The sequence below is a fragment of the Finegoldia sp. BIOML-A2 genome (assembly GCF_009678315.1).
In the GTDB taxonomy this organism is placed as follows: domain Bacteria; phylum Bacillota; class Clostridia; order Tissierellales; family Peptoniphilaceae; genus Finegoldia; species Finegoldia magna.
This window is the reverse complement of record NZ_WKZE01000001.1, coordinates 230,686-288,356: the sequence shown is the minus strand read 5'-3', so window position 1 is coordinate 288,356 and position 57,671 is coordinate 230,686. Positions and strand designations below refer to the sequence as shown.

The following is a 57,671-nucleotide window of genomic DNA, read 5'->3' as shown; positions in this document are numbered from 1 at the left end:
CTACAAATCACTGGACATTTACTCAAAAATCAAAGGCAATCGTAGTTATGGTTTCTGTATTGGTATTGGATGTTTTCCAAAAAGTTTTATCATACAGTCTGGGACTTAAACTAGCAGGAACGAAATTATATCAACCAATCGACAAGGATTTGAGAAACAATATCTCAGTTTTACTTTCGGTTATAGAATCTCTCATATTTAGCTTATTTGGTGTTTTAACTGCAGGAGGACTTGTTGGTTTTAGTTCGTCAGTTTTCACGTTTACATTTTTGGGTGCACACGCTTTTATATATCTAATTTCATTGGTAATATTGATATTATTTGCAACGATTATTTTAGTAGATAGATTTGATTACAAAAATTTGTGGAAAGTTTACGGACTTAATGCAGCTGGAATTGTGATAACAAGACTTGTTGTGTTTATGGTCGTTATGACACTTCTTCAAAAAATATTTTTTGGACTTGCTCCGGGATTAATGTAGGTGATTAAATGATTTACACAGTTACTATGAATCCAGCACTTGAATTTGTAAGTGAAGTTTCGGATTTTGAATTTGACAAAAACAATATATCGGATTTTGATTTGATGCTTCCAGCTGGAAAAGGAATCAATGTTTCGAGAGTTTTAAAACAACTTGGACTTCCGACTGTTGCAACTGGATTTGCAGGAGGTTTTACCGGAGAATTTGTAGAAGATTGGCTAAGAAGAGAAGATATCAAATCTGAGTTCATAAGAATTGATGATAATACTAGAATTAATATCAAAATCACAGGCTCTTCGAAAACCGTAATCGAATCAAAAGGACCTAGCATTTCTCATCAAGAACTACAGGAATTATTATACTTTCTATCAAGAGTTAAAGAGGGAGATACTGTGTTTTTGTCCACGGCTTTTCCGAAAAATATAACAGAAACTGTAATCGAAAGAATGATTGCAATCTGTAAAGCAAACAAAGCACAATTCGTACTAGATATAGATGAGTATTATTTGGAGAGATTTGCTAACGGGGGATCATTACTTGAGAAAATAAGTGTAAAATGCTTGGAACATCTATTTAAAACAAAAATAGATTCAGAATCAGATTTACTAAAATGTAAAAACGAAATATTTGATTTGAATTCTAAATTTGTAATAGTGCCTTTTGTAGATAATAAAGTATATTTGTTCCAAAAGAATTCAATCTATGCTTTTGACATAGAACAGATGCTAAACCAAAAAAGAGATTTTGTTATTGACTCAATAATCGCGGGATTTATCGCGACATTTATCAGAACTTCAGATTATGAAAAATCTTTTGAAATGGCAAATGCCTGTGCGCTAGCTTCGTTGAAGACCAAGGATTTGCCGAAAAAATTCCAAATAGATGATTGCTTTAAAGATATTAATATAATAAAAATAGACTAAAATAAAAAAACAAGGTGTTGAATTTAATTCATACCTTGTTTTTTTATGTTGTAATAAATTAAGAAATGGAGATTTAATTGAAAATGAAAAAGTTTTCAATAATTAAATATATTTTACCATTTCAATATAACGAATGCAAGCTTTTTGTTACATTTTTTAAAAATTAATAAATTTGTAAATAGGCTCATGATTATCATTACTTTACCATAATAAAGAGATTGTGTCAAGTCATTTTTATGCAAAAACACAATTTATTTTATTATTAGAACAAATTTAAAAAATGAATAAAAATAATTTAGTTTTATTTTCATAATTAATTTTAAATGGCAGAATTATAATGGGAAAACAAAATCATAAATTTTATTATTGTAGCTAAAAAGTGTAATTTAATTCGAAAAAGCATAGAAAAACTGTATTTTATACTGAAATTTTAAATTAAAAAATAAATAATAATTGACAAATTCCTTTTATGTCACTATAATGAGATAAAGTATTATTTATTATTCATACATAAATCATACGAAAAATAAACTGAAAGGAGAATAAGATGTCTGCTAATAAGAAAATATTGGAAGTTAATAATATGCATACAGCTTTTAGAATAAAAGACGATTATTATGACGCCGTAGACGATGTTTCATTTGAATTGTATGAAAATGAAGTATTAGCTATGGTTGGCGAATCTGGTTGTGGTAAATCTACACTTGCTACTACAATTATGGGTTTACATAATATGAACTACACTCAAATTAGCGGTGAAGTTATATATAACGGCGAAAATATTTTGAATTATACAGAAGCTCAATTCAATGAGTTGAGAGGTGGAGAAATTGGTATGATATTCCAAGATCCATTGGCATCACTTAACCCATTAATGAGAATTGGCGAACAAATTGAAGAAGCTTTGTTGTATCACACTGATTTGGACAAGAAACAACGTCAAGCAAAAGCTGTTGATCTTCTAAAAAAAGTAGGGATTGAAAATGCTGAAGTTATAGCAAGACAATTTCCTCATCAATTATCCGGAGGTATGAGACAAAGAGTAATCATTGCGATTGCTTTGAGTTGTAAGCCTCATGTTTTGATAGCTGATGAGCCAACTACTGCACTTGATGTTACAATTCAAGCACAAATTCTAGATTTAATAAAAGAATTACAAAATCAAATGAATTCAGGAATTATATTGATAACCCATGATTTAGGAGTTGTAGCACAGACCGCTGATAGAGTTTGCGTAATGTATGCAGGTCAGATCGTTGAGATTGCACCTGTGGATGAGTTGTTCAATAACCCACTTCACCCATATACTAGAAGCTTATTAAATTCCATTCCGCAAGCAGATAATGAATCTGATCAGTTACACGTAATAGAAGGTATGGTTCCTTCATTAAAAGATTTGCCAAGAAAAGGATGCAGATTTGCACCTCGTATTCCTTGGATAGACGATCATGAACACGAAGAAAATCCAGTATTACATGATGTTGGCAATGGACACTTAGTTCGTTGTACATGCTGGAAGAACTTCCATTTTAAAGACGAATAGGAGGAAAATATGGGATTTTTAGAAGTTAAAAATTTGAAAGTTCATTATCCAATTCGTGGTGGATTTTTTAATACAATTCAAGACTATATCAAAGCTGTTGATGGAGTTGATATGGATATTGAACAAGGAAAAACTTATGGATTGATTGGAGAGTCTGGTTCTGGGAAGTCAACTATCGGAAAAGCTATAGTAGGACTCGAAAAGATTACAGATGGACACATTTTGTACGAAGGAAAAGATGTTACAAGTAGATCTTACAGAAAAAAGATTAACTACAATCAAGATGTTCAAATGATTTTCCAAGACTCAATGAGTTCGCTTGATCCTAAAAAAAGAATTTTGGATATAATCGCTGAACCAATCAGAAATTTTGAAAACTTAACACCAAAAGAAGAAAAAGAAAAGGTGTTTAAATTATTAGACATAGTTGGACTTAACGAAAGTGCAATTTACAAATATCCATTTGAATTCTCAGGTGGTCAAAGACAAAGAATTGGTGTTGCAAGAGCTGTTGCATGTAACCCAAGATTGATAGTTGCAGACGAACCAGTTAGTGCACTTGACTTATCAGTCCAAGCGCAAGTATTAAACTACATGAAGTTGATTCAACAAGAGTTTAATCTAAGCTACATTTTCATCTCTCACGATTTGGGGGTTGTAAGACACATGTGTGATTACATTTATATTATGCATAACGGCAAATTTGTGGAAACTGGTAATCGTGAAGAGTTATACTCTGATCCTCAACATATTTACACAAAAAGACTTATCGCAGCGATTCCTCAAATCGAACCAAATAGAAGAAAAGAGCTTAGAGATGCTAGACAAGCTATTGAAAAGAAGTTTGATGAACAAAAAAATGTCTACTACGATGAAAATGGATCGGTGTACGATTTGATGAAATACAAAGATTCTCATTATGTAGCAGCTAGAAAGGGGGAAATATAATATGACTAAAACAATAATCAGAAGATTTTTAATAATGATTCCTCAATTGATAGTGTTAAGTTTATTTATATTCTTTGTAGCTCAAAAGATGCCAGGGGACCCTTTTACAGGGAAAATCACACCAAGTACTGGTAACTCAAAGGTTGAAGAAGAACTTAAAATAAAATCTGGATTTTACGATCCATGGTATGTGAAATATAAGAGATGGGTTGGAAATGCACTTCAAGGAGATTTTGGAGATTCTTATACTCAAAAGCTACCAGTGAAAGATGTTATTGGTCAAAGAGCTAAGAACACATTCTTCTTATCATTGTTCTCATTGTTAATAATGTATGCGATAGCAATTCCTTTGGGAATAAACGCAGGTAGGTATAGCGGGTCGGCATTCGATCAGGGGGTTAACTTGTACAACTTCCTCGCTCTGGCTACACCAGGATTCGTATTTTATTTAATAATGCTTTTAATATTCGGATACAAGTTAGGATGGTTTCCTACAAGTGGTATTATAAGTCTTGAAGCTTCAGCAAAAGGCGGAATGGCAGCGGTGTTAAGTAGATTTTATCATATGCTACTTCCTGCAATATCTTATGCACTACTTACAACTATTGGAACTATTCAATATTTGAGAAATGAAGTTGTAGATGCAAAAAGTCAAGACTACGTAAGAACTGCAAGAGCAAAAGGGGTTCCTATAAAAAAAGTTTACAGTAAACACATTTTTAGAAACTCACTTTTACCAATAGCTGCATTCTTCGGATTCCAAATCACAGGATTGCTAGCTGGTTCTATCATGATTGAAACAATTTTCGGATACCAAGGAATGGGCTCATTATTCGTTGACTGTATTAACCAAAGGGACTACTCAGTTATGACAGCGCTTGTTATGATTTATGGTTTCTTGACACTTTGCGGTTCATTATTAAGTGATATTATCATGAGTATAGTGGATCCAAGAATAAGGATAGATTAGGAGGTTTTTATGAAAGAAGTAAAAGTAACAGAAGAAAAGCTTGAAGAATATAAAGACCTTGCAAAAGATAATCCTACTGGATTTAAAGTAATTGTTAATGAATTCAAAAAAGATAAACTAGCTATAGTGTCATTGGTGGTATTAGCAGTATTGTGGATAGGAATATTCGTTGGAGCAATGCTACTAGACAAAGAACAAGTAATGAAAGTTGACATACTTAATTCATACGTAAGACCAGGAGAAGCGGGACATATACTTGGAACAGACCAAGGTGGTAGAGATTTGTTCGGACAATTGATAATTGGCGCTAGAAATTCTATCGTAATAGGAATCGCCGTAACAATCCTTACATCTGTTATAGGTATAGTTGTAGGTTTGTTTATAGGATATTACGGAGGATGGTTGGACAATATTATAATGAGAATTATAGATTTCATCCAAATTCTTCCAACAATGATGATTATCATAGTTTTCGTAACAATTGTTCCAAAATATTCTATGTTTACATTCGTATTGATATTTACGGTGTTCTATTGGACAGGAATGGCAAGACTTGTCAGATCAAAGGCCCTTGCTGAAAGTAAAAAAGACTACGTAAATGCATCCAAAACAATGGGTACTAGCGATTTGAAGACTATGTTTACAGGAATTTTGCCTAACATTTCTTCAATATTAATTGTAGATATGACATTAAGTTTCGCAGGAAATATTGGTATTGAAACTGGACTTAGCTTTCTAGGTTTCGGGCTTCCACCATCAGATCCATCACTAGGAACGTTGGTATCATTAGCCAGAAAACCAGAAGTTATATCAGATAAGTTATATGTATGGCTACCTGCATCATTATTGATATTAGTAATGATGTTGTGTATAAATTATATCGGTCAAGCATTAAGAAGGGCTTCCGATGCAAAACAAAGGAAAGGATAAGGGGGAAAAATAATGAAAAAGAAATTTAAATCATTATTGGCAATCTTTTTAGTATTAGCATTTGTACTTACAGGATGTGGAAAATCTAATAAAGATAGCGGAAAATCATCAGATTCTGGTTCTAAACAAGAATCTAGCACTGGTAAAAAGGCAAACGAAGAAAATAAAGGTAACATAGTCGGAGAACAAATGGGCGGCGGTGTGATTATTGAAAATGAAGGCGAACCAATTAAAGGTGGTACATTTAGAGTAGGTATCCCTACAGATTCACCTTTTAAAGGTATATTTAATGTTGCATTACAAGACGATAACTTCGACTGGACAATTATCGGACCTACAATGTACGGTTCAGCAAACGCTGGAGAAAGCATGGAATTGAGAGATTCTGGAGCTGAAAAATTCGAATGGGATGAAAAGGCAAAGACAGCGACAATCAAACTTTCAGATGCATTCAAATGGAATGACGGAAAGCCTGTAACAGCAAAAGACATTATAATAAACTACCTAATCATCGGTCACAAGGATTATCCTGGTGTACGTTATGATGATGATATGATGAACATCGTAGGTATGGAAGATTATCACGCTGGAAAAACAAAAGACATCGCAGGTGTTAAAGAAGTAGATGAAAAAACAGTTCAAATCTCATTTAAAGAATGGAAACCTTCAATCAAATGGGGTGCTGGTATTTGGGCTGAACCAACTAACTATGAACAAGTAAAAGATATAGCTATAAAAGACATAATCTCTTCTGACTCAATCAGAAAGAACCCTAAATCAGCTGGACCTTTCTACATTTCAAATGTAGTTCCAGGACAATCAGTTGAATTTAGCGCTAATGAACACTTCTGGGGTGGAAAACCTAAGATCGATAAAGTTGTAATGGAAGTAGTTCCAACATCACAAATTTTAGCATCATTAAAATCTGGTAAATACGACTATATAGCAGGTGGAGCACCATCAGATACATTCAAAGAAATATCAGAATTAAAAGGATACAAAGTTGCAAGACAACAAGACATGGCTTACACTTACTTAGGATTCAAACTAGGTAAATGGGACAAAGAAAAAGGCGAAGTTGTTGTAGATCCTAACGCTAAGATGGCTGATCCTAACTTACGTAAAGCAATGGGTTATGCAATTGATAACAACGCAGTTGGTGAAAAATTCTATCAAGGATACAGATCACAAGCGACATCAGTTGTTCTTCCTATATTTAAAGATTACTTTAACACTGAATTAAAAGGATACAATTTTGACCAAGAAAAAGCCAAAAAATTGTTAGATGAAGCTGGATACAAAGACGTAGACAATGATGGAATAAGAGAAGACAAAAACGGTAAACCATTTGTAATTAAATTCGCATCAATGTCAGGTGGAGAAATCGCAGAACCATTGTCAGCATACTATATCCAATGCTGGAAAGAAATTGGATTGAATGTTGAGTTGACAGGCGGAAGATTGATAGAATTCAACGCATTCTACGACAAGCTTAAAAATGATGACCCTGAAGTTGACGTATTCCAAGGAGCTTGGGCTGTAGGTACTAACCCTGACCCATCAGGATTATTCAGTAAGAATGCATCATTTAACTACTACAGATATACTAATCCAGAAATGCAACAAGCATTGGATAAGATAGCTGATGGTAAATCATCTGATGAAGAAAGAGCACAAGCTTACAAAGATTTTGCAAAAGTTATGGAAGAAAATGTACCATTGATTCCAACACTTTACAGAGAATCATTGACTCCAATCAACAAGAGAGTTAAAAAGTTTGATACAAGATATGTTCAAGATCTTAACAAAGATGACTTCAGATGGAATCAACTTGAACTTACATCTGAACAACCAATTAAAGAATAATAGTTTTTAAATTAAGTGGGGTGTAATTTTACACTCCACTTTTTTATGTAAAATATGTAAAAATACGTAAAATATAACGTTTTCGTTTATTGACTTATTCTAGCTTATTCATTAGAATATTAGAGAGGTGTAATGAATGAAGCAGAAGAATATTATTGCTGTAGTTTTGATAACTGTAGTAATATTTGTTGGAACTTTTGTAGGATTAAATATTTTTAATTCATCAAAGACAGAAAAATTAGATAAATTGGCTCACCAATGTATAGTAGATGGTAATTACCAAAAAGCTGTAGATTATTATAGTGAATTATACGATAGAACAAACGATGGATCTTATATAGATAAAAAACGTGAAGCTGTGGAACTTTTATCTTCTAAAAATAATTACGATTATGGCGTAAATTATTTAAAGGAAATGAAGTATGTCGATGCAGCAAAAAGTTTCTTGAAAGTAAGCAACAAAGATAGCGTCAATTATCAAAAAGCGCAACAAAGATTGCAAGAAAGCACACAAGCTGTGATAATTGCAAGTGATTCATTTGCAGAAGATGACAACTTTGATGCAAGTTTGAATATGTTAAACTCATACGCACGTGTAATGCCACACGAAACTATTGTTATCGACAAGATAAAAGAAGTTGAAAAAGCAAAAAATCAATACAATGAGAAAAAACAAGACGAAGAAAAACAACGTGCATTGTCTGAGAAAAAAGAAAAAGAAGCCAGAGAAAAAGCTGAAAAACTTGCCAATGAATCAGCAGAAGAATTAAAGAAAGAAAAAGAAAGCACAAAAAAACCGGATAAAAAAGATGAAAGTTATGAAACTGATGATAACAAAAGACTTATTGATTTGTGCATTCGTTTAGTTGGCAAAACTTACTTGGTAACTGCAGATAATGCCAAAATATACGAAGAACCAAGCAATAAATCACAAGTGATTTCCTCAATTCCTATGGGAAGTGAAGTGTACATTTATGAAGCAAAACCAGATTCAGGTCAAAGAGTATGGTGCCATGCGATAATAAAAAGTGCAGATTCATTAAAATCATACGATGCATGGATATCATCAAACAACTTAGAAATTAACGATTAAGCTCTCAATAATGAGGGCTTTTTTAGTAGAAAGGGGTGTGTTATGGATTTAAATTTTTTGCATTTTGATTTGGATGCTTTCTTTGCCTCTTGTGAAATTCTGGATAATCCGAAGCTAAAACACGTCCCAATGGTTGTCGGTGGTAAAAGTCAGAGAGGAATAATTACTACTGCGAACTACGAAGCTAGAAAGTACGGTTTGCATTCTGCAATGCCAATATTTCAAGCGAAAAAAATCGTTCCAAACCTCGTTATAGTTACTCCTGATTTTGAAAAATACAGAAGAAATAGCGAGAAAGTTTTCAAGGTTTTGTCTGCTTTTTCTTCAAAAATTCAAAAGATGAGTATAGATGAAGGTTGCATGGATATTTCTCATATCGATATGGATAGGTTGGAACTGGCAAATCTAGTCCAAGAAAATGTCAGGATAAAAACGGGATTGTCTATCTCTATAGGAATTAGCTACAATATGAGCCTTGCAAAGCTTGCATCTGATTGGAACAAGCCTCATGGAATCAAAATTATCACACAAGATGATATTCCAGATATTTTGATGGACTTAAATGTGGGAAAAATTCAAGGAATTGGCAGAAAATCTGAGGAAAAACTAAATAATATTGGGATAAAAAAAGTATGCGATTTGTACGATTTATCCAGAAATAATTTGAGAGAATTGTTCGGTAAGTTTGGGGAAGTGATTTACGATAGAATTCGTGGTAGTGACGATAGACAGTTGGATTTGTCAAGAATTAGAAAATCTATTGGAGTTGAGTACACTTTTGAACGTGATTTGAAAAATTACAATGAGTTATTGAAAAAAGCAAGTGAGTTCAGTGAAGAATTAGCAGATGATCTCCATAAGAAAAATATTAAAGCAAAGACCATTAGGATTAAAATCAAACTCAGCGATTTTTCAGTGATTACCAAATCGATGACTCTTGATGAATACATTAGTGATGTCAAGGATATTTACAGGATCGTGAAGTATCTTGTGCTTAATACTAAGATAGAAAAGTCGGTGAGGCTTTTCGGAATTACTGCGGCAAACCTGAGCGACACGACTTTTGAGCAGTTAAAATTTTTGTAGTAAAAAATTTTGCATAATACCTTGCAATATATACTACTGTGTATTATAATGTAATCAGGAGGTAAGATATGAACACACAATTAAAAAAAGGGATTTTAGAATTATGTGTCTTATCGGTTATATCTAAACAAGACAGCTACGGATACGAAATTATAGATCAGATAAAAGATAAGATACCAATGAGCGAAGGAACAATTTATCCTATGCTTAGAAGATTGAAAAACGACAAATACTTGGAAGATTACACTGAGCAATCAGAATCAGGTCCATCTAGAAAATACTACAAGATAACAGACGAAGGAAAAACTTATTTGCACTCACAACTTGAAGATTATAAAAAATTAGTTGAAAGTGTTAAGGCCTTGTTAGAGGAGGGTTTTTAAATGAATAAAGAACAATTTATGGAACTTTTAGATTATTATTTCAGAAATGTCGACGAAACAACTTACAGAGAAATCAAGAATGATTACGAAGAACATTTTAGAATCGGCGTTGAAAACGGAAAAACTGAAGAAGAGATTTCAACTGAATTAGGTAATCCAAGAGAAATATTCAACGAATGTAAAGAAGCTGGAATCATCAGAGAAAACAACTTATTTGGTATGTTTAACTTGGATAGCATTGGTGATTTCTTTAATTCTAAAATTTTTGACCAATCTAAAGACAAAGACTATGATTTGTCACAACAAACATTGGAATTTGACAATGATTTTCACAGAATTGAAGTTAAATCGAATGCGGACATAGATGTGTCAACTCACGAATTGGATAAAATAATCGTAACTTACACTACAACTGATGAAACACAAAAGTTAGATGTAGATTATATGAATCACGTGTTGAAGCTTGGTAAAGTTAAAATGGAAAAATTCTTCCAAAAAAGTTTCATCAAATCAATTTCTATCAAAATTCCACAAGACAGTGATTTGGGATTAAACATCGCCACTGCAAGTGGAGATGTAAATGTAGATGTTATTAGTAATGATGTTACTTGCAACACTTCAAGTGGTGATGTAAATATCACTACACAATCGAACAATGTAAATGTCAACACTGCAAGTGGAGATGTTCAAGTTTCCAAATGCAAAAAAGAAATTTATGTTAATACTGTAAGCGGTGATGTGAAGGTGAATTCTGAAAATCCAGAAATCACAGTGAACACTGTAAGTGGCGATATCGAAATCGATGTGAACGAAAACAAAGATTTGAATGTGAGAGGTGTATCTAGCGATATTAATATCAATATCAAAGAAAAGAAAGGTTCTATAGAACTTAGAACTGTTAGCGGTGAAATTCAAATTGATAGTTACTACAAAGATAGTTCGAAAAAAATCAGTAAATCTCACGACCAATCATTCTCAAATGATGAAATCGAAATAAGTGCTGCAACAGTTAGTGGAGATATTACTGTAGATTAGAATCTAAATTGACTGCAATGATTTTTCGTTGCAGTTTTTTTATTGTAAATTTACAGTTAAATATTATTATAACGTAAAAAAACATTGAAAATATGATAAAATAGAAGGTAATATGGAGGAATAATAATTTTGAAAATAATAGTAACTTGCGCATTCGGTTTGGAGAGCTTGGTCAAAAGACAACTTTTGGATATGGGCTATGAAAATTTGAATGTAAACGACGGAAGAATAATGCTTGTAGGCGATGAAAAAGATATCGCAAAATTAAATATAAATTTGAGATGTGCAGACAGAGTTCTAATCGAATTGGGTAATTTTAAGGCTGTATCATTCGAACAACTTTTTAAGGGCGTTGAAAAAATAAATTGGTTAGATATTTTGGAAGCAGATTCTAATTTTATTGTAGAAGGCAGAAGTTACAAATCAAAATTATTTTCTATTAAAGACTGTCAATCGATTACAGAAAAGGCGATTATTAAATCTCTTCAGAAAAAATACAAGGTGGATTGGTTCTCAAAATCCAAGGGGAGATTTAGGATTGAAGTTAGTCTGGTAAAAGATATTTGTTCGATAACTTTGGATACCTCGGGAGAGGGACTTCACAAAAGAGGATACAGAGAAGGCTCAGTTCTTGCCCCTATAAGAGAAAACTTAGCAGCAGGAATTATCGATTTGTCATTTGCAAACAGCGACAGACCTTTTGTGGATTTGTTCTGTGGCAGTGGAACTTTTGCAATAGAAGCTGCAAGAAAATTCAGAAATATTGCACCTGGAATTGATAGGAAATTCGATTTTATTAACTTTAATGATAAATTCAACAATGCATACAAACAAGAGCGTACTAAAGCCTTGGAGAGCATTGATTACGATAAGAAGATAGATATTTTCGCAAGTGATGTGGATGGTTCAGCGATTGAAAAAGCAATAGCTAATGCCGAAAATGCTGGAGTCAGAGAGGATATTAGATTCGTGACGAGGGATTTCAGAAATGTTGTGTTGAATGATAATTACTTCGTTCTAATATCTAACCCACCTTATGGAAAAAGGCTTGGCGAAAGACAAGAAGCCGAGAAGATTTATAAGGATTTGGGAATTAAAATGGCAAAATTCAAGACTGCATCGCAATATATAATCACAGATTGCGAAGAGTTTGAGAAATTTTACGGCAAAAAAGCATCTAAAAATAGAAAGATGTACAACGGAAATATGAAGTGTTATTTGTATCAATATTTTGGTCCGAGACCTAAATAGGAGGAGATATCCTTGGAGAAGAAATCAAGTGAAGATGTTAGTGATTTCAAAGGATCTGATTACGAAGTTCTAAATTCTATGAAGGATTTAGTTAGAGTAATAGATAAAGATGGGGTAATAATATTTGCCAATACTAGCATGATAAAATCTATGCCTATAAATCCAATAGGAGTGAATTGCTATGTGGATTATAGTGAAGATTTCCCAAAATGTTTGGCAGATAGGAAATACCGTTTGAACAGCACTATCAAAGAAAAAAGAAAAATAAATGGCGTGGATTATTCCATAACTTCTTCTCCAGTTATGGATAAAGATGGAGAAGTGGTAAGCACTGTCGAGGTTTTCAGAGATATTTCAAAAGAGGTCAAAACTCAGATTGATTTGATTAATGCGAACAAGGACATAAAGGATGAAATCATATTCGCCAAGCACATTCAAAGCAAAACTTTGCCTAGTAAGGGTGAGCATGTTGGATTGGATTTGGATTACAGCTATATTTCATCTAGGGATTTGTCTGGAGATATCATCGATTGCATAGACATTGACGAAAGATTTGTAGGAATTTACATCGCAGATGTTGTGGGCCATGGGATTGCGGCATCTATTCTGACGATGTTTATCAGACAGACAATGAGGTATTTGGTAAGTAGAATTACAGATTCTAGACCGAAAAGAGTGCTGAAGGATTTGAATACCACATTTACTGAACTTAATTTATCGGTAGACAAATATTTTACGATTTTTTATGGATTATACGATAGAAAACTCAAAATATTTTCATATGCAAATGCGGGCCACAATGGTATTCCATTTTTGATCTCAAATGATAAATTAGAAGAATTAAAAGTTACAGGTCATCCTATCTCTCCAATGTTTGAAGGAGTTGGGTTTGACCAAAGAGATATATTGGTCTCCAGTGGTGATGAATTAATTATGTACACTGATGGGATAACTGAAACTAGAGGATTTAACAACGAATTTTACGGCGAAGAAAGACTAAAAAGAGATTTAATGAAAGTTCCAGAAAAAAGAATTGAATACGTGCTAAACGAGGTGAATTCTTTTAGATTTTTGGAACAGGATGACGATATTGTTCTAGTGAGTTTGAAGGTTCTATAGGAGGAAATATGTTCAAGCTAGATTTTTCAAATACGACAAGTCATAATTCTGTGGATACTTTGAGAACAGAATCCGTAAATGCTTTAGAAAAGCTTTTAAACAAATCCTGTGAAGGCAAGGAATTCACAGGATGGATTGATTTGCCTAAAAATTACGACAGAGAAGAATTCGAGAGAATTAAAAAATGCGCTAAGAAGATAAGAGAAACGTCTGATTGTTTAGTTGTCATTGGAATCGGTGGAAGTTATATGGGAGCTAAGGCGATTGATTATGCGATGAGCGATTATTTTGAGAAATCGGGCATCGAAATCATCTACGCTGGTTTCCAATTGTCTTCTACGTATTTGGCTGAACTTTTGGAATATTTGAAGGACAAGGATTTTTGTGTAAATGTAATAAGCAAATCGGGAACTACTACAGAGCCTGCAATCGCTTTTAGATTTATAAAGGAATTAATGGATGAAAAATACACAAAAGAAGAACAAAAGAGCAGAATTTTCGCCACGACTGATAAACAAAAAGGTGCATTGAAAGAATTGTCTGATATCAATGGTTATGAAACTTTTGTAGTGCCAGATGACATCGGTGGAAGATTTTCCGTTCTAACTTCTGTTGGTTTGTTGCCACTTTGCGTAAAAGGATTGGACATTGACAAATTAATGATTGGCGCAGCAAATGCAATGGAAGATTTTACAAAACTTGACTATGAGTCAAATTTTGCACTGCAATACGCTTCATTTAGAAATGATATGTATCGTAATGGAAAAGATATTGAGATACTTATTAATTACGAAATGAGATTGAAATATTTTTCTGAATGGTTCAAGCAATTATTCGCAGAATCGGAAGGAAAAAACAACAAGGGAATATTCCCAATGATGTGTAATTTCACGACAGATCTTCATTCAGTAGGTCAAATGATTCAAGATGGACAAAAAAATGTATTTGAAACTGTGATTTCAGTAGAAAATCCACGCAAAGATTTGTATATAAAATCTGATGCTGATAATTTGGATAATTTGAATTATTTGAGCGGAAAATCAGTGGATTATGTGAATAAGATGGCTATGCAAGGAACGCTTAATGCTCATTTGTCGTCAAATGTTGAAAGTGTTGTCGTGAAAATTGATGAGATTAATGAAGAAAATCTAGGATATATGATTTATTTCTTCGAAATGAGTGTTGCGATTTCGGCGCTTGTTTTGGGAGTGAATCCTTTTAATCAACCGGGAGTTGAAGAATACAAGAAGCAAATGTTTAAATTATTAGAAAAGCCGGGTTATTAATATGAAAGAGAATTTAAAGAAAATAGTTTTGTACGAGAAAAGCTACGAAATTTCGAAAATTATATTGGTTTTATTGACATCTGTTTTATTTTTGAAATTTGCTAAGGTCGACCACGTTTTTGTTAAATCGTTTTTTATAACGGTATTTTCATTCGTGCCAATAATAGGAGCGGGAGTGTATTTTATTCCAGCAATCATTCTTAATTTATTAGAATCGAATACACTCTATCTAGCGATGTATGCGTGGTTATTTTTGGCATTAATTAGCATTGATAAAATAATGTACAGCGTGTTTTATGATTTGCCATTTGATTACAGCCCAATATTTTACATTATTATGGGAATGATTTTGTATTTGATATTTGGCAAATACATATTGATGGTGTTTAGTTTGTTTGTTTACGGAATAAACGTGTACAATAATTACAACAAGTACAAGAAAACAAAAGCTTTTTACAATAAAGCTTTGTTCAATTTCATTGATTTGAAACAAATTATTCAAGAAAATTAGAATGCGGAGGAAATTGTGGAAAAACTATTGATTGCAAGAGGAAACGAAGATATCGAACTTCTTTCAAATAAAGTAAATCAACATGGGCTTATCGTAGGAGCGACTGGAAGCGGAAAGACAGTTACATTAAAAGTGTTGTGCGAATATTTCTCAGATTTGGGAGTGCCAACTATTTTGTCAGACGTTAAGGGAGATTTGTCAAACTTAGCATCTGTTGGTGAAATGAACGATAATCTTAAATCTAGACTAGATGAAATGAATATCACTGATTTTAATTTCAAAAACTATCCTGTAAATTTGTGGGATGTTTACGGAGAAGCTGGACTTCCATTGAGAGTTTCAGTTTCTGAAATGGGGCCGATTTTGTTATCGCAAATTTTGGATTTGAACGATACACAAGCTGGAATTTTGAATATTGCATTCAGGGTTTCAGATGAGGAAGGACTATTGTTGTTGGACATAAAAGATTTGCGTTCTATGCTTAATCATTTGTCAGATAACAGGGATGTTTATTCCAAAAAATACGGAAATATCACAACTCAAAGTATCAGTGCAATAATGAGAAAATTATTGTACATCGAAGATATGGGTGCAGATAAATTCTTGGGGGAACCAAGTTTGGATATAAGAGATTTGATGAAGACAGATTCTGATGGACGTGGATTTGTGAATATAATTTCTGCGGCAAGACTTATTAACGACAAAAACTTGTATTCGATGTTTTTGTTGTGGCTATTATCAGAACTTTTCGAATCATTACCAGAAGTTGGCAATCCAGAAATCCCTAAGCTTGTGTTCTTCTTTGACGAAGCACATTTGTTATTCGACAATGCAAACAAGATGATAATGGATAAAATAGAACAAGTTGTAAGACTTATTCGTTCAAAAGGCGTGGGAATATTCTTCATCACACAAAACCCACTAGACATTCCAGATTCGATTTCTTCGCAATTAGGAAATAGAATTGTGCATCAATTGAGAGCATTCTCTCCAAAAGAATTGAAGGCAGTGCAAAAAGTTTCTGAAACTTTCAGAGCAGATAATGATATGAATGTAAAAGATGAAATTGTAAACTTACGAACTGGTGAAGCGTTGATTTCATTTTTGGATGAAAAAGGAGCACCAAGTATAACTAAAAAAGGACTCGTACTTCCACCACACTCATCGTTTACGCCACTTTCTCAATCAGACGTGGATTATATTGTGAAAAACTCTGATTTGCATCAAAAATATTCACAATCAATCGACAGAGAATCTGCTTATGAAATACTGCAAAAAAAATTGCAAAATCAAATCAAAGAAGAGCCGGAAAAACAAACTAAGAAATCCAAAAAACAAGAAAAATCTCCAATAGAAGATTTCGCGTCTAAAAGCATCAACTCCATGCTTGGTAGTTTTACAAGACAAATCGGCAGAGACATCGCGCGTGGAATTTTCGGATCAATAAAAAAGAGCATAAAATTTTAATAAACCTCCCAGATGGGAGGTTTTTAAATGTGATAAATTTTATTTTATAGTTTTTCGGCGGCTAATACTAACGGTCTAGAATTTTCTTTATCGAATTCTGATTTGTTAAAACCTCCGTATATTTTTATATTCTCAAAACCATTTTGTTCTAAAAGTGTTACTAATTCATCGGATGTTATTGGAAATAAATTAACGTCGTTTTCAATGGATTTATCACCTGCTGTCATAACTGTGTTAAATCGTATAAAATCACCATTTCTGAAATATTTTCTTACAAATTTCACTTTTTCGTTTTTGATAGTAGGAAGATTTCCTAAGTAATCATCATCTACTTGTAAAAATGGATGGAAATTAATGATTTGAATTACAAGATTTCCTTTTGTGTCTAACTTGTCGTAGCATTTTTTCAAAAATTCATTTATTTTTTCTGAAGAATCCAAGTGTACCAAAGAATTTCCAATGCAATAAATCAAACCGAAATTATCTCTCAACTTGTCGATATCCAGCATATTCATACATTTAGCATCGATTTTATTTTTATTAATCGCTTTGTTCACAAACTTTTCTTCCAAATCAATCCCCATCACATCAAATCCATCATCTTGAAGCCTTTTAGCAACTTTTCCAGTGGCACATGCTACATCCAAGATTTTGCCGTGAGCAAGTTCTTCTAAGAAACTAATTTGCTTATCATTTGGCTGGAAAATATCTTCATAATTATCTGAAATTGAATAGTAAAATTTACTCATATCATCACCTCTAATGTATTTATACCCAAAAGAATGTTACAATTTTATAAAGTTGTCATAATTTTGTAATAATTTCAAATCCTGTGATATAATTAGATAAATGAGGTGGAAACTTGATACGTAATAATCACGATAGATTTCTAGAAGAAAAAAGAAGACGCGCAGTAAAACGAAGGATTGTGTTTTCTGTATTTCTTCTAGTAATTCTATTTTCAATCATAAAAGTAAAAAACGATAGACAAGAGCATGCAGCTGAACAAAAACAAGCTGAGATAGCTCAGGAGAAAAAAACTTCCGTACAACAAGACTCCAAACCCGAAGAACCAGTGGAAAAAGAGAAAACTGATGAGGAAGTTTTTGAAGAAATCAAAAAAACTGAAAATATTTACCAAAACACATTTAAGAGAAATGAATTGTTGCACAATTTGGAAGTTTACGCTAAGTACAATCCTAATGCAAAATTAGTGATGAAAAACGCTGATGACATTCATCCATCTCTTTTAAAGCTTGCTGGTAATAACTACACTGCGGTTAATTTCGTGGCGAAAACAATCGATTCTACAATAAAAAACGACTATTCATATCCAGAAAATGCAAATAATTCAAATGTGCCATTGTATTTGCAGTGGGACAAGAGATGGGGTTATGAAAAATACGGCTACGGAATTATAGGTTTTACTGGATGTGGTCCCACAAGTTGCGCTATGGCGATGTCGTATTTGAAAAACGACCCGTCAATCACTCCTGCAAAAATAGCAGAAGAAAGTGATCGCAACGGATATTCGTCATCAGAAGGAACAAGCTGGGGATTTTATCCTTATATCGCAAGGAAATACGGATTAAAAGCTGTGCAAATGGATGCGAATTATAATGTTATAAAAGAGAATATAAAAAAAGGAAATCCGATCCTAATTTCTGTAAGACCTGGTGATTTCACACAAACGGGACATGTTATGGTGATTTCGGGAATAGATTCAAATGGCAATATTATAATTAATGATCCGAATAGCTTTACTAATTCGCAAAAATCATGGAAATATGACAGATTACAACCACAAATCAAAGCGATGTGGGTGTTTAGTAATGGAGTATAAATGAAAAAATACACAAAATACAAAAAAGATCTTGAATATTCTTATACAATGGGACCTTTTCCAACTTATGAACTTATTGAAAATAAGGCTGATATTGTTGAGGAGGTCTTAATTTCTGAGGATTTCAATGACACAGAAAAACTGATAAATATATTGAATGATAAGAAAATTCCTTATACGATTTCAAGTAAACAAATAAACAAAATTTCATTAAAAGATAAGGAATACGTGATTGGAGTTTTCAAAAAGCAAAAATCAAAATTACAAGAAAAAAACCACATAATTTTGGACGGAATAGACAACATGGGAAACTTAGGTACTATTATGAGAAGTATGCTTGCATTTGGATATAAGGATTTGGCTCTGATATCAAATACGTGTGATGTTTACAATCCTAAAGTTGTCCGTGCCAGTATGGGAGCTTTTTTCAAATTAAATATCCAAAGATTTGATAATCTGCAAGATTACAAAAAAAATTTCCCAGAAAATAAGATTTATTCGTTTTTGCTAGATGAAAGTTCAGATGAACTTGGCAATGTAAAGTTCGAACAACCATTTAGCTTGGCGTTTGGAAATGAAGGTGCAGGGCTTCCAAAAGAATACTACAATGAGAATAAGATTTTCATCAATCAATCTAAGGATGTGGATTCCTTGAATTTACCGATAGCTTGTTCCATTGCAATGTATCAATCGAGGGTGATTTAATGAAGAGAGTATTTGTATTTGATTTGGACGGAACGTTGATAGATTCTATTGAGATGATAAATAATTGTTTCAATCATACTACTAAAAAATTTGGGCTTAAACCTGTAGAAAAGGAAAAATTTAATTATTTTCTTGGAGATGGACCTAAAATTTTGGTGGAAAAATCTCTGAATTATTTGATAGAACGAGATAATTTGGATGAAGCAAAAATTCATTCTCAATTTAATAAAATTTACGATAGCTACATTGAATATTACAATGGATATGATGACAAGAAAACACAATTGTATCCACATATAAGAGAAAGTTTGGATAAATTAAAAGAAATGGGCGCACTTATTTGCGTATGCACGAATAAAACACTTCCAGCAGCAAAGAAAATTTTGAACAATTTATTTCCACAAGGCTATTTTGATTATGTGTCTGCATTGGAAGATGAAACCAAAAGAAAGCCTAATCCATTTTTGCTAGAAAAAATTGTGGAAGATTTGAATATTAAAAAAGAAGAGATTGTATATTTTGGAGACACTGACACAGATATTGAGACGTGCAAGAATGCGAATGTAACAAGTGTTGGTGTTGAGTGGGGATTTAGAGAAAGAGAAGAACTCGTAGAATCGGGAGCAGATTTTGTGATTTCTGATCAAAGAAGGATAGTTGATTTTTATGGAGAATTACCAAAAAATATTGGATAAAACAATTGAAAATCTAAATGGAGGAGAAACACTTCTTCTTCACAGTTGTTGTGGGCCTTGTTCCAGTTATGTTTTGGAATATTTGTCACAGTATTTTAAGATAACTATTTTGTTTTACAACCCAAACATTTCTCCGCAATCTGAGTTTGACAAGAGAGTTGTGGAGCAGAAAAAAGTCATCGCAAATACAAAAGCAAAATATCCTATTGACATAATCGTCGACAAATACGATCCCGATGAATTTTACGAAAGAGTTGCTCCTTATAAGGATTTGGGAGAGAAATCACAGCGCTGTTATGAGTGCTACGATTTGCGAATCGACAGAACTTTCGACATTGCAGATGAGATGGGTTTTGATTTTGTAACGACAACATTATCGGTTAGTCCTCATAAAAACAGCCAATGGATTAATGAAATCGGAGAAAAATTAGGACAAACTCATAAAACTAAATTTTTGCATTCTGATTTCAAAAAGAAAAATGGCTACAAGAGATCAATCGAATTATCGAAGGAATTTGATTTGTATAGACAAGATTACTGTGGGTGCGTTTACAGCAAGAAAGAAGCAGAACAACGACATAATAATGATTGATAGAATCGGTGATTTTTATCGCCGATTTTTCATTTCTAAAATATTTAAAATGAGAATTATGTGACAAAATTATTATAAAAATTTGGAATTATAGTATTTGAATCGACTAAAGTTGTTTGATATAATAAGATAAAGGAGATTTTATGAATTTTGAAAAAAATGTAATGGTTAAGAAATATAACGATGGAGTTATAGAAGAAGTAGAAGATGTTATTCTTAGAGAATTTTTGTTGGATATCAATATTAATTCGAAACCGATTGTTAAACTTTTGTGTATTGAAAAGGATTTACAAGAACTTGTGACGGGATATCTTATCACAGAAAACATTGTGAGACCAGAAGATATACAAAACGTAGATATAAATATTAATGGAAATATTTGTAATGTTGAGTTGAAAGATATCGATAACACTCCAAGTCATGTGACTACAGAAAGTGGCGATTACAAAAATGTTCCATACAATTTTACAAACAGAGATGAAAAAGTCACACCGATTGATTGGGACGAAGAAACACTGTTGAAGATTTCCAATTTTAATTTATCGGGATCTCAATTATTTAAAGAAACGGGCAATGTGCATTCTGTTGTTTTGGCGAAAAATGGGGAAATAATTTGTCAATGCGATGATATTGGAAGATACAATGCTTTTGACAAGGCTGTGGGTACGGCTGTGTTAAATGGCGAAAACTTATCTGATTTAATTGCGTTTACTTCGGGAAGAATTCCTTCATCAATTGTTCAAAAATGCATCAATTCAGGAATTTCTGTCATAGTTTCAAGAAGTGCACCAACGGATATTTCTTTGGAACTGGCAAGTAAATATAATTTGTCCGTAATCGGCTTTTGCAAACAAAGTCGTTTAAATATTTATAGGGATTTTAGAAAGAAGGATTAGTTATGAAAAAATTAGCGGATTTTTTGTATGCCATTATGGCAGGGGCGTTTATTGCGATGGGCGGAGTTGTGTTTTTGAGCCTAGACAATAAAATCGTCGGAGCATTTATGTTCAGTTTGGGACTTTTTGCTGTGTGTACTTTAAAGTATAATTTATTTACGGGAAAAGTTGGGTATCTGTTCTGCAATGATGTCAAAACTTATTTGCCATGGTGCTTAATGGTGTGGGTTGGAAATTTAGTTGGTAGTATTATTGTAGCGGAATTGGTTCGTCTTACAAGAGTTGCTCCAGGAATTATCGAAAAATCTACAAAATTGGTTCAAGTAAAAGCAGACGATACTTTGATTAGTTTGTTCGTTTTGGGAATTTTCTGTAACATTATGGTCGTTCACGCAGTGGATCAATACTTAAACAATCCTCACGAAATTGGAAAATATTTGGGAATTGTGATGAGCATTATGGTATTTATCCTATGCGGATTTGAACACTGTATTGCAGATATGTTTTACATTCAAATGGCAAGAATGTGGAATTCACAAACGATTATCGCACTAATCGTCATTACTTTAGGTAATGTATTGGGTGGAATTTTGATTCCGACAATGAGAAAAATCAACACAAAATTAAAAAGTGAATAAGGTTGAATAAATGTTATTACAAGTAGAAAAAGCTAATGAAATTCTTAGAGAAAACATAAAAAAAGCATCCGATATTGAAGAAATTGATATCGATGATGCTTATAACAGAGTTTTGGCGGAGGATGTGTTGGCGAAGTTTAACAATCCTCCTTATCCCAAAAGCGCAATGGATGGATACGCTGTAAGCAGCAAAGATTCTGACAAATTATCAAAAAAGAAAATTATCGGCACGAATTTTGCTGGAGATTGCAACGATTTTGAATACGAAGAAAATACTTGCGTGAGAATTATGACCGGAGCATTTGTACCGAAATGCTACGATGCGATTGTAAAACAAGAAGACTGCGAAGTAGAAGATGGTTATATTGAAATCAAAAAATCCTACGAACCATTTGATTATTACATCAAAGAAGGCGAAGATGTTCACGAAGGTGATTTGTTAATTCCTAAAAACACTAGAATTTCTTCAGTTGATTTATCGATTTTGGCTTCAAATGGTTATGCAAAAGTTAAAGTTTATAGGAAATTAAAAGTAGCGCTATTGTCGACAGGATCTGAATTGTTGTATCCCGGGGATGATTATACTCCAGGTAAAATCTACAGTTCAACTACTTTTACATTGAAATCTATTCTAAAAAATTCGGGCGTAGAAGTTGTCGAACAAAAAAACTGCATGGATGATGAAGAATCAATTATAAGAGAAATGAAAAATCTTACACAAAAATCAGATGTTGTGATTACAACTGGTGGAGTTAGTGTTGGTGACAAGGATTTGATGGAATCTTGTATGGAACAAATAGGAGAAGTTTTGTTTCATAGAATTGCCATGAAGCCTGGAACTCCAGTAATGGCATCGAAAGTAGGTGACACAATTGTGTTGTCGTGTTCGGGAAGTCCGTTTGCAGCTTTTTGTAATTTCGAAGTTTTATTTTGGGATTTGTACAATAAATATTATGGATTAAATGTAAAACAATTTGTAAAAGGAAAAGTTGTAAAAGGTTCCATGAAACCATCTAAGCTTCAACGATACGTAAGATGTTTTGTTAAAGATTCTGAGATTACTATCTTTGATAAACACAAGAATTCTATGCTACAAGATTTGACAAATTGCAATGCGCTTTTACTACAAAAGCAAAACGAAAGCTTGGAAGTAGGTTCAAGCGTGGATTATATATATTTGGGTGAAATATGAGAGTTTCTGTAGGAATATTGGCTGGTGGAAAAAGTGTGAGAATGGGTCAAGATAAGTTTGATTTGAACTTTTACGGTCACACTTTTATAGAAGAATTGATTGACAGATTCAAAGATTTTGAAGTAATTGTTTCATCTAATACAGCTGATTATTCTCCAATTAAAACCGTGAAGGATACTTATGTTGACGCGGGACCTTTGAGTGGAATATTGGAGATTTTAAAAAATTCTACAAATGAATATGTATTTATAACTTCTTGCGATATGATAAATGTAAAATCTGATTTGGTGGATTTTGCAGCATCTATCGCAAGTTTTTCAGATGAAGCTGTAATTTTTGAAACAGATGAAAGATGCTATCCTACTTGTGGGATTTTTTCTAAGAAAATAATTCCTATTATAGAAGAAATGCTTGAAAGTAAAGATTATCGTGTGATGAATTTGGTTAAGAAAATCGATGCAAAATTTGTAAATTTGAAATACACAATTTTTGAGGATGAATTTGTTAATATTAATTATCCAGATGAATTAAAACAAAATACAACACCTTTGATTTGTATCTGTGGCAAAAAAAATAGCGGCAAGACTACTTTTATTAAAAATCTTGTTGGAGAATTGAAAAATAGGGGCAAAACATGCTCGGTAATTAAACACGATGGGCACGATTTTGAGCTTGATTTCAAAGATACTGACACTTTTTATTACAAAGAGTACGGCGCTTGTCAGACCTTGATTTTTAACGATAAATACTTTAAATTAGATGGTAGGAGTAAAAATATTTATGATTTGATCAAATTATTGGACGATGTCGATTTGATTATTATCGAAGGAATGAAGGATTCCGATTTCATTAAATACGAATGTACTCTTACAGATGATTTGGTATGTAGCGATGTAAATAAATACGGAATTATCAGCGACAGAAATTTTAGTGGGTTCGATAATTTCGATATCAATAATCCATCAGAGTTTACAGACTACATTATCCAAAAATTTAAAATTTAGAAGGTATTTATGGAAAATATTTTGTGCAATATGATAAAAATCAATCGTGGAAATGATGTTTTGGTTTTAGATAAAGTAAAAAAATACGGCTGGGAAGGGTTAACTTTTCCAGGAGGTCATGTCGAAAAGGTAGAATCTATTACTGAATCTGTCATTAGAGAAGCGAAAGAAGAAACTAATTTGGATATTGAAAACATAAAATATGTTGGAATGATTAGCTGGTACGACATTGACAGCGACGACAGAATTGTCGGATTTTTGTATGAAACTGACGATTTTTCTGGAGAATTGGTAAAGGAAAATATCGAAGGGACATTGGAATTTATAGATTACGAAGAATTAAAAAACATGGATGGACATAGCGATTCTATGGGTGAAATTTTCGCTATTTACGACGGAAAATATTCTGAAATCGTGCTTTATTATGAAGATAATAAATGCGTAAAAAAGGAGTGTTATAGATAGTGAGAAAAGCTAAAGGAATGATGTTCGCCATAATATCGGCGTTGATTTTTGGATTTACACCGATTATGGTGAGGGAAACTCTGAACAATGGAAGTAACGTAATTATGACTTCTTTTTTGAGGGGGTTTTTCGTAATTCCATTTTTGATTATTTCATTGAAAAGCAGAAATGTCAGCCTCAAAGTTACAAAGCAAGAATTGAAAAAACTAATTTTGATGTGTAGCATTGGTGGTTGTATCACAATGACAATGCTTTATGCATCGTATCAATACATTTCCGTTGGGCTTGCAACTTCTATACATTTTATTTTTCCGACGATTGTAACGGTGTATTCGGTTATGTTCCTAAATGAAAAGATGACGAAATACAAATTCATCTCACTAATTGCATCGATAATCGGTGTGATTTTACTAGCAAATAATGTCGGTGGAAGCAGTAATTTTCCGTTGGGAATGTTCTTGGCTGTGGCATCTGGTTGTACTTATTCTTTTTATTTGATTTATATGGATGTATCCGGACTAAAAAATATGGACAGTGTCAAAGTTACATTTTACAATTGCACAATTAACTCAACGATGCTTTTGGTATTTGGGCTTATCACTGGAGATTTTACACTGTCGTTATCAAGATATGCGTGGATTATTGCATTCGTGATTTCGATATTGGTTTCCGTATTTGGCACGCTATTCATTCAACTTTCCATTGTGAATGCTGGTGTTAGCACGTACACGATTTTTTCGACCTTGGAGCCAATTACATCTGTGATATTAGGAATTATTTTATTTAACGAAACTACAGATCCAAGAAGATTGCTTGGCTGTTTTATGATATTTATGTCAGTGATGATACTGGCAGTTTCAACGAGATTTCAAGAAAGAAAAGCAAAGGGAAGTGTAAATAATGGATGATGTTGAAAGATTAAAACAAATTGTAGAACAAAGTGATAAAATCGTGTTTTTTGGTGGAGCAGGAGTGTCCACTGCATCTGGAATTCCAGATTTTAGATCAGCAACGGGACTTTACAACAAGAAAAACGACAGCGATTTTTCGCCGGAATATATGTTAAGTCACGAATTTTTCGTGACACGTCCCGATTTATTTCAAAATTATGTATTGGAAAATTTGATTATAGATGGAGTAAAACCAAACAAAGCTCATTTGTCTTTGACAAAGTTAGAAAAAGCTAACAAATTACTTGGAGTAATCACTCAAAACATCGACAGCTTGGACAAAATGGCTGGAACTAAAAATATCGCAGAAATTCACGGCAATTTGAGAGATTATTATTGTGTAAATTGTGGTGCAAAATACGATTTGGATTATTATAAACAACAAAGACCTTGCAAATGTGAAAAATGTGGAGGTGTTGTGCGTCCAGATGTTACATTGTACGGAGAAGTTCCACCACAAAGTGAATTTGCAAAAGCTATCAGTTGGATTAACAAGGCAGACACGATGATTGTAGCTGGAAGTTCGCTTGTCGTGTATCCTGCAAGTGGTCTTATCAATTATTTTCGAGGAGATAATTTGATTCTAATTAATCTAGATCGTACAAGCTACGATAATATGGCAAATATCGTGATTCACGACGATATTGCAAAAACTTTAGAATATGTGACGAGGGATATTGATGAAAGATAAAATCAAAAATTATTTGCAAAAAGTGTACGGAGTGGATTTTTTGTCGAAGACTATGATAGTAGTCGCTCTGATACTTTCTTTGATTAATTTAAAATTTAAAAACAGAGTTATAGAAATCATTACGATGATTTTGATTGTGTACTTCGGAATTTTCAGAGTTTTTTCTGTTAATAAATATCAACGAATGATTGAGAATCAAAAATTCTCAAAGGCTGTAAAACCTATGACTGATTTTTTTGAAAAATACAAAATCAGAGCCGCAAATTCCAAGGACAAGAAGTACATTAAATGTCCTAACTGCAAAAAAGAAATGAAAATTCCAAGAAATAAAGGAAAAATCAAAGTAACTTGTCCGCATTGTGGGCATAAATTTGTGAAGAAAAGCTAATAAAAAATTTTTAATCTATTATTGAGTTAGTCGCTTGATAATAGATTTTTTTGTGTTTTTATTTGATAAATTATTCGTTTAAAAGTAATAATTTGGGTTAATATTGTATAAATGGCTAAAATTTAATGAGTTTATGTATATAAATTACATATAATTGACCGCGTGAACAATAAATGTTATCATTAAAAAAATTAATTAGGAGGAGCAAACGATGATAAAAATTATATCAGATTCAGCTTGCGATTTGAAAAAAGCCTATACGGAACAAAATAACATAGGAATTGTTCCATTTAATATAATAATAAACGAAGATACATCACTTAAAGACAAAATAGAAATACAATCAGAAGAATTATTGGAGATGATGAAGAACGATTCGCAATTTTTTGCGAAAACTTCGCAGCCAAGTCCTGACAATTACAAAATCGAATTTGAAAAGGCAGCAAAACAAGGCAATGACATAATATGTTTTACGATAACATCTGAACTAAGTGGGTCTTACCAATCAGCAGAAATTGCCAGGAGAATTATTCAAGAACAGTATGATGTGGATATCAGGATTGTTGATAGTTTATCGGCATCTCTTGGACAGGGGATTTTAATTAAAAAAGCTGTAGAAATGGTGGGGCAAAATAAGTCTTTGGATGAGATAGAAGATTATGTAAACAAAATCAAATTGACCGGTAAGATTTTTTTGTTAGTAGACACTTTAAAATATCTTGAAAAAGGTGGAAGAATTAGCAAATCCAAAAGATTAATCGGAAATGCACTAAGTCTAAAACCTATACTGAAATTGGAAAATGGTAAATTAGACATTGTGGATAAAGTTATTGGCAAGAAGAGAGCCATAAAACATTTGCTTAAATTGATTAAATCGGAAAAAAATAATGCATCTAAAGGCAATGAATTATTTGTTGTACATGCAGATTCTAAACAAGAGGCTAGTGAAATCTACGATGAGTTAAAAACTGAAAATAATATACCTTTTGATATAGAAACAATCTCTCCGGTTTTAGTTTGCCATTCAGGAAATGGCAGCATTGCTGTTGGAATTGTAAATACCGAGGTTTAATCCAAAATTATATATAGAAATTTTAAATAATAGTGCGTTTTTGATAACGCATTATTTTTTTGCTCAAATATAGATTTTGTTAACTCCGATTTAATTCGAAAAAGTTTTTTGTTTCACAAGCATTTCATAAAACTATCGTAATATAATATCAGATCACACGAATGCGTGTTATCTAAATATGAACTTAGATATTTTATGGAGGAAATTATGAGAAAAAATGTATTAAAAGGAACTACTTTGCTACTAGCTTTGTGTTTTAGCGTTGGAGCGGTAGGTTGTCAAAAATCTAGTGGAAATACGGGAAAAGAAACTAAAGTGGTAAGCCCAAAAGAAGCGGGAATAAAGGATGATAAAAGCGGTGAAAACGAAAAATTCAAACCTTCTGATTATTCAATACAACCAAAAGATGAATTTGTATATGAGTTTTTGGGAATGAAGTTCAAGCTTTCAGAACAAGTTAAAAAAGATATGAAAGACAAGAAGATTGCGATGTTGGATGAACAAAGTCCTATCGACAAGGAATTGAAATACGCTATGCTTACTTTCAGCAAATTAACTGAAGAACAAAAAAATGCAGTAGTGGATAAAATGGGTGATGGATACGAAAAATGGCAAAAAGAACTTGAAAGAGTGGGTTCTATTGGAATGTTTGACAAAAATATGCCTGAAGCTGAAATCGCCAAAATCACAAAATGCGACAATAACAAAAAAATCGGCGAATCAAAAGATGGTAAGTTTACTTACTACATAAGTTCAAAAGGTAAAATGGATGAAGGTTTTGCAAAAGAATTTGCTAAAACTCAAATTGATATTATAGACAAAAAACCACGTCCTGAAAATGGATTTGTATTATCTGAAAAAACTGATTTGGAAAACACAGAAGCATTTGACAAAAAATCTGTAAAAGGATTGGGTAATTTATCTACAAAAGATATCAACGGCAAAGATTTTTCAAGCAAAGATTTTTCAAAATACGACCTTACTATGGTAAATGTATTTGCCACTTGGTGTAGTGCTTGTGTGAATGAAATTCCTGATTTATCGGAAGTTCAAAAAGAAATGAAGAACAAAGGCGTAAATATTGTAGGAGTTGTCACAGATACTGTGGACGATAATGGTACTAATAATGAAGCATTGCAAAAAGCAAAACTAATTCAAGAAAAAACAAAAGCTTCATATCCCTTTTTAATGCCAGACAAATCAAACTTCAACGGCAGATTAAACGGAATACAAGCAATGCCAGAAACTTTCTTTGTCGATAAAAATGGAAATATTGTAGGAGAAACTTATTCTGGTGCAAAATCAAAAGAAGAATGGAAACAAGTTATCGAAAAAGAATTAGCTAATTTGAAAAACAAATATAATTAGGTGATTTAAATGTACAAAAAATTTATTCATAGCCGTATATTTTCAGTTACGATTTTATTTCTGTCTGTTGGGATGATTTATTACGGTTACAACAACGGCGAAGTAAAAGTTGTTTTGGATAAGGCTATAAGAATTTGCATGGAGTGTATTGGAATTGGATAAGATTAAAGATTTACTAAGCTTTGGAACGAAGAAAAACAGATATAAAATAATGGATAATTTCAGACACGCTTTCCAATCGCTGTGGTTTTTGATTACAAATTCTTATGTAGAAGGTTTTAAAACCGGAAAGATTTACGGTGGAAACCTCAAGAAAATTTGCGTTCCGGGGATGAATTGTTATTCTTGCCCCGGAGCCAAAGGCTCTTGCCCGATTGGTTCATTACAAGCTGTAATTGGAAACTCTAATTTTAAGTTTAGCTATTACATAGTAGGATTTTTGTTTTTCATTGGAGCTTTGATGGGAAGATTTGTGTGTGGATGGTTGTGTCCGTTTGGATTGATTCAAGATTTGTTATACAAAATCCCTTTTTTCAAAAAGATAAAAACTTTTAAATACGATAAACATTTGAGAAAATTAAAATATTTTATTTTGCTAATTTTTGTAATAATTTTGCCGATGTTTGTGGTGGATATTTTGGGACAAGGCTCTCCGTATTTTTGTAAACTGATTTGCCCGATAGGAATGCTTGAAGGAGGAATTCCTCTCGTGTTACTCAACAAAAGCATGAGAGGAGCGATTGGATTTTTGTATTATTGGAAGGGAACTATTCTGATACTTACGATTTTACTTTCAATAATGATTTACAGACCTTTCTGCAAATATGTTTGTCCTTTGGGTGCAATTTATTCATTTTTCAATCCGATTTCTATTTTTAAATATAGATTGGACAAAGACAAATGTATTAGTTGTGGAAGATGCAAGAAAGTTTGCCAAATGAACGTGGATCCTACGAAAAACTGCAATCATAAGGAATGTATTAGATGTGCAAGATGCAAAAATGCCTGCCCTGTTGATGCGATAAGCTGTGGAATAAAAGATAAATATTAATACTCAAAATCATTTATAGAAAATTTCAATAAATGAATCTTGGAATTTGTTGTGTCTGTATGATACAATGTTATAGAAAAGATTTTTAGGAGGAATTTATAGTGAAAAAACTTTTATTAACATTAGCTTTAGTATCAGCTTTAACTGTTACTGGATGTTCAAATAATTCAGATAAACCAGCTGACAATAATACTAAAACAGAAGAAAATGCTGAAAAACCAGCAGAAAAGACTGAAGAAAAAACTGAAGAAAAAACTGAAGAAAAAGCAGCCATAAAAGAAATGAAAGGCGCTGATCTTGAAGCTATCGAACAAGATAAAAAGAAAAAAGAAACTGTATTGGTTGTTGACGTTAGAAGCAAAGAAGAATACGACCAAGGTCACGTTAAATGGGCTATCAATATGCCAATTGACACTTTCGAACAAGAAGTTTCTAAGTTAGATGCTTACAAAGATAAAGCTGTAATCACAGTTTGCAACACAGGAAAGAAAAGCCAAAAAGCTGCTGAAATTTTAGTAAATAACGGATTCAAAGATGTTACAAACGCAGAAGGCGTTAAGAAATTTGAATACAAATTAGTTAAATTCGCTAACATTTTACCAGAAGATTTAGTAAAAGCATCTGAAGATACTAATAACGTAATAGTTGATGTTAGAGATAAAAAAGATTATGATGCAGGTCATATCAAAAATGCAATTAACATTCCATTAGATGAAGCAGATGCAAGATTATCAGAAATTCCTACAGATAAACCAGTTTACACTTATTGCTATTCTGGAAATAAATCTGGTCAATTAGCACAAAAATTAATCGACAGAGGAAACAAAGACGTATTCAACTCTTTAGATGGAACTAAAGAACACGACTACGAATTAGTAAAATAGTTTTTAAAATTAATGCGGCTCAGAATATGGGCCGCTTTTTTTACAGGAGATTGAATGAACGCAGTAATTTTAATGACTAAAATTCCAAATAAAAATTCTAAAACAAGATTATCTACAATTTTATCTGAAGAACAAAGGATAATGATGAGTAATAATTTGATAGAAAAAAACTTAAATGCTATCAAAAACTACAAATTTTTTTTGTCTCTAACTCCAGATGAATTATTTGACGATTACACGAAAAATTCTCCTTATGAATGTATAAGACAAATAGGAAATGATATTGGTGAGAGAATGAACAATTCTATAAAAGAAGTTTTGTCAAGTGGATATTCTAAGGTTATTTTAATCGGATCAGACATCATTGATTTTGATGGTGAGATTTTTGATGAAGCTTTTGACAAATTAGACACCAATGATGTTGTTTTCAGCCCAACTGAAGACGGCGGATACAGTTTGATTGGGATGAAAAAAGCGCACGACATGTTGTTTGAGAATAAAAAATACTCCAATCCAAATGTAGAAAACGATTTGGAAAATAGTTTGATTGAAAATGATTTGTCGTATTATAAACTGAAAGAAACGCACGATATTGACACAGATATTGATTTAGTAAAATACATATCCCAATCTGAAAATGTGAGATTACTTGGTAAAGGTGAGTACAATTCGAACTATCTGATAGATGATGATTATTTGATAAGAATTGCGCGTGAATCACAAATGCATTTGGATAATCAAATTGAATACGAGTATAATGCGCTCAAGTTTTTAGAAAAATCCAACGTAACAGCTAAAGTTTACGATTTGAAAAAGGATAAATTATCAGGGATTTCTTATCTTACTGAAGAGTATTTGATAGGAAGAGATTTGGATTATCATACTGATTTAAAAATCGCAGCATATTTGCTTTCACAAATCCACTCATTAGATGTTATTGGACAAGATTTTATAAAAGCAGACAGTCCTTTTAATATGATGTTCGACGAATTTACACAGATGTTTTCTCATTATCAAAAATGGGATAAGAAAATCCAATCCACTGAAAAGAAAATTTTAGATATGCTAAAATACATCAAAAATTTGGGACTGGATTCTACACTTGAAAATCCATGTCTTATCAATACTGAACTCAATAATAAAAATTTTATCATAGGAGATAAATCTTATATTATAGATTGGGAAAAACCGATTATAGGAGAGCGTGAGCAAGATTTGGCGCATTTTTTGGCACCAACGACGACTTTTTGGAAGACGGATGTAATATTTGATATGGACACTATGTATGATTTCTTGGACGAGTATGATAAAGTAGCAAAAGTAAAAGTCGATAGGAAAAAATTCGTAAAATATTTGTTGTTCACATGTCTCAGAGGAATAACTTGGTGTTCAATGGCATATACTCAATACGTGGATGAGAATAGAGATAGTGGATTTACTTTTGAAAAGATAAAAGCATATTTGTCTGATGAATTTTTGGATAATATATGGGAGTTTATAAAAGCGAATGATTTCAGTAATAGTGCCAGTGTATAATGAATCTGACAAAATCGATAGGTTTATCGACCACCTGGATGTTTTTGATGATGAGTTTGAGGTGGTTTTCAGCGTAAGTGGAGATGACGACACGTTTGAAAAAATCAGAGACAGAGGATATAATCCAATTAGAAGCATCAAGGGTCGTGGCAATCAAATTATAAATGGAATTGCAAAATCAACAGGGAAAATAATTCTGATTCTTCACGCGGATACTTTCTTCAAAGAAAATCCAAAAGAAGAAATCAAATCAATTTTACAAAATTATAAAATGGGTTGTTTCAGCATTTCGTTTGTTCCAAAACAGTTCATAATGCAAATTGTCGCATTTAATTCTAGTAATCGTGTCAGACAAAGAAACATCGCATTCGGAGATCAGGGAATGTTTTTCACGAGAGCGTTTTACGATGAGATGGGTGGATTCAAAAATATTGATTTAATGGAAGATTACGATTTTTCAATTAGAGTAAAGGAAAAAGGATACAAAATTTTTCTTTCAAAAATGAAGATATATTCTTCATCGCGTAGATTTCAGAAAAATGGGCCTTTTAGAACTATGTGGATGATGCAGAAATGTCAACATATGTATCGCAAGGGGGAAAAGGTAGATGATATCAAACAAAAGTACAAATGATTACTTACAAGAAGTTAAGGACAAGTGTATTGAATGTGGTAAATGCACAAAATGTTGTCCTTTTTTGACGAAATACAAAATTAATTTAAAAGATTTTGCTGACAGACAAGACTTGGCGTTTTCTTGTTTCTTGTGTCAAAAATGCAAAGCGGTGTGTCCGGTTGATTTGGATGGAAAAAAGATTTCTCTTATTTTAAGAAAACAAAATCCTAAATTCGAATCAGTAAAAAAACAAAAAGAAAATTATTTCTTCAAAAACAAATCTAAAAGAAAAACAAAAGATTTGTTGTATTTGGGCTGTAATTTCCCAGCATTTTATCCAGATACTACAAAATATTTAATGGAATTGTTCAACAAAGAAGGATTTGATTATTCAATTGATTGTTGCAATCTACCAAGTGATTATACTGGATTTGAAAATAATTATATGGAAAGATTTGAAAAAGAACTCAAAGATAAAGAAGTGGAAAGAATTGTGTGCGTGTGTCCAAACTGTTTCCACAAATTTTACAAAAATTTGTCGGTTGAAGTTATTACGATTTTCAAATGGCTTGAAGAAAGAGATATGATACAAGACATTGACGAGGAAGTAAATGTGTTCTTCCCATGCTCTGACCGATATAATCACATAATTTTTGAAGAAATCAAAAGACATATCAAAGGATTTAACAATAAATACATAAGTACAAACTGCTGTGGAGCAGGTGGAATTGCAGGAAAAAGCGAAAAAGACATCGCAACTCAAATGCAAAACTCCATTAAAAACGAAAAAATGTATACTTATTGTGCGACTTGTTCATCCAAGTTTGTGGCAAATAATGAAGTGCACCATTTTGTAAGTACAATGGTTGGTATAGATGAAAAATGCGACCCAAGCTTTTTCAAAAATGCATTAAAAGGAAAATTTAGGGGGAGAAAATGAGATTCGAAGACAGAATTCCAGAACAATTTAAGAAAACTGGCGATATCACAACACTACAATTAAACATTACTGAAAAATGTAATTTGCGTTGTAAACACTGCCACGTTATGAAGAACAGCGAAAACTTAGAAATGAGCAAAGAAACTATGGAAGATTGCTTGAAGTTTTTGGGTAACCACAAGATGAAAACTGTGGATATAACAGGGGGAGAGCCAACAACACATCCAGAAATCGTGTGGTTTATGAAGGAATGTTTGAAAAGAGCGGACGAACTTATTATTAGAACGAACGCAACAGATATCGAAAAAAACAAGGAATTAATGGATTTGTTTGATAAAGAAAAAATCAAAATTGTCGTATCTCTTCCTTGCTACACACAAGACAATGTAGATAGCCAAAGAGGAGATGGCGTATACGACAAAGTCATAGCTAACTTGAAGAAACTTAATGAAATGGGCTATGGAACTGAAAAAGAATTGGACTTGGTTTATAATCCGCTTGGAGGATTCTTACCACCAGAACAATCCAATCTTCAATCAGATTATGAACGCGAATTGAAAAAGAAGGATGTTGTGTTTAATAATTTGTTCACTATTACAAATATGCCTATTGGATATTTTAAAGATTTTTTAATTGACAAAGGCGAATACGAAGATTACATGAAATTGTTGGAAGATAATTACAATGAAGAAACTTGTGAAAATATAATGTGTAGATTCCAAATTTCTGTAGATAGTTTGGGAAATCTTCACGATTGCGACTTCCACTTAGCAGAAAAAGTCCCAATGAAAGACTACACAAACATCAAAGATTTAATCGATGTGAAGGATTTATCCAGAGAAATCGTGTGGAAAGATTACTGCTACGGATGTACTGCAGGAAGTGGATCAAGTTGTGGAGGTGCATTGGATGAGTAAATTAACTAACGAAGAAATTTGGCAACAATTTACAGAAGGAATAGATTGTGCGCAAGTAGTTTTGAGATATTTCGCAGATGATTTGGGCGTAGATAAGGAACTTGTTACAAAAATCGCATCACCATTTACAGGTGGAATGTACAAAGGAATGACATGTGGAGCAGTAACTGGTGCCTACATGGTTTTAGGAATTAAATACGGTCATTCAAAGCCGAATGAAGGCGAAAAGAAAGTTGAATTAGTAAAAAAAATGTTCGAATTCGATACCAAATTCAAAGAAAAACAATCTACGATAATTTGTGAAGAAATATTGGGAGATAATATAGCAGAAAATCTTGAAAAAATCGAACAAGAAAACACGATGCAAAGAAAATGTCCACAAGCTGTGAACGATGCAATAGATATATTAGAGGAAATGTTTGAAGAAAAATAAAATGAGAGCTGTCTACTTCGGTAGGCAGCTTTTTAAGTGTGGATTTAAAAATCCTAATGTAAGGGCAATAAATATTTCTATTTAAATAATGATATAATACAAGTAACAAATGAAAGAGAGAAAATTATGATTATTATTAGAAATATAAAATTAAAAAATGACGACGAAAGCGAATTGAAGAAAAAAATCTCTAAAATGATTGGAATGAAAAACTTCAATTATGAAATCTACAGAAAATCAATTGATGCTAGAAGGGGAATTCTGTTTAATTACCAAGTTATCGTGGATGTTGATTTGTCTGATAAAAAAATAAAATCAATCAAAAATTGCGAAAGATATCATGAAGAAGATTTTAACCTAGAAGATGTCGATAATTCGAAAAGCGTCACAGTTGTTGGAAGTGGTCCTGCGGGATTGTTTTGTGCGTATTTATTAGCGAAAAAAGGAGCTAAGGTGAAAGTTATTGAACGAGGAAGCGAGGTATCCAAAAGAGTTGAAGATATCAACAAATTCCTGGATACTGGTAAGCTTAACACAAACAGTAACGTGCAATTTGGAGAAGGTGGAGCTGGAACTTTTTCTGACGGCAAATTAACTGCACGTTCCAAAGACAAAAGAGTCAGGGAAGTTTTGAAGACTTTTGTGGACTACGGCGCTCCTAGTGAAATTATGTATGACTCCAAGCCTCACATAGGAACCGATGAATTGCAAAAAGTAATTGTGAATATGAGAAATGACCTTATCAAAATGGGTTGTGAATTTGAATTCGATACATTAATCGACGATGTCGAAATTGAAAATGAAAAATGTGTGGGAATAAAATCGCATAATAGAAAATTTCAATCTGACTATTACGTTTTGGCTCTTGGAAATAGTTCTAGAGACACGGTGATGATGTTAGCCGACAAAATTAAAATGACGAACAAACCTTTTGCGGTTGGTTTTAGAATTGAGCATCCACAAAAAATGATTGATTTTGCACAATATAAATGCGACAGAGATCTTCCAAGTGCGACTTATCAGCTTTCTTATTCTGAAGAAAACAAAAGAGGAGTGTACACTTTCTGTATGTGTCCAGGCGGATATGTAATCAATGCTTCTAGTGAAGAAAATGAATTGTGCGTCAATGGTATGAGTTTTCACAAAAGAGACGGCAAAAACGCAAATAGTGCGATTGTGTGTGGTATAGATGAAGATACTTATGGACATAATTTATTAGACGGGATTAGATTTCAACAAGAAATCGAACGCAAAGCTTTTGAATTGGGAGGAGCGAACTACAATGCTCCAGTTCAGTTGATAAAAGATTTTATGGATGATAAAAAATCTGAAAAGATCGGAGAAGTTGAACCTACTGTAAAACCGGGATATGTTTTGAGCAATTTGAATGATATTTACCCAGAGCATGTTACAAATTACATTAAAACTGCGATTAAAATGATGGACAACAAGCTTCACGGATTTTCAATGGATGATGCTATACTCACAGGAGTTGAAACGAGAACATCGTGTGCAGTGAGAATGGATCGAGATGATTTGTTAAGAAGTGAAAATGTTGATAATTTATACGTGATTGGCGAAGGTAGTGGATATTCTGGAGGAATCGTATCAAGTGCGATTGACGGATTGAAGGCTGCTGAAGTTATTCTTACATCAAAGTTATCTAAATAATTTAAAAAACTAAATTATTGGGTATATTTAATAAAAGCTAAATTTTTAATTAATTTGAAGAGGGGAATAAAATGATACTTTGTATAACTGCGAATCCTGCTATTGATGTGATTTACGAAATGGATGAGCTGGATACTAATGGAGTAAATGTTGTTGATGATGCGTACAAAACGCCTGGAGGCAAAGGGATAAATGTGTCCAAAGTTTTGGATTTGTTGAGGGCAGATTTCATGGTTACAGGCTTTATTGGAGGAAGTAATGGAGATTATGTAATCGACAAGTTAGACGATGTGAATATCAAGCACGACTTTATTTTTACAAATGTCGACACAAGAAACTGCATTAGAGTAATTCATGGCGATAAGCAATTTGAAATCTTTGAAAAAACTAACAAAATTGATTCTAGATTTGAAAGAACTTTTATGTCACTTATTAAAGAAATCGGAAAAAATTACAATATAGCAGTAATCAGTGGAAGTTTGATGAATGGTTTATCCGAAGATTTTGTCGAAGAAACTATGGATATTCTAAAAGCTAATAGCAAGATTATTTTGGATACAAATGGACAAGTGACTAAAAAAGTGTTGGAAAATAATTATAAACCATTTGCTATCAAGCCTAATTTCTACGAATTTAAGGAAATCATTGGTTTAACAGAAGATATTTCTTCAGAAGATTTCATAAACAAAGATTCTGAGTATTTGAAGAACATCTTTGAAAACGAGTTGCTAGATGATATTGAAATAGTTTTGGTTACCAATGGAAAATACGGAGCAATTTTAAAATACAAAGATAATTTGTACAGGATTTCTGTTCCTCAATACAAAATTCAAAGAACTGTCGGAAGTGGAGATGCAACCGTTGCAGGATTGGCGAAATTCTTGGATGATGAAGAAGGCATTATGGAAACTGTTTTGAAGGCTTTATCTCTTGGCGTATTAAATGCGAGAGTTTCAGAAGTTGAAAAATTGGACGCAGATAAAATAAACGAAGTAGCAGAACAAATAAATGTTGAATTATTATAGAAGATTTACGCATCAAAAGTTTTTTTGGTGCTTTTTTCTTGCTCAAAAATTTGTATTTCTGATATAATAACTGTAAAGAAAATAAAAGGAATAAATTTGCTTGACTTGTGATCATTTGTATGGTAAATTTATTCTCAACATTAAAAATTTTTAACAAAGTTTTTATTTATTTTATGAGGAGGGTATTATGCAATTTATCGGCGAAGGATTAACATTTGATGACGTACTTCTAGTACCAGGTCCATCAGAAGTGTTACCTAATGAAACTATCTTGAAAACAAGATTAACTAAAAAAATTGAATTGAACATTCCTATGATGTCAGCAGGAATGGATACTGTAACTGAGTCAAAAATGGCTATCGCTATGGCGAGACAAGGCGGGATCGGAATTATTCACAAGAACATGACTATTGAAGAACAAGCAAGAGAAGTAGATAGAGTTAAACGTTCAGAAAATGGAATAATTACTGATCCTTTTTACTTATCTGCAGATGACAAAATCGTTGATGCGTTGAAATTGATGAGTCACTACAGAATTAGCGGTGTACCTATAGTTAATGATGATATGACTTTAGTCGGAATCCTAACTAACAGAGATGTTAGATTCGTAAAAGACGAACAACTTCCAATTGGTGATGTTATGACTAAAGAAGGATTAATCACAGGTCACGAAAACATATCAATGGATGAAGCCTTGGAAAAAATGATGAATGCTAAGATTGAAAAACTTCCAATTGTAGATGAAAACTTCAAATTAAAAGGCCTTATCACTACAAAAGATGTTGAAAAAACAATCCAATATCCAAATTCAGCAAGAGATTCACAAGGAAGATTATTAGTTGGTGCAGCTGTTGGTATCACTAATGATATGATTGAAAGATGTCAAGCTTTAGTGGATGCAAAAGTTGACGTCGTAACAATCGACACAGCTCACGGTCATTCAAGAGGAGTTTTGAATGCTGTAACTAAATTAAAGAAAGCTTTCCCAGATCTTCAAATAATCGCAGGTAACGTTGCAACAGCAGATGCTACAAGGGATTTGATAGAAGCTGGAGCAGATTGTGTTAAAGTTGGTATTGGACCTGGATCTATTTGTACGACAAGAGTTGTAACAGGTATAGGTGTTCCTCAAATGACAGCTATAATCGAATGTGCGAAAGAAGCTGATAAACATGGTATTCCAATCATTGCCGATGGTGGTATTAAATACTCAGGTGATATTACAAAGGCATTAGCAGCAGGTGCATCTGTTATTATGGCAGGTAGCTTGTTCGCTGGTACTGAAGAAAGCCCTGGAGAATTAGTTGTATTAGAAGGTAGACAATACAAAGAATACAGAGGAATGGGTTCGCTTGGAGCTATGAAAGCTGGAAGTGGAGACAGATATTTCCAAAATAACACTAAAAAATACGTTCCAGAAGGAGTAGAAGGTAGAGTTGCTTACAAAGGATCTGTAGCAGAAGTTGTTTATCAATTAGTTGGTGGACTTCGTTCAGGTATGGGTTATGTAGGAAGCAAAGACTTAGTTGAATTAAAAGAAAAATCAAAATTCGTGAAGATTTCTCCAGCAACACTTGTAGAAAATCATCCACATGATATTACAATTACTAGAGAATCTCCAAACTATACAAAAAAATAGGAGCAAACAATGGATATTAGATTAATAATGGGAAGCAGTTCAGATATTGAAGTTGCAAAAAAAGTTACTAAAATGTTGAAAAAATTTGATCTATCTTACGAAGTATCAGTTATTTCAGCACACAGAGCATTGGATGTTTTAAAAGAAACTGTTGAAAAAGACGACTGCAAAGTTTACATCACAATCGCTGGAAAAGCAGCACACTTAGGTGGAGTAACAGCTGGAATGACAACAAAACCAGTTATAGGAATTCCTGTAAAAGGATCTGCACTTGCTGGAATGGATGCTTTGTATTCAATAGTTCAAATGCCTAAAGGAGTTCCAGTTGCAACTGTAGCAATCGATGGTGGAGAAAATGCAGCTATCTTAGCAGCTCAAATGATTGCTTTGTCTGACGAAAAACTAGCTCAAAAATTAAAAGATTACAAAGAAGAAATGAAACAAGGTGTCATTGATTCCGACAGGGAGTTAGAAGAAATATAATGGGATTAACTTACAAAGATTCTGGTGTAGATAAAGAAAAAGGCTACGAAGAAGTTCAAATCATAAAAGAAATCGTAAAGAAAACTCATGGAAAAGAAGTTCTAACAGGTATCGGTGGATTTGCTGGTTTATTTAAACCAGAAATCTCCGATATGAAAGAACCTGTATTAGTTAGTGGAACTGATGGCGTTGGAACAAAAATCAAATTAGCCATGGAACTAGACAAACACGATACAGTTGGTATTGATTTGGTTGCAATGTGTGTTAATGATGTTTTGTGCCAAGGAGCAAAGCCATTGTTCTTCTTGGATTACATCGCTACAGGAAGTTTAAAACCAGAAAAAATGGCAGATTTGGTTCGTGGGGTAGCAGAAGGTTGTACACAATCAGAATGTGCATTAATCGGTGGAGAAACTGCCGAAATGCCAGGGTTGTACAAAGAAAATGATTATGATTTGGCGGGATTTGCAGTTGGAATCGTAGACCGCGAAAAAATAATTGACGGAAGTAGCATTAAAGAAGGCGATGTTGCAATATCTTTGTCATCAAGCGGAGTTCACAGCAATGGATTTTCACTTGTAAGAGCGGCATTGGATATGGCAAATGTGAAATTATCCGACAAATTTGAAGATACTACAGTTGGAGAAAGACTTTTGGTTCCTACGAGAATTTACGAAAAAGAAATATCAGCTTTATTAAAAGAAGTTCAAATCAAAGGAATTGCTCACATCACAGGTGGTGGATTGTACGAAAACGTGCCTAGAATGTTGCCTGAAAATATAGGAATAGAATTTGACTTAAAAGAATCAGAAATTGATCCTGTGTTCAAAGCTATTCAAGAATGGGGAAATGTCGAAACAAAAGAAATGTTCTCCACATTTAATATGGGAATTGGAATGGTAATTGTAGTAGATGCAAAAGATGTGGATAAATCTCTTGAAGTATTACAAAAAATTGATCCAAAAGCAAAAAAATGCGGAGTTTGCAAACAAACAGAAACAAAAGTTGCGATTAATTTGGACTAATTTTTGAATAAATTAATTTTTTAAATAAGTATATACTTTAGAATTTAGGTACAGAAAATTTAAGAAACTAAGTAAAAATACTTTTGTAAAAGGATTGAGCAAAATATAAATTTATAAAATTAACAACCATTTATTTTTCAAAATTAAATGGTTGTTTTTGAATTGAAAAATGTATCCAAATATTGTGATATCAAGACTTGATAATACTTTTATGGTATAATATGTGAGTATTGGAGGGATTTAGATGTTAACAGTTAACAATTTAAGTGTCATATTCCCCGATAAAAAATTATTTGAGGATGTTAACCTAATTTTTAATCCAGGTAACTGTTACGGAGTTATTGGTGCGAATGGTGCTGGGAAATCTACATTCCTCAAAATTTTATCCGGAGAAAAAGAGCCTACAAAAGGCAATGTCACGATAGATAAGAACACAAGATTATCAAAACTTAACCAAGATCACTACGCTTTTGAAGAAAACAGCGTAATGGATACAGTTTTGATGGGAAACAAAAAGCTTTACGATATCCAAAAAGAAAAAGATGCTATATACATGAAGCCAGATTTCAGCGATGAAGATGGAATGAGAGCAGCGGAATTAGAAGCAGAATTCCAAGAACTTGGAGGATATGAAGCAGAAGCGGAAAGTTCATCTTTGCTGCAAGGTTTGGGAATAACGACACAACAACATTTTATGTTGATGAGAGATTTGAAAGAATCTGACAAGGTAAAGGTGTTATTGGCACAAGCTTTGTTCGGAAATCCAGGAATATTGTTACTAGACGAACCTACAAATGGTTTGGATTTGAAAGCAATATTATGGCTACAAGATTTTCTGATGGATTTTCCAGGAATTGTAATCATAGTATCTCACGATAGATATTTCTTAAACGAAGTGTGCACTCATATGGTCGATGTTGACTACGGAAAGATTAATATGTTCGTTGGTAACTACGATTTCTGGTATGAATCAAGCCAACTTGCACTTCGAATGCAAAAAGAGCAAAACAAGAAAAAAGAAGACAAAATCAAAGAACTTCAAGATTTCATTCAAAGATTTTCTGCCAATAAATCAAAATCCAAACAAGCTACAAGTAGGAAAAAACTTCTCGATAAAATTACATTGGATGACATTAAACCATCTAGTAGACGTTATCCATTCGTTGGATTCGAGCTTTCAAGAGAAGTTGGTAATGAAATTTTGAATGTAGAAAACTTGACTGTAGAACAAAATGGCAACAAGCTTATCGATAATTTGAGCTTCAGAGTAAATAAAGGAGATAAGATTGGATTCATCGGAAACGAAATCGCCATCACGAAATTCTTCGAAATAATCAACGGAAACGATGATGATTATATAGGAGAATACAAATGGGGACAAACTATAACTCACACGTATTTTCCAAAAGATAATACTAGGTTCTTCGAAGATTTCGATTTGAATTTGATTGATTGGTTGAGACAATTCAGCGAAGAAAAATCTGAAATTCACATCAGAGGATTTTTGGGAAAGATGCTTTTTTCAGGTGATGAAGCTTTGAAGAAAGCCAACGTTCTTAGCGGGGGCGAAAAAGTCAGAATGATGTTTTCCAAAATGATGGTAACACAAGCCAACGTCTTGGTGTTCGACCAACCTACAAACCATTTGGATTTGGAAAGTATCGAAGCTGTAAATAACGGTTTGATTACATTCAAATCAAACATTTTGTTCACATCACTCGATCACCAATTTGTATCTTCTGTTGCAAATAGAATTATTGAAATATTTGATGACGGAACTTATCGTGACGTATCAATGAATTACGAAGACTATATAGAAAAATATTTAACTAATAATTAGGAGTAGAAATGAAACATCAATTAGTTATTGTGGTAGATTTTGGAGGACAATATAATCAACTAATCGCTCGTCGTGTAAGAGATTTGAACGTGTACTGCGAAGTTGTTCCTTACAAAAAAGCATTGAATGCTATTAAGGAAAAACAACCGATCGGGATAATCTTCACAGGCGGACCAAACAGCGTTTACGAAGAAAATTCTCCACAAATCGATAAAGAAATTTTTGAATTAAATATTCCTATTTTGGGAATGTGCTACGGAATGCAACTTATCTCCAAAGATTTTGGTGGAGTTGTTGAAAAGGCAAAAAATCGTGAATTTGGTAAAACTAATGCCAAAATTGCAAATCAAAGTTCTATCTTAAAAGATATGAGCGACGAAAGCATCGTGTGGATGAGTCACACTGATTTCGTATCAGAAAAACCAGAAGGATTTGACATCATTCAAACAACGGACTCTTGCCCAGTAGCAGCAATTGCAAATGAAGACAAGAAAATCTACGCTGTTCAATATCACCCAGAAGTTAATCATACAGTTGAAGGTAAAATACTTATCAAAAACTTCCTTTATGAAATCTGTAAAGCTGATGGAGATTGGACAATGGAAAACTTCTTGGAAGAACAAATCCAAAAAATCAGAAAAACTGTAGGCGACAAAAAAGTTTTGTTGGCATTATCAGGTGGGGTAGACAGTTCCGTATGTGCATCACTTCTATCAAAAGCTATCGGCAAAAACTTGACATGCGTATTCGTTGACCATGGTTTGATGAGAAAAAATGAAGGCGACGAAGTCGAAGCCGCATTCAAAAATGACGAATTGAACTTCGTAAGAGTAGATGCAAAAGACAGATTCCTAGATAAATTAAAAGGCGTATCAGATCCAGAACAAAAGAGAAAAATCATCGGAGAAGAATTCATCAGAGTATTTGAAGATGAAGCTAAGAAAATCGGATCTGTAGATTTTTTAGCGCAAGGTACAATCTATCCCGATGTAATAGAATCTGGACAAGGCGATGCATCCGTTATCAAATCTCACCATAACGTTGGAGGACTTCCAGATGTAGTTGATTTCAAAGATTTAATCGAACCACTTCGCGATTTATTCAAAGACGAAGTCAGAAGATTGGGATTAGAATTAGAAATGCCAGAATATTTGGTATATCGTCAACCATTCCCAGGACCAGGATTAGGAATCAGAGTTATGGGAGAAATCACTGAAGAAAAATTAGAAGTGTTGCGTGAAGCAGACTATATATTCAGAGACGAAGTTGCAAAAGCAGGAATCGACAAAGACATCAACCAATACTTCGCAGTAATCACTAACAACAGAACAGTAGGAGTAATGGGAGATTTCAGAACTTACGATTACACATTGGCACTAAGAGCTGTAACAACAACAGACTTCATGACAGCCGATTGGGCAAGAATCCCATACGAAGTATTAGATAAAACTTCAGTAAGAATAATCAACGAAGTAGACCATATCAATAGAATAGTTTACGATATTACAAGCAAACCACCAGCAACAATTGAATGGGAATAAATTGGCGGTCTAAATGGCGTATTAAACTTGATTCGTCGCCTCACAACCTCGACGTACTAATTGTACGACTCGGCTGCGAGGCTCCTCATCGGCGTCTAATCCATCCATTTATTTTCGCAAATTGTTGTAGCATTTTAAATGGCGAACTAGGCTTGTTTCGAAAGAAACTCATTACGGCATTTCCTGTACTTCGCCTATTTCATCCATTTTTCCTCGAAAATTATTTTAAATCTCGATAAAGGAAATAAAAAGATGCGAGCAAATAGCGTGCATTTGTTAAAAAGAATAAATTGAATGATAGTTCCAAGTGGTTTGTATTTGGATAAAAATTAGACCGTAGTTTCAAGCTACGGTCTTTTTGCCAACATATTACGAGGATTAATTTATTTAGACATCTCCAATGGCTACTTTCAAATGTAACAAATAATATAAACAAGATTGCAAAAATAACCAATACAACGGGAGTCATTTAGAAGAAAGATATTGATTATATGAGAGAAAAAATAGAAAAATTGGCAAAAGAAATTTGGGATATACATTCCCTGTTATTAAGGAAATAATTTTTCATTCAGTTCGAGATAAGAGAATAAAAGCCTGTTAAAAGAATTGTTTTAATGGTATAATTAAGACAATATAGATAAATATAGGGAGTTGTTTCGAATATCTCATGTTGAAATTTAGTTATAAAAAATTGTTTAAAAAACTTATAGACTTAGAAATGAAAAATACTGAACTTATGGACAAAGCACAAATCAGTAAAAGTACATTTTATAAAATAAAAAATGGACAAAATGTTACTACAGATGTGATTTTAAGAATTTGCAATACATTGAATTGTGATATTTCAGATGTGATGGAATGTGTAGAGTTTGAGACAGAGGAGATAAAAAATGAAATTGATTAGTTTGTTTTCAGGAGCAGGAGGACTTGACTTAGGATTTCAAAAGGCGGGTTATGAGATAGTAGCAGCCAATGAATTTGATAAAACTATTTGGGAAACATATGAAAAAAACCATGAAACAAAATTGATAAAAGGTGATATATGCAAAATACCTTCAGATGAATTTCCAGAATGTGATGGGATAATAGGTGGACCACCTTGTCAATCATGGAGCGAAGCAGGCTCGCTTAAAGGAATTAATGATCCTAGAGGACAACTATTTTATCAATATATCAGAATTTTAAAAGATAAAAAACCTAAATTTTTTCTTGCTGAAAATGTAAAAGGAATGATGGCAAAAAGACACAACTCTGCAGTAGAAAATATAGTTTCACAGTTCGAAGAGGCTGGATATGACGTATTTATCCATTTATTAAATGCAAGTGACTATGGAGTACCACAAGATAGAAAAAGAGTCTTTTATGTAGGATTTAGAAAAGATTTGAATATTAGTTTTGATTTACCTCCTAAACCATACGATTATAAGTTGACATTTAAAGACGCTATTTATGACTTAAAAGATAATGCAATTCCAGCTTTAGAAAAGAATAAAACTAATGGTGATAATTGCAATTTCTCAAATCATGAATATTTTATAGGAGCATACTCTCCAATATTTATGAGTAGGAATAGAGTGCGTGATTGGGACGAACAAGCATTTACTGTTCAGGCTTCTGGTAGACAATGCCAATTGCATCCTCAAGCCCCTAAAATGATTAAAAAAGATAAGAATAAGCAAATATTTGAACCAGGTAAGGAAGAGTTGTATAGAAGATTATCTGTTAGAGAATGTGCAAGGATACAAGGATTTCCGGACGATTTTAAATTCTATTATACAAATTTAAATGATGCTTATAAGATGATAGGCAATGCAGTTCCAGTAAACCTTGCTTATGAAATGGCTAAAGCCATTGACTTAGCACTTAATAAACCTAGTATATTTTCTTATCCTAAACAATTACAAATGATTTAGAGGTGTGTTATGAGTAACAAAAGTAATAACCAAGGTAGAGCTTATGAATTTGCATATTTGAATTCTCTACATGAAGAAATATCAAAATATAGGGTCTCAAAAATTGAAAAAAACTCAAGCTACAAAGCTGCTGAAAAGGCGTGGAATACTTTAGAAGAATCTGAAAAAGATATGTATAAGGTAAGTGCTCTGGCAGGAACTAATGCTATTTTAGAATTAGAGCCTTTAATATTAGATGATGGAGATGATGAGTTAGAATTAAAAATTCAGACTGATCATAAGGGAAAAGACGGAGATGTAAGGGATGTTTTAATCATTAGAAAAGGCATAGAATGGGAAATCGGTCTAAGTGTAAAACATAATCATTTTGCGGTTAAGCACAGTAGATTATCTAAAGGATTAGACTTTGGAGAAAAGTGGTACGGAATAAAATGCTCTGATAAATATTGGGAAGATATAAAACCTATTTTTGATTATTTAGAAGATGAAAAGGCAAAAGGATCAAAATGGAGAGATCTTCCTAGCAAAGAAGATGATGTTTATTTACCACTTCTAAATGCTTTTAAGGATGAAATAGATAGGCAAAATAATGTTTATGGTAAAGATATTCCAAAATTAATGGTTGAGTATCTTCTTGGAGAGTTCGATTTTTATAAAGTAATTGGTATTGACAGTAAACAAATTACACAAGTTCAAAGCTATAACCTGAGAGGCACTCTGAATAAAGAAGGTAATGTAAGAAAAAGAAGTGTCAAGCTGCCAATAGCATCGTTACCTACAAGGATTGTTAGTCTTGAATTTAGACCAGGAAGCAAAAACACCTTGGAACTATATCTTGATAGAGGTTGGCAATTTAGCTTTAGAATACACAATGCAGCAACAAAAGTAGAAACAAGTTTGAAGTTTGATATACAGATAATAGGTATGCCTACTACTATCATTTCTATAGATTGCAAATGGAAGTAATAATTCCTTATTAAATACTATAAATATAAGTGTATTTTAAAAATAAGGAGGTATTTATGAGATATGGAGCTATTGATTTATTTTGCGGTGTAGGAGGATTAACATGCGGTCTTGAAAAATCTGGTATTAATGTAATTGCCGGATTTGATTTAGATAAAACATGTGAATATTCATACACACATAATAATAATGCAAAATTTATTAATAAGAACATAGAAGATATAACTGCAAAAGAGATAGAAGAATTATTTTTTGGATATGATATAAAAATATTAGCTGGATGTGCTCCGTGTCAGCCTTTTTCTATGCATCAAAAAGATAAAAGTAATAGAAAAAAACATAAGGATTGGAGCTTACTTTATCAATTTGGCCGTTTAATTAATGAAGTTAAACCTGATATAGTTTCTATGGAAAATGTGCCCGAGTTATTAAAAGAAGAAGTCTTTAATGACTTTATAGATACATTAGAAAATTGCAATTATAATATTGATTATAAAATTGTTAATGCTGCAGATTATGGTGTTCCTCAACGAAGAAAAAGATTATTGCTTATAGCTTCAAGAGGTATGAAGATTAAATTTATTGAGCCTACTCATAAAATTCCTGTTACAGTTAGAGATGCAATATATAATTTACCTAAAATTGGAGCTGGTGAAATTAACAATGCTGATAATTTACACGTAACATCTGCCTTATCCAAAAAAAATCTACAAAGAATTCAACACTCTGTTCCTGGTGGAACTTGGAGAGATTGGCCTCAAAATTTAATATTGAATTGCCATAAAAAGCAAACCGGTCGTACTTATTCTTCTGTTTATGGCAGGATGAAATGGGATGAAGTGTCACCAACTATTACAACACAATTTATAGGATATGGCACTGGGAGATTTGGCCATCCAGAGCAAGACAGAGCATTAACACTTAGAGAAGGGTCAATATTACAAACTTTCCCTAATTCATATTCATTTGTTCCCAAAGATAGTAAGGTTATATTAAAAAATATAGCTAGACACATAGGGAACGCTGTTCCACCCAGATTAGGAGAAATTATAGGATTGAGTATAAGATCAAGTTATGAAAAAAGAAAGTGAGAAAATAAAATGGAAAATAATTTTACTTTTAACATTTCATTAAGCGTACTAAATCACTTAGGTAGAAATTTATATAGAAACATTATAACAATATTAGGTGAAGCTATATCAAATTCATGGGATGCAGATGCTAAAAATGTGTGGATAAATATCAATAAAAATAATAATTCTATGGAAATTATAGATGATGGTATTGGCATGACATACGAGGATTTTCAAAATAAATTTTTAAAAATAGGTTATTCAAAAAGAAAAAATGGTGATTATAAGACCGAAAGCGGGAGACCTTTTATAGGAAGAAAAGGTATAGGAAAATTGGCGTTATTATCTTGCGCTCAGAGAATCCATGTAGCATCTAAAACAAAAGAAACAGATATTGTAGGAGGTATTATTGATAATTCTAGTTTAGATGAAGCAATTAACGATGATTTAAATTCACAAGAATATGTACTTGAGAACCTTACATCTTATGATATACCATCACTAAATAAATTAGAAAAAGGAACTTATATTTTATTCGAAAATGTTAACGAAGGAATAACTAATACTGTTGATTATATAAAAAAATCAATAGCTTTATACTTTAGATTTTCGTTATTAGATGAAAATTTTAATTTATATGTTAATGACGAAAAAATTGATGAGAAAATGTTGAAGAGCTTAGCGGAAGATACCCAGTTTATTTGGATAATAAATAATATAGAAGACCCATTTATTAATCAATTATCTTCAGATATTGAGAAAAAATTATTAAAATCAAAGATTAATATTAAAGGTTATATTGCATCGGTTAACAAACCATCAAAACTTAAAATTCGTGGCACACAAGAAAAGGTAACGATTGATCTTTTTGTAAATGGAAGACTAAGGGAAAAAGATATATTGAGACACATCCCAACTTCTAGAATTGTTGAAAATTATGTATATGGTCAAATTCATTTTGATGATTTGGATTCAGGAGATACAAAAGATATATTTACAAGCAGTAGAGAAGGAATTATTTCTGATAATCAAAATTATAAACTACTCCTTAATGAAGTTGAAAGATTATTTAAAAACATAATGAATGATTGGGATGATCTAAGGCGTGAAAAAGGCGATGATGGTGATCCCGATAATATGAAGATTACACCTAAGAAGAGAAAAGCTCAGGAATTATTTAACACAACTATCAAGGAAATGAAAGAAACTCATAACCAAAATAGTGATTATAAAAAAGTTAAGAATAATCAACTTGTTGAAGAATGGGTTAAATCTTTATCTACTGAATCGGAATATAATATTCCATCGTATGTAGAATGTTTTATAGCTGAGAATCTCTTAAGAAAATATATAGTTCATAATAAAATGGAGTTATCCGATGAAGCAACCAAAGAAGCTAGTAAATGGAAGAAAAACGAAGAAAATAATAAGAGAGTAGCAAACATTAGTTATGATATAAGAGAATCAATGGAAGATATTTACTATCTTGATATGAAATGTTTGTCAAACTTTATTGATAAGGCACCAGATAAAAATAAAGATCCTGCGCTAAGTCGATCATCAGAAATATATAAACCTGTTAGAGACGCAGTTGGTCATACTTCAATTATAACACCAATAGCTAAACAACAATTGTCAATTGAACTAGAAAATATAAAGGCTAGAGTAATGAATTTAATGGATAAGGTTAGATGAATAAATTTGGTGCGAATAGTTTATTCCATATCCGGAACTGGGACTGGGATGGGACTAAAAATTTGAAAATGTCCTATAATTAGATGGATTTAGTGGTACAAGAAAAATTAGAATGTAGTATTTTGAATGGTTTGGGATATATCGTACGTTTGGAAAAGAAGAATGGGAATAAAATATTAATCAAAGGATAAGCTTAGGCTTGTCCTTTTTACGTGGGAAAAATGTTGTACTAGGAATGAATTAAACTCATTAAAATAGTCGAGGTGAATATATATGATATAATATTTTAAAACTAAATAATTATTTTTCATTGATATCACGAATACATATTTAAGTAAATCGATTTAGAAAACATATTGGAGGGACAATGAAACTGCTTGTAATTTTAGCATTTGCGATAAATTTTGTATATAATTTCAAATGCAAACAGAAAAACAAGATAAACGTTAAAATTCAATCGAAAATAATACTAATTATAAGTGTATTTGCTATTGTAGTTTTTATTATTTGCTATAAATTTGATAACACATTACTGGGCTATCTTGTTGCTATATTTGCAACAGCTTCAATTTATTCATCAGTATTCTATCAAGGAATTTCTGAAAAAGGAATCAATATCACGATGAATGCAACTACTATATTAAAATTTGTGAGATTTGACGAAATTAAGAAAATAAATATAGAAAAGAAAAATGATAATTTAAAAATAAAAATATACGCATATGGAAATACATTTATTCAAATTTACGATAGCGATGATGAAGATGAGATTAGATATATATTGAAGCAAAGATTACGATAAAATGATTAGATTTTTACTATGTTAATTTTAGTTTCTTGTGGCAACGGCAGGAATTATTGTATCATTGTGGCATAGAAAGAAGGGATAAAAATGTTGAATGAAAATATCAAATTACTTAGAAAATCAAATGGATTGTCACAAGAACAATTAGCTAATGAAATGCACGTTGTCAGACAAACAGTATCGAAATGGGAGAGAGGATTGTCTGTTCCCGACTCTGATTCTTTAATAAAATTATCGGAAATTTTACACACATCCGTCAGCGTATTATTAGGCGAAAATGTAGAAGAAATACAACAAACAGAATTAGATAAAATATCTGAAAAACTAGAAGAAATCAATATGCAATTTTTCGAAAATAAACAAAAGAAGATTACGACTTACAGAAATATCTTTATCGCAGTTGATGTTTTAATTGTTTTTGTATTCTTAGTGCTGTTTTTTATGAAAAGCAGCTATTTACAATGGAAAATAGCAGACTCAAACACAATGGTAATGAAGTTTATATTGCAAAGTTTCGAATGGGGATTTGTCAGAGTTGCACCATTAATTTTTGTGATTTGCACAATTTGTGCTTATATTTTTAATAAGAAATTAAAAATATGTAGTGTGATTTAATTAGTATGGTTTCTGCAAAGAAGGTGTGATCCTAATTTATATAAAGTTAATGAAGGTTGATTAATTTCCAAATACAGGGATGATGTTACAAACAATAACTAATAAACATAAATGGATTTACTATACACTATAGTAAGAGCGGAGTGCATTTAATTCCAACATATATTAAATGAAAGAGGTAAAATGTGAAATTATTAGAATACAATGTACAATATATTAGATTAACAGATATAAAGGGAAATAGCTATGATGGGTATGCACACTATTGCACAAAAGATGACTATGAAGTCGAAGAAGATGGTTTAGAGATGAGAGTTAATGGAGATATTTGGATTTTCTACGAATCAGATATCAAATCGATAGAAATATTAGACTAATTAAGCAAACTACTTTGATTTATACAGTAATATATTAAAGGTGCTTTTTATTGTACACTTAAGTGTGTTGATCGAATGATGTCAGAGAAAAAAACCACAACTTATGTAGATGTAAGATATTAGATTTAGATTCAAGCAAAATAAAATCTCATTTTTAAAAATATAAATATGTAAGGGGGAATTTTTGTATAATATTTTTTAAATTGTTAGGAATTTTGATTTTTGGGTATATATATTTTAATAATATAAGAGAGACGTTGCGGTCATTTTGCAAACGATATTATAAATATTGTTTGGCAAATTTACTTATCAAATTGCGTATTAAACTATGCAATAAAAATGCAAATGTTTTCTTATAAATAATAGGAGGCACAATTATGAAATCTTATCCAACAAACAAAATCAGAAATCTTAGCTTGGTTGGGCATAGCGGAAGTGGAAAAACTCAACTCACTGAAGCATGCCTATACTTAACCAATGTGATTAACAGAGTAGGAAAAGTTGAGGACAAAAACACAGTTTCTGACTATTCAAAACAAGAAATGAAGAGGGGTATTTCTATATCCAGCTCTGTTATTCCAATCGAACACAATGACATAAAAATCAATTTCATAGACACTCCGGGCTATTTTGATTTTGAAAGAGAAGTGTATCAATCACTAAGAGCATCTGAAGCGGCACTTATTGTTATTGATGCTGTTAATGGTATAGAAGTAGGAACAGAAAAAGTTCTTCGTTATACTCAATCAATAGATCTTCCAAGAATTATTTTTGTAAATAAAATGGAGAAAGAAAATGCTAATTTCAACAAATGTGTTAGTGATTTGCACATTAAATTTGGTAATAATATTATTCCGTTCACTTTGACTCTTGGAGAAGGCGAAGACTTTAAGGGAGTTATCGATGTTATCGACAAAAAAGCTTTTGAATACAATGGTTTTGAATTCAAGGAAGTTCCTATTCCAGAAGACAGAGTGGACGAAGTTAATGTCGTATTCGATGAAATTTGTGAAGTTGTCGCTCAAACAGACGACGAATTGATGGAAAAATATTTCAACGGAGAAGAATTTACTCACGAAGAATTCAAAAAAGCTTTGGTATCGGCACTACTTGAAGGATCTTGTGTACCACTTATCGCAGGAAGTGCGCTTACAGGAGTAGGTGTTGATGTTTTATTAGAAATTATCGAAAAATACATGCCAACACCTGACGATGAAAGAGCAAAATACGGATTCAGACATGCTGACGACAAGCAACGTAAATTCTCTGTTGATGAACCAATGAGTGCAGTTGTATTTAAGACAATTGTGGATCCTTTTGTTGGAAAGATTTCGGTTTTCAAGGTTATATCAGGTAAAATAACCAAAGATACTTTAATATATAATTCAAGCAAGGAAGTTGAAGAAAAAATTGGTGATTTGTTCTTCTTACGTGGCAAGGAACAAATAAAAACCGATGAAGTTCACGCAGGTGACATCGGTGCAATTAGCAAATTGGTTGAAACAGAAACAGGGGATACTATTTCTGATAAGAATGATCCAACTGTTTACAAACGTTTGAAATTAAAACCTGCAACATTATTCTTTGCAATTCAACCAAAATCGAAATCAGATGACGATAAAATTTCTAGTGCATTAACTAAATTGCAAACTGAAGATTTGTCATTTGTATCTGAAAGAAATAATGAAACTAAGCAATTATTAATCGGTGGACGAGGCAATGTTCAACTTCAAGTAATGATGGACAGATTAAAAGATGAATACCAAGTAGAAACAGAAGTTGTTCCATTGAGAATTGCTTATCGTGAAACTATCAAATCAAAATCAGATGTCGAAGGAAAACACAAGAAACAATCTGGTGGTGCTGGACAATTTGCGGATGTATTTATTAGATTTGAACCATTGACAGATTCTGAAGAAAACTTCGTATTTGAAGAAGAAGTATTCGGTGGAGCTGTTCCTAAGAATTTCTTCCCAGCAGTTGAAAAAGGCTTGGAAGAATCCTTGGAAAAGGGACCTTTGGCAGGATATCCTGTAGTTGGTGTCAAAGCGATTCTTTACGATGGAAAATATCACCCTGTAGATTCAAATGAAATGGCATTCAAGATCGCAGCTCAAATCGCATTTAAAAAAGGAATTGAAGAAGCGAAACCAATTTTATTAGAACCTATTATGAAAGTTACAATCAAAATCCCTGAAGAATACATGGGAGATGTAATGGGAGATATGAACAAACGCCGTGGTAAAATTTTGGGAATGGAATCTGACGAAGACGGTAACCAAGTAGTAATCGCAGAAGCTCCTCATAAAGAATTATTCGAATATTCAATAGATTTGAGATCAATGACTCAAGCAAGGGGAGAATTTGAAATGGAATTTGTGAGATATGAAGAAGTCCCTTCTAATGTTACAGAAGAAATAATTAAAGAACAATAAAATTAGAGATGCCCTTATCGTTTGATAGGGGCATTTTTTCGTGACAAAAAGCTTGCTGACGTATATGTTAATCTATTATTTATTTCTATTGCAAATACATTTGATTTATTGTAAGCTAATATTGATATTATATATGAAAAATACATACAAGGAGTTAATATGAAGTTAAGGATTTTATGTCTGGTTATATTATCGTCTATTGTTCTGTCTGCTTGTGGGCAAGAAAAATTAAATAATAAACCAGAACAAAAAATTGAGCAAACAAATAATTCGAAATCTAAAATTACTGCAGATAAAATTATCAATGGTACAATGGTTATTGATTTTAAAGGTAAAGAACAGACATATAAATTTGATGGAGATTGGAAAGCTTTCAGTAATATAGAAAGATCTTTTCAAAGATTGATTTATGGATTTTCTTTTTTAGACGATTTTTTTAATGCGTATGAAGATACAAAGGATATTTCATATATAAAAGAAGGATATTCATTGATTATTTCTTTTGTAGAGCAAATGGAGTTTGATAAAAGTAAAATGTCATGGCATGATGAAACAACTGCTCTTAGAATGACGAATATTCTAAACTTTATTAAAAAAACTGAACAATTAGATTTTAAATTGTCTAATAAAGATGAAGAATTGCTTGACGATAATTTGAAGAAAACCGCAGAACTTTTTGCATTTACTGATTTCTATTCTGGTAATAACAATCATGGGTTTTTTCAAGATGAAGCAGGTCTTATGTATGCAGTAAAATATGGTAGAGATGACATAAAAGATATATGCAGTAAAAGAATAGAAAAATATATTAAAGATAACTTTGATAATGATGGTGTCCATTTGGAAAATTCATCTGAATATCACTATGTGTTAGTTGCTGAATTAAAAAAAGTTTTAGATAATTATGACGAAAATGTGATTCCAAATTACAATGAATTAAAGGAAATTTACGTAAAATCCGCAGATTTTGCCTACCAAACTCTTCTTCCAAGTGGAATCATACCTAATATTGGTGATTCCTGGTCGATGAAGATTAATCTAAATGATTATTATAGTGATGATATTTTAAATAATAGAAACACTAACAAAAGACAAACTTATTATGAATCTGGTTATGACATTTACAAAAATATGGACAAAAAAGCTTTTCTTTTGTTTAGGGGTGGTTACATCAAGAATCCTCACCATCATAACGATGATTTGAGTTTTTGGCTATATAAGGACGGTAATATATTTACTGAATTTGGTTCGTATGGATATGAAGAATCTAATCCTCATACAAAATACCAAACAGATTTTGAAGCTCATAATACTTTAATTGTAGACGATGGAAATAAATTTAAGGGTAAGGATGTAAAAATAACAAAAACAGATTCTCCATGGGAAATGTCAGGTGTGACTAAAAGAATTTCAAATATTACTTTCAAAAGGAATATAAGATTTAACAAAGACTTATCAAATATTTCGATAATTGATACTGTAAAATCATTGGACAAACAAGAACATAAATACACTAGACTATTTCACTTAGATCCTTCAATTCAACCTAAAATCAAGAAGAAGTTAGGAAAAAATGTTGTTGAACTTTATAGAGGCGACAAGCTTATTGGAAAGTTAATTACTGAAGATGAAGTGAGTTTAACAGATGATTTTTATTATTCTGTTTACTATCAAAATCCTCCACAAAGTACAAAAGTAATTAAAGTTGATTGTAATGGAATAGATAAAGAAATGAAAGTTGATATTGAATTAAAATAATTATACTAAGTAGAGAATGCCCTTATCGTGTGATAGGGGCATTTTTGCGTGAGAAAAAGCTTGCTAACGTACGAGCACATCTCGCTTGTGAAAATCTCGCTTAATCAGATTCAGGGAGACTAGGAAGGGTGCTAGATTACGTAGAAGTATTCTTCCTTGAAGTTTTTGTAAAGTGAGAAGTGGTTTTTGTTGTAATCAAGTAGTCCTTCTTTTTTCATTTCCATTAGTTCCTTAGATAGTGCACTTCTGTCGACGTTTAGATAATCTGCTAGTTCTTGTCTATTAAATGGTATGTCAAATTCGTTGGTTTCTTTTTTTAGGGCGACAGAGCTTAGGTAGACGGATAGTTTTTGGCGAATTTTTTTGAAGGAAGATTGGCAAAGTTTTTGTGATAGTAAATAATTGTCGTTCGATAATATCACGAGAAGATTTTTGATTAATTTGTCGTTGTAATCGTTGTGATTTTTAAAAATTTGGTTTGTTTTTATGAACAAGATTTCGCAGTCTTCACTTGCGACTACATCTATGATTAACTTTTCGCCACTTATTGCGTAGGACTCTGCTATTATTTGGAATTTGTTCCTGTTAGAAAGTATCATTCTACTTCCCCAATAATTTGTGATTTCTAATCTAACTTTTCCTTTGAGTATTAACCCGAATGTGTCTGTTGTGTTTCCAGATTTGTATATGTATTGGTGTTTTTTATAGGATTTTTGGTAAATAAAATTTGAGTTTAATAGTTGTTCGATTTCTTGTTTTGAGAAGTTTTTAAATAATTCTGATTTTAATATTTCCATTTCTACCTCTTATGTTGTTTTAACAACGTACTTTTTCATTAAATTATATTAAACTATAGACATAAAATCAAATGTGGTTTATTATATATGGAAACAAAGGAGAGAAAAATGAAAAATATTTTAGATACAATTGGAAATACAAGACTTGTTAGATTGAAAAACATAGGAAATGGAAATATTTATGTTAAGGTTGAAAAGGAAAATGCAACTGGTTCAATCAAGGACAGAGCATCTCTTGAAATGA

58 protein-coding genes and 1 pseudogene (2 of these 59 only partly in view) are annotated in these 57,671 nt (G+C 32.3%); 57 read left to right on the top strand and 2 right to left on the bottom strand.

Translation table 11 applies throughout. The annotated features are described in order from the left end of the window. The 16 genes from GKF99_RS01360 to GKF99_RS01285 form a co-directional block, all read left to right on the top strand. Positions 1-482, top strand: the end of a protein-coding gene (locus GKF99_RS01360) for a zinc ribbon domain-containing protein (RefSeq protein ID WP_154272453.1). 703 nt of this gene lie to the left of the window's left edge; only the last 482 of its 1,185 coding nucleotides appear in the window; its start codon lies off the left edge, out of view; the stop codon is at positions 480-482. An 8-nt stretch (positions 483-490) separates the two neighbouring features. Continuing rightward, positions 491-1,405 (top strand): PfkB family carbohydrate kinase, encoded by a 915-nt coding sequence (locus GKF99_RS01355; protein ID WP_094207574.1) that lies wholly within the window; start codon positions 491-493, stop codon positions 1,403-1,405. 547 nt (positions 1,406-1,952) lie between these two features. Continuing rightward, positions 1,953-2,948 (top strand): ABC transporter ATP-binding protein, encoded by a 996-nt coding sequence (locus tag GKF99_RS01350; protein WP_094207573.1) that lies wholly within the window; start codon positions 1,953-1,955, stop codon positions 2,946-2,948. Positions 2,949-2,957: 9 nt separating this feature from the next. Next, positions 2,958-3,896, top strand: a complete 939-nt coding sequence (locus tag GKF99_RS01345) for an ATP-binding cassette domain-containing protein (RefSeq protein WP_094207572.1) — start codon at positions 2,958-2,960, stop codon at positions 3,894-3,896. A gap of 1 nt (position 3,897) precedes the next feature. Then, positions 3,898-4,866 (top strand): ABC transporter permease, encoded by a 969-nt coding sequence (locus GKF99_RS01340; RefSeq protein WP_154272451.1) that lies wholly within the window; start codon positions 3,898-3,900, stop codon positions 4,864-4,866. Positions 4,867-4,875: 9 nt separating this feature from the next. Next, positions 4,876-5,796 (top strand): ABC transporter permease, encoded by a 921-nt coding sequence (locus tag GKF99_RS01335; RefSeq protein ID WP_094208191.1) that lies wholly within the window; start codon positions 4,876-4,878, stop codon positions 5,794-5,796. Positions 5,797-5,808: 12 nt separating this feature from the next. Beyond that, complete coding sequence (locus GKF99_RS01330) at positions 5,809-7,662, top strand: oligopeptide ABC transporter substrate-binding protein (protein ID WP_094223122.1); 1,854 nt, start codon at positions 5,809-5,811, stop codon at positions 7,660-7,662. 136 nt (positions 7,663-7,798) lie between these two features. Continuing rightward, entirely contained in the window at positions 7,799-8,755 is a 957-nt protein-coding gene (locus GKF99_RS01325; protein WP_094223123.1) for an SH3 domain-containing protein, read from the top strand. Positions 8,756-8,797: 42 nt separating this feature from the next. After that, on the top strand, positions 8,798-9,841 hold the full coding sequence (locus GKF99_RS01320) for a DNA polymerase IV (RefSeq protein ID WP_154272450.1): 1,044 nt from the start codon (positions 8,798-8,800) through the stop codon (positions 9,839-9,841). A 68-nt stretch (positions 9,842-9,909) separates the two neighbouring features. Then, a complete protein-coding gene (locus GKF99_RS01315) occupies positions 9,910-10,224 on the top strand; it encodes a PadR family transcriptional regulator (protein ID WP_002835632.1) in 315 nt (104 codons plus the stop codon). Further along, the gene (locus tag GKF99_RS01310) at positions 10,225-11,259 is read left to right on the top strand and encodes a DUF4097 family beta strand repeat-containing protein (RefSeq protein ID WP_154272448.1); all 1,035 of its coding nucleotides are present in this window, start codon (positions 10,225-10,227) and stop codon (positions 11,257-11,259) included. 129 nt (positions 11,260-11,388) lie between these two features. Continuing rightward, a complete protein-coding gene (locus GKF99_RS01305) occupies positions 11,389-12,510 on the top strand; it encodes a class I SAM-dependent RNA methyltransferase (RefSeq protein WP_154272446.1) in 1,122 nt (373 codons plus the stop codon). A gap of 12 nt (positions 12,511-12,522) precedes the next feature. Continuing rightward, positions 12,523-13,629 carry a PP2C family protein-serine/threonine phosphatase gene (locus tag GKF99_RS01300; RefSeq protein ID WP_154272445.1) on the top strand — a complete coding sequence of 369 codons (1,107 nt, stop codon included), beginning with the start codon at positions 12,523-12,525 and terminating at the stop codon, positions 13,627-13,629. Positions 13,630-13,637: 8 nt separating this feature from the next. Further along, on the top strand, positions 13,638-14,915 hold the full coding sequence (locus GKF99_RS01295) for a glucose-6-phosphate isomerase (RefSeq protein WP_002835628.1): 1,278 nt from the start codon (positions 13,638-13,640) through the stop codon (positions 14,913-14,915). 1 nt (position 14,916) lies between these two features. Next, positions 14,917-15,426 (top strand): hypothetical protein, encoded by a 510-nt coding sequence (locus tag GKF99_RS01290; RefSeq protein WP_154272443.1) that lies wholly within the window; start codon positions 14,917-14,919, stop codon positions 15,424-15,426. A 15-nt stretch (positions 15,427-15,441) separates the two neighbouring features. Then, entirely contained in the window at positions 15,442-16,893 is a 1,452-nt protein-coding gene (locus GKF99_RS01285; RefSeq protein WP_172976408.1) for a helicase HerA-like domain-containing protein, read from the top strand. Between the two features lie 44 nt (positions 16,894-16,937). Here GKF99_RS01285 and GKF99_RS01280 read toward each other — a convergent pair whose 3' ends face one another. After that, the gene (locus tag GKF99_RS01280; protein WP_094205245.1) at positions 16,938-17,642 is read right to left on the bottom strand and encodes a class I SAM-dependent methyltransferase; all 705 of its coding nucleotides are present in this window, start codon (positions 17,640-17,642) and stop codon (positions 16,938-16,940) included. A 113-nt stretch (positions 17,643-17,755) separates the two neighbouring features. Between GKF99_RS01280 and GKF99_RS01275 the strand changes: the two genes are divergently transcribed. From GKF99_RS01275 to GKF99_RS01085, 40 genes and pseudogenes are all read left to right on the top strand, one after another. Further along, positions 17,756-18,736, top strand: coding sequence for a C39 family peptidase (locus GKF99_RS01275; RefSeq protein WP_094205246.1), 981 nt, complete (start codon positions 17,756-17,758; stop codon positions 18,734-18,736). Next, complete coding sequence (locus GKF99_RS01270; protein ID WP_094205247.1) at positions 18,737-19,441, top strand: TrmH family RNA methyltransferase; 705 nt, start codon at positions 18,737-18,739, stop codon at positions 19,439-19,441. It abuts the gene before it with no gap. After that, positions 19,441-20,136 (top strand): HAD family hydrolase, encoded by a 696-nt coding sequence (locus tag GKF99_RS01265; protein WP_154272442.1) that lies wholly within the window; start codon positions 19,441-19,443, stop codon positions 20,134-20,136. Before GKF99_RS01270 ends, GKF99_RS01265 begins: the two co-directional genes overlap by 1 nt. Then, positions 20,108-20,728 (top strand): epoxyqueuosine reductase QueH, encoded by a 621-nt coding sequence (locus GKF99_RS01260; protein ID WP_154272441.1) that lies wholly within the window; start codon positions 20,108-20,110, stop codon positions 20,726-20,728. Before GKF99_RS01265 ends, GKF99_RS01260 begins: the two co-directional genes overlap by 29 nt. 143 nt (positions 20,729-20,871) lie before the next feature. Then, complete coding sequence (gene fdhD / locus GKF99_RS01255) at positions 20,872-21,624, top strand: formate dehydrogenase accessory sulfurtransferase FdhD (RefSeq protein WP_154272440.1); 753 nt, start codon at positions 20,872-20,874, stop codon at positions 21,622-21,624. 2 nt (positions 21,625-21,626) lie between these two features. Beyond that, positions 21,627-22,262: a formate/nitrite transporter family protein gene (locus GKF99_RS01250; RefSeq protein ID WP_002835617.1), complete on the top strand. Its 636-nt coding sequence runs from the start codon at positions 21,627-21,629 to the stop codon at positions 22,260-22,262. A 10-nt stretch (positions 22,263-22,272) separates the two neighbouring features. Further along, on the top strand, positions 22,273-23,454 hold the full coding sequence (locus tag GKF99_RS01245) for a molybdopterin molybdotransferase MoeA (protein WP_154272439.1): 1,182 nt from the start codon (positions 22,273-22,275) through the stop codon (positions 23,452-23,454). Next, complete coding sequence (mobB, locus tag GKF99_RS01240; protein ID WP_154272438.1) at positions 23,451-24,458, top strand: molybdopterin-guanine dinucleotide biosynthesis protein B; 1,008 nt, start codon at positions 23,451-23,453, stop codon at positions 24,456-24,458. The genes GKF99_RS01245 and mobB overlap by 4 nt, the downstream gene beginning before the upstream one ends. A 9-nt stretch (positions 24,459-24,467) precedes the next feature. After that, complete coding sequence (locus GKF99_RS01235) at positions 24,468-24,923, top strand: NUDIX domain-containing protein (RefSeq protein ID WP_154272437.1); 456 nt, start codon at positions 24,468-24,470, stop codon at positions 24,921-24,923. Continuing rightward, positions 24,923-25,831, top strand: a complete 909-nt coding sequence (locus tag GKF99_RS01230) for an EamA family transporter (protein WP_172976407.1) — start codon at positions 24,923-24,925, stop codon at positions 25,829-25,831. Before GKF99_RS01235 ends, GKF99_RS01230 begins: the two co-directional genes overlap by 1 nt. Further along, positions 25,824-26,564, top strand: a complete 741-nt coding sequence (locus tag GKF99_RS01225; RefSeq protein ID WP_154272436.1) for an NAD-dependent protein deacylase — start codon at positions 25,824-25,826, stop codon at positions 26,562-26,564. The genes GKF99_RS01230 and GKF99_RS01225 overlap by 8 nt, the downstream gene beginning before the upstream one ends. Beyond that, the gene (locus GKF99_RS01220) at positions 26,554-26,952 is read left to right on the top strand and encodes a hypothetical protein (RefSeq protein WP_094207552.1); all 399 of its coding nucleotides are present in this window, start codon (positions 26,554-26,556) and stop codon (positions 26,950-26,952) included. Before GKF99_RS01225 ends, GKF99_RS01220 begins: the two co-directional genes overlap by 11 nt. A 211-nt stretch (positions 26,953-27,163) precedes the next feature. Next, a complete protein-coding gene (locus GKF99_RS01215) occupies positions 27,164-28,024 on the top strand; it encodes a DegV family protein (protein WP_154272435.1) in 861 nt (286 codons plus the stop codon). A 207-nt stretch (positions 28,025-28,231) separates the two neighbouring features. Beyond that, positions 28,232-29,392 (top strand): TlpA disulfide reductase family protein, encoded by a 1,161-nt coding sequence (locus GKF99_RS01210; protein WP_154272434.1) that lies wholly within the window; start codon positions 28,232-28,234, stop codon positions 29,390-29,392. Positions 29,393-29,401: 9 nt separating this feature from the next. Beyond that, positions 29,402-29,554, top strand: coding sequence for a CD1871A family CXXC motif-containing protein (locus tag GKF99_RS08535; RefSeq protein WP_002835608.1), 153 nt, complete (start codon positions 29,402-29,404; stop codon positions 29,552-29,554). Beyond that, entirely contained in the window at positions 29,547-30,443 is an 897-nt protein-coding gene (locus GKF99_RS01205; protein WP_154272433.1) for a 4Fe-4S binding protein, read from the top strand. The genes GKF99_RS08535 and GKF99_RS01205 overlap by 8 nt, the downstream gene beginning before the upstream one ends. Positions 30,444-30,544: 101 nt before the next feature. Beyond that, the gene (locus tag GKF99_RS01200) at positions 30,545-31,327 is read left to right on the top strand and encodes a rhodanese-like domain-containing protein (RefSeq protein ID WP_172976406.1); all 783 of its coding nucleotides are present in this window, start codon (positions 30,545-30,547) and stop codon (positions 31,325-31,327) included. A 54-nt stretch (positions 31,328-31,381) separates the two neighbouring features. Beyond that, a complete protein-coding gene (locus GKF99_RS01195) occupies positions 31,382-32,863 on the top strand; it encodes a TIGR04282 family arsenosugar biosynthesis glycosyltransferase (protein WP_154272432.1) in 1,482 nt (493 codons plus the stop codon). Continuing rightward, complete coding sequence (locus tag GKF99_RS01190) at positions 32,835-33,497, top strand: TIGR04283 family arsenosugar biosynthesis glycosyltransferase (protein ID WP_154272431.1); 663 nt, start codon at positions 32,835-32,837, stop codon at positions 33,495-33,497. Before GKF99_RS01195 ends, GKF99_RS01190 begins: the two co-directional genes overlap by 29 nt. Further along, complete coding sequence (locus tag GKF99_RS01185) at positions 33,472-34,419, top strand: (Fe-S)-binding protein (protein WP_094223142.1); 948 nt, start codon at positions 33,472-33,474, stop codon at positions 34,417-34,419. Before GKF99_RS01190 ends, GKF99_RS01185 begins: the two co-directional genes overlap by 26 nt. Beyond that, on the top strand, positions 34,416-35,336 hold the full coding sequence (gene arsS, locus GKF99_RS01180) for an arsenosugar biosynthesis radical SAM (seleno)protein ArsS (RefSeq protein WP_154272430.1): 921 nt from the start codon (positions 34,416-34,418) through the stop codon (positions 35,334-35,336). Before GKF99_RS01185 ends, arsS begins: the two co-directional genes overlap by 4 nt. Continuing rightward, positions 35,329-35,769, top strand: coding sequence for a C-GCAxxG-C-C family protein (locus GKF99_RS01175; RefSeq protein WP_094204092.1), 441 nt, complete (start codon positions 35,329-35,331; stop codon positions 35,767-35,769). The genes arsS and GKF99_RS01175 overlap by 8 nt, the downstream gene beginning before the upstream one ends. A gap of 126 nt (positions 35,770-35,895) precedes the next feature. Continuing rightward, the gene (locus GKF99_RS01170) at positions 35,896-37,440 is read left to right on the top strand and encodes an FAD-dependent protein (RefSeq protein ID WP_094207543.1); all 1,545 of its coding nucleotides are present in this window, start codon (positions 35,896-35,898) and stop codon (positions 37,438-37,440) included. Between the two features lie 71 nt (positions 37,441-37,511). After that, positions 37,512-38,465: a hexose kinase gene (locus GKF99_RS01165; RefSeq protein WP_094207542.1), complete on the top strand. Its 954-nt coding sequence runs from the start codon at positions 37,512-37,514 to the stop codon at positions 38,463-38,465. A 187-nt stretch (positions 38,466-38,652) separates the two neighbouring features. Continuing rightward, positions 38,653-40,104 (top strand): IMP dehydrogenase, encoded by a 1,452-nt coding sequence (gene guaB, locus GKF99_RS01160; protein ID WP_154272429.1) that lies wholly within the window; start codon positions 38,653-38,655, stop codon positions 40,102-40,104. Between the two features lie 9 nt (positions 40,105-40,113). Further along, complete coding sequence (purE, locus tag GKF99_RS01155; RefSeq protein WP_094205267.1) at positions 40,114-40,587, top strand: 5-(carboxyamino)imidazole ribonucleotide mutase; 474 nt, start codon at positions 40,114-40,116, stop codon at positions 40,585-40,587. Next, complete coding sequence (gene purM / locus GKF99_RS01150; RefSeq protein ID WP_094205268.1) at positions 40,587-41,612, top strand: phosphoribosylformylglycinamidine cyclo-ligase; 1,026 nt, start codon at positions 40,587-40,589, stop codon at positions 41,610-41,612. The genes purE and purM overlap by 1 nt, the downstream gene beginning before the upstream one ends. A gap of 244 nt (positions 41,613-41,856) precedes the next feature. After that, entirely contained in the window at positions 41,857-43,452 is a 1,596-nt protein-coding gene (locus GKF99_RS01145) for an ATP-binding cassette domain-containing protein (protein ID WP_154272428.1), read from the top strand. Positions 43,453-43,460: 8 nt separating this feature from the next. Then, positions 43,461-44,993: a glutamine-hydrolyzing GMP synthase gene (gene guaA, locus GKF99_RS01140; protein WP_094205270.1), complete on the top strand. Its 1,533-nt coding sequence runs from the start codon at positions 43,461-43,463 to the stop codon at positions 44,991-44,993. A 386-nt stretch (positions 44,994-45,379) separates the two neighbouring features. Continuing rightward, a pseudogene (locus tag GKF99_RS01135) lies at positions 45,380-45,553 on the top strand (mobilization protein); the annotation flags it as partial. 107 nt (positions 45,554-45,660) lie between these two features. Further along, positions 45,661-45,897, top strand: coding sequence for a helix-turn-helix transcriptional regulator (locus tag GKF99_RS01130; protein WP_154272427.1), 237 nt, complete (start codon positions 45,661-45,663; stop codon positions 45,895-45,897). After that, positions 45,884-46,906, top strand: coding sequence for a DNA cytosine methyltransferase (locus tag GKF99_RS01125; RefSeq protein ID WP_154272426.1), 1,023 nt, complete (start codon positions 45,884-45,886; stop codon positions 46,904-46,906). Before GKF99_RS01130 ends, GKF99_RS01125 begins: the two co-directional genes overlap by 14 nt. 9 nt (positions 46,907-46,915) lie before the next feature. Further along, positions 46,916-47,872, top strand: coding sequence for a HaeIII family restriction endonuclease (locus GKF99_RS01120; protein WP_154272425.1), 957 nt, complete (start codon positions 46,916-46,918; stop codon positions 47,870-47,872). 56 nt (positions 47,873-47,928) lie between these two features. After that, positions 47,929-48,963: a DNA cytosine methyltransferase gene (locus GKF99_RS01115; protein ID WP_154272424.1), complete on the top strand. Its 1,035-nt coding sequence runs from the start codon at positions 47,929-47,931 to the stop codon at positions 48,961-48,963. Between the two features lie 9 nt (positions 48,964-48,972). After that, positions 48,973-50,640: an ATP-binding protein gene (locus GKF99_RS01110; RefSeq protein WP_154272423.1), complete on the top strand. Its 1,668-nt coding sequence runs from the start codon at positions 48,973-48,975 to the stop codon at positions 50,638-50,640. Positions 50,641-51,007: 367 nt separating this feature from the next. Continuing rightward, positions 51,008-51,442 (top strand): hypothetical protein, encoded by a 435-nt coding sequence (locus GKF99_RS01105; protein ID WP_154272422.1) that lies wholly within the window; start codon positions 51,008-51,010, stop codon positions 51,440-51,442. A 90-nt stretch (positions 51,443-51,532) separates the two neighbouring features. Next, positions 51,533-52,060 (top strand): helix-turn-helix transcriptional regulator, encoded by a 528-nt coding sequence (locus tag GKF99_RS01100; protein ID WP_154272421.1) that lies wholly within the window; start codon positions 51,533-51,535, stop codon positions 52,058-52,060. Between the two features lie 185 nt (positions 52,061-52,245). Then, positions 52,246-52,437 (top strand): hypothetical protein, encoded by a 192-nt coding sequence (locus GKF99_RS01095; RefSeq protein WP_172976405.1) that lies wholly within the window; start codon positions 52,246-52,248, stop codon positions 52,435-52,437. A 377-nt stretch (positions 52,438-52,814) separates the two neighbouring features. Continuing rightward, a complete protein-coding gene (gene fusA / locus GKF99_RS01090; protein WP_154272420.1) occupies positions 52,815-54,872 on the top strand; it encodes an elongation factor G in 2,058 nt (685 codons plus the stop codon). Between the two features lie 159 nt (positions 54,873-55,031). After that, complete coding sequence (locus GKF99_RS01085; protein ID WP_154272419.1) at positions 55,032-56,630, top strand: heparinase II/III family protein; 1,599 nt, start codon at positions 55,032-55,034, stop codon at positions 56,628-56,630. A 131-nt stretch (positions 56,631-56,761) separates the two neighbouring features. On the opposite strand, the gene GKF99_RS01080 is transcribed toward GKF99_RS01085, so the two are convergent. Next, positions 56,762-57,427 carry a Crp/Fnr family transcriptional regulator gene (locus tag GKF99_RS01080; protein WP_154272418.1) on the bottom strand — a complete coding sequence of 222 codons (666 nt, stop codon included), beginning with the start codon at positions 57,425-57,427 and terminating at the stop codon, positions 56,762-56,764. Positions 57,428-57,535: 108 nt separating this feature from the next. Here GKF99_RS01080 and cysK point away from each other — a divergent pair, with 108 nt between their 5' ends. Continuing rightward, positions 57,536-57,671, top strand: partial view of a cysteine synthase A gene (cysK, locus tag GKF99_RS01075; RefSeq protein ID WP_154272417.1) — the 5' end (the start) only. The gene runs 761 nt beyond the window's last position; the window shows 136 of its 897 coding nt (coding positions 1-136); the start codon lies at positions 57,536-57,538; its stop codon lies off the right edge, out of view.

Coding starts and splice junctions, on each gene's coding strand:
- fusA (WP_154272420.1), top strand. CDS start 52,815: ATGAAATCTTATCCAACAAACAAAATCAGAAATCTTAGCTTGGTTGGG.
- GKF99_RS01345 (WP_094207572.1), top strand. CDS start 2,958: ATGGGATTTTTAGAAGTTAAAAATTTGAAAGTTCATTATCCAATTCGT.
- GKF99_RS01190 (WP_154272431.1), top strand. CDS start 32,835: ATGATTTCAGTAATAGTGCCAGTGTATAATGAATCTGACAAAATCGAT.
- guaB (WP_154272429.1), top strand. CDS start 38,653: ATGCAATTTATCGGCGAAGGATTAACATTTGATGACGTACTTCTAGTA.
- GKF99_RS01145 (WP_154272428.1), top strand. CDS start 41,857: ATGTTAACAGTTAACAATTTAAGTGTCATATTCCCCGATAAAAAATTA.
- GKF99_RS01340 (WP_154272451.1), top strand. CDS start 3,898: ATGACTAAAACAATAATCAGAAGATTTTTAATAATGATTCCTCAATTG.
- GKF99_RS01225 (WP_154272436.1), top strand. CDS start 25,824: ATGGATGATGTTGAAAGATTAAAACAAATTGTAGAACAAAGTGATAAA.
- mobB (WP_154272438.1), top strand. CDS start 23,451: ATGAGAGTTTCTGTAGGAATATTGGCTGGTGGAAAAAGTGTGAGAATG.
- GKF99_RS01355 (WP_094207574.1), top strand. CDS start 491: ATGATTTACACAGTTACTATGAATCCAGCACTTGAATTTGTAAGTGAA.
- GKF99_RS01245 (WP_154272439.1), top strand. CDS start 22,273: ATGTTATTACAAGTAGAAAAAGCTAATGAAATTCTTAGAGAAAACATA.
- GKF99_RS01115 (WP_154272424.1), top strand. CDS start 47,929: ATGAGATATGGAGCTATTGATTTATTTTGCGGTGTAGGAGGATTAACA.
- GKF99_RS01320 (WP_154272450.1), top strand. CDS start 8,798: ATGGATTTAAATTTTTTGCATTTTGATTTGGATGCTTTCTTTGCCTCT.
- GKF99_RS01105 (WP_154272422.1), top strand. CDS start 51,008: ATGAAACTGCTTGTAATTTTAGCATTTGCGATAAATTTTGTATATAAT.
- GKF99_RS01170 (WP_094207543.1), top strand. CDS start 35,896: ATGATTATTATTAGAAATATAAAATTAAAAAATGACGACGAAAGCGAA.
- GKF99_RS01330 (WP_094223122.1), top strand. CDS start 5,809: ATGAAAAAGAAATTTAAATCATTATTGGCAATCTTTTTAGTATTAGCA.
- GKF99_RS01290 (WP_154272443.1), top strand. CDS start 14,917: ATGAAAGAGAATTTAAAGAAAATAGTTTTGTACGAGAAAAGCTACGAA.
- GKF99_RS01195 (WP_154272432.1), top strand. CDS start 31,382: ATGAACGCAGTAATTTTAATGACTAAAATTCCAAATAAAAATTCTAAA.
- GKF99_RS01185 (WP_094223142.1), top strand. CDS start 33,472: ATGATATCAAACAAAAGTACAAATGATTACTTACAAGAAGTTAAGGAC.
- GKF99_RS01110 (WP_154272423.1), top strand. CDS start 48,973: ATGGAAAATAATTTTACTTTTAACATTTCATTAAGCGTACTAAATCAC.
- GKF99_RS01235 (WP_154272437.1), top strand. CDS start 24,468: ATGGAAAATATTTTGTGCAATATGATAAAAATCAATCGTGGAAATGAT.
- arsS (WP_154272430.1), top strand. CDS start 34,416: ATGAGATTCGAAGACAGAATTCCAGAACAATTTAAGAAAACTGGCGAT.
- GKF99_RS01325 (WP_094223123.1), top strand. CDS start 7,799: ATGAAGCAGAAGAATATTATTGCTGTAGTTTTGATAACTGTAGTAATA.
- guaA (WP_094205270.1), top strand. CDS start 43,461: ATGAAACATCAATTAGTTATTGTGGTAGATTTTGGAGGACAATATAAT.
- GKF99_RS01260 (WP_154272441.1), top strand. CDS start 20,108: ATGGAGAATTACCAAAAAATATTGGATAAAACAATTGAAAATCTAAAT.
- GKF99_RS01085 (WP_154272419.1), top strand. CDS start 55,032: ATGAAGTTAAGGATTTTATGTCTGGTTATATTATCGTCTATTGTTCTG.
- GKF99_RS01125 (WP_154272426.1), top strand. CDS start 45,884: ATGAAATTGATTAGTTTGTTTTCAGGAGCAGGAGGACTTGACTTAGGA.
- GKF99_RS01220 (WP_094207552.1), top strand. CDS start 26,554: ATGAAAGATAAAATCAAAAATTATTTGCAAAAAGTGTACGGAGTGGAT.
- GKF99_RS01335 (WP_094208191.1), top strand. CDS start 4,876: ATGAAAGAAGTAAAAGTAACAGAAGAAAAGCTTGAAGAATATAAAGAC.
- GKF99_RS01130 (WP_154272427.1), top strand. CDS start 45,661: ATGTTGAAATTTAGTTATAAAAAATTGTTTAAAAAACTTATAGACTTA.
- GKF99_RS01210 (WP_154272434.1), top strand. CDS start 28,232: ATGAGAAAAAATGTATTAAAAGGAACTACTTTGCTACTAGCTTTGTGT.
- GKF99_RS01280 (WP_094205245.1), bottom strand. CDS start 17,642: ATGAGTAAATTTTACTATTCAATTTCAGATAATTATGAAGATATTTTC.
- GKF99_RS01350 (WP_094207573.1), top strand. CDS start 1,953: ATGTCTGCTAATAAGAAAATATTGGAAGTTAATAATATGCATACAGCT.
- GKF99_RS01265 (WP_154272442.1), top strand. CDS start 19,441: ATGAAGAGAGTATTTGTATTTGATTTGGACGGAACGTTGATAGATTCT.
- purE (WP_094205267.1), top strand. CDS start 40,114: ATGGATATTAGATTAATAATGGGAAGCAGTTCAGATATTGAAGTTGCA.
- GKF99_RS01250 (WP_002835617.1), top strand. CDS start 21,627: ATGAAAAAATTAGCGGATTTTTTGTATGCCATTATGGCAGGGGCGTTT.
- purM (WP_094205268.1), top strand. CDS start 40,587: ATGGGATTAACTTACAAAGATTCTGGTGTAGATAAAGAAAAAGGCTAC.
- GKF99_RS01310 (WP_154272448.1), top strand. CDS start 10,225: ATGAATAAAGAACAATTTATGGAACTTTTAGATTATTATTTCAGAAAT.
- GKF99_RS01080 (WP_154272418.1), bottom strand. CDS start 57,427: ATGGAAATATTAAAATCAGAATTATTTAAAAACTTCTCAAAACAAGAA.
- GKF99_RS01315 (WP_002835632.1), top strand. CDS start 9,910: ATGAACACACAATTAAAAAAAGGGATTTTAGAATTATGTGTCTTATCG.
- GKF99_RS01295 (WP_002835628.1), top strand. CDS start 13,638: ATGTTCAAGCTAGATTTTTCAAATACGACAAGTCATAATTCTGTGGAT.
- GKF99_RS01270 (WP_094205247.1), top strand. CDS start 18,737: ATGAAAAAATACACAAAATACAAAAAAGATCTTGAATATTCTTATACA.
- GKF99_RS01215 (WP_154272435.1), top strand. CDS start 27,164: ATGATAAAAATTATATCAGATTCAGCTTGCGATTTGAAAAAAGCCTAT.
- GKF99_RS01175 (WP_094204092.1), top strand. CDS start 35,329: ATGAGTAAATTAACTAACGAAGAAATTTGGCAACAATTTACAGAAGGA.
- GKF99_RS01120 (WP_154272425.1), top strand. CDS start 46,916: ATGAGTAACAAAAGTAATAACCAAGGTAGAGCTTATGAATTTGCATAT.
- fdhD (WP_154272440.1), top strand. CDS start 20,872: ATGAATTTTGAAAAAAATGTAATGGTTAAGAAATATAACGATGGAGTT.
- GKF99_RS01100 (WP_154272421.1), top strand. CDS start 51,533: ATGTTGAATGAAAATATCAAATTACTTAGAAAATCAAATGGATTGTCA.
- GKF99_RS08535 (WP_002835608.1), top strand. CDS start 29,402: ATGTACAAAAAATTTATTCATAGCCGTATATTTTCAGTTACGATTTTA.
- GKF99_RS01165 (WP_094207542.1), top strand. CDS start 37,512: ATGATACTTTGTATAACTGCGAATCCTGCTATTGATGTGATTTACGAA.